This window comes from Streptomyces sp. NPDC027663 (assembly GCF_055566415.1).
On the sequence record NZ_JBVHSK010000004.1, the window covers coordinates 230,687 to 286,465 of the forward strand.

The 55,779-nt window shown below is 71.9% G+C and carries 48 protein-coding genes, 1 pseudogene and 1 riboswitch (1 of these 50 running past the window's edge); of the genes and pseudogenes, 25 read left to right on the forward strand and 24 right to left on the reverse strand.

Features of this window, described 5'->3' with window-relative positions; all coding sequences use genetic code 11:
- Positions 1–945 carry the 3' portion of a hypothetical protein gene (locus ACZ4SF_RS14230; RefSeq protein WP_468383052.1) on the forward strand. It extends 162 nt beyond the left edge of the window, so 945 of the gene's 1,107 nt are visible here — the last part of the coding sequence; the start codon falls outside the window, past its left edge; it ends in the stop codon at positions 943–945.
- Positions 946–1,288: 343 nt separating this feature from the next.
- On the opposite strand, the gene ACZ4SF_RS14235 is transcribed toward ACZ4SF_RS14230, so the two are convergent.
- Together ACZ4SF_RS14235 and ACZ4SF_RS14240 are read right to left on the reverse strand one after the other, a co-directional pair.
- The gene (locus ACZ4SF_RS14235; protein ID WP_468383689.1) at positions 1,289–2,440 is read right to left on the reverse strand and encodes a glutathione-independent formaldehyde dehydrogenase; all 1,152 of its coding nucleotides are present in this window, start codon (positions 2,438–2,440) and stop codon (positions 1,289–1,291) included.
- Positions 2,441–2,726: 286 nt separating this feature from the next.
- Positions 2,727–3,683 carry a hypothetical protein gene (locus ACZ4SF_RS14240; RefSeq protein WP_468383055.1) on the reverse strand — a complete coding sequence of 319 codons (957 nt, stop codon included), beginning with the start codon at positions 3,681–3,683 and terminating at the stop codon, positions 2,727–2,729.
- Between the two features lie 207 nt (positions 3,684–3,890).
- Between ACZ4SF_RS14240 and ACZ4SF_RS14245 the strand changes: the two genes are divergently transcribed.
- A complete protein-coding gene (locus ACZ4SF_RS14245) occupies positions 3,891–4,466 on the forward strand; it encodes an AMIN-like domain-containing (lipo)protein (RefSeq protein WP_468383058.1) in 576 nt (191 codons plus the stop codon).
- Positions 4,467–4,715: 249 nt separating this feature from the next.
- On the opposite strand, the gene ACZ4SF_RS14250 is transcribed toward ACZ4SF_RS14245, so the two are convergent.
- Together ACZ4SF_RS14250 and ACZ4SF_RS14255 are read right to left on the reverse strand one after the other, a co-directional pair.
- On the reverse strand, positions 4,716–5,945 hold the full coding sequence (locus tag ACZ4SF_RS14250) for a cytochrome P450 family protein (protein ID WP_468383060.1): 1,230 nt from the start codon (positions 5,943–5,945) through the stop codon (positions 4,716–4,718).
- A 542-nt stretch (positions 5,946–6,487) separates the two neighbouring features.
- The gene (locus ACZ4SF_RS14255; protein ID WP_468383063.1) at positions 6,488–7,231 is read right to left on the reverse strand and encodes a methyltransferase domain-containing protein; all 744 of its coding nucleotides are present in this window, start codon (positions 7,229–7,231) and stop codon (positions 6,488–6,490) included.
- 421 nt (positions 7,232–7,652) lie between these two features.
- Between ACZ4SF_RS14255 and ACZ4SF_RS14260 the strand changes: the two genes are divergently transcribed.
- The 4 genes from ACZ4SF_RS14260 to ACZ4SF_RS14275 all read left to right on the forward strand — a co-directional run bounded on the left by ACZ4SF_RS14260 (position 7,653) and on the right by ACZ4SF_RS14275 (position 11,535).
- Entirely contained in the window at positions 7,653–8,498 is an 846-nt protein-coding gene (locus tag ACZ4SF_RS14260; RefSeq protein WP_468383066.1) for a S1 family peptidase, read from the forward strand.
- Positions 8,499–8,696: 198 nt separating this feature from the next.
- Positions 8,697–9,401 (forward strand): hypothetical protein, encoded by a 705-nt coding sequence (locus ACZ4SF_RS14265; RefSeq protein WP_468383069.1) that lies wholly within the window; start codon positions 8,697–8,699, stop codon positions 9,399–9,401.
- A 73-nt stretch (positions 9,402–9,474) separates the two neighbouring features.
- Positions 9,475–9,545: riboswitch (guanidine-III (ykkC-III) riboswitch) on the forward strand.
- A gap of 13 nt (positions 9,546–9,558) precedes the next feature.
- Entirely contained in the window at positions 9,559–10,437 is an 879-nt protein-coding gene (locus ACZ4SF_RS14270) for an MBL fold metallo-hydrolase (RefSeq protein WP_468383072.1), read from the forward strand.
- 360 nt (positions 10,438–10,797) lie between these two features.
- Positions 10,798–11,535: an SDR family oxidoreductase gene (locus ACZ4SF_RS14275; protein ID WP_468383075.1), complete on the forward strand. Its 738-nt coding sequence runs from the start codon at positions 10,798–10,800 to the stop codon at positions 11,533–11,535.
- Between the two features lie 181 nt (positions 11,536–11,716).
- Here the strand turns inward: ACZ4SF_RS14275 and ACZ4SF_RS14280 are convergent, their stop codons facing one another.
- On the reverse strand, positions 11,717–12,631 hold the full coding sequence (locus ACZ4SF_RS14280) for an RNA polymerase sigma-70 factor (RefSeq protein WP_468383078.1): 915 nt from the start codon (positions 12,629–12,631) through the stop codon (positions 11,717–11,719).
- A 328-nt stretch (positions 12,632–12,959) separates the two neighbouring features.
- Positions 12,960–13,307, reverse strand: a complete 348-nt coding sequence (locus ACZ4SF_RS14285) for a DUF1330 domain-containing protein (RefSeq protein ID WP_468383080.1) — start codon at positions 13,305–13,307, stop codon at positions 12,960–12,962.
- Between the two features lie 328 nt (positions 13,308–13,635).
- On the opposite strand from ACZ4SF_RS14285, the gene ACZ4SF_RS14290 reads away from it, so the two are divergent.
- From ACZ4SF_RS14290 to ACZ4SF_RS14300, 3 genes are all read left to right on the forward strand, one after another.
- Entirely contained in the window at positions 13,636–14,934 is a 1,299-nt protein-coding gene (locus tag ACZ4SF_RS14290) for an extracellular solute-binding protein (protein WP_468383083.1), read from the forward strand.
- A 116-nt stretch (positions 14,935–15,050) separates the two neighbouring features.
- Positions 15,051–15,977, forward strand: coding sequence for a carbohydrate ABC transporter permease (locus ACZ4SF_RS14295; RefSeq protein WP_468383691.1), 927 nt, complete (start codon positions 15,051–15,053; stop codon positions 15,975–15,977).
- The gene (locus ACZ4SF_RS14300; RefSeq protein WP_468383086.1) at positions 15,974–16,819 is read left to right on the forward strand and encodes a carbohydrate ABC transporter permease; all 846 of its coding nucleotides are present in this window, start codon (positions 15,974–15,976) and stop codon (positions 16,817–16,819) included. The genes ACZ4SF_RS14295 and ACZ4SF_RS14300 overlap by 4 nt, the downstream gene beginning before the upstream one ends.
- Before the next feature lie 202 nt (positions 16,820–17,021).
- Here the strand turns inward: ACZ4SF_RS14300 and ACZ4SF_RS14305 are convergent, their stop codons facing one another.
- Entirely contained in the window at positions 17,022–17,645 is a 624-nt protein-coding gene (locus ACZ4SF_RS14305) for a histidine phosphatase family protein (protein WP_468383089.1), read from the reverse strand.
- A gap of 109 nt (positions 17,646–17,754) precedes the next feature.
- Positions 17,755–18,600 carry an SDR family oxidoreductase gene (locus ACZ4SF_RS14310; RefSeq protein WP_468383092.1) on the reverse strand — a complete coding sequence of 282 codons (846 nt, stop codon included), beginning with the start codon at positions 18,598–18,600 and terminating at the stop codon, positions 17,755–17,757.
- A gap of 91 nt (positions 18,601–18,691) precedes the next feature.
- On the opposite strand from ACZ4SF_RS14310, the gene ACZ4SF_RS14315 reads away from it, so the two are divergent.
- Complete coding sequence (locus tag ACZ4SF_RS14315) at positions 18,692–19,192, forward strand: MarR family winged helix-turn-helix transcriptional regulator (RefSeq protein ID WP_468383095.1); 501 nt, start codon at positions 18,692–18,694, stop codon at positions 19,190–19,192.
- A gap of 231 nt (positions 19,193–19,423) precedes the next feature.
- Here the strand turns inward: ACZ4SF_RS14315 and ACZ4SF_RS14320 are convergent, their stop codons facing one another.
- Positions 19,424–20,647, reverse strand: coding sequence for a saccharopine dehydrogenase family protein (locus ACZ4SF_RS14320; RefSeq protein WP_468383098.1), 1,224 nt, complete (start codon positions 20,645–20,647; stop codon positions 19,424–19,426).
- A gap of 151 nt (positions 20,648–20,798) precedes the next feature.
- Here ACZ4SF_RS14320 and ACZ4SF_RS14325 point away from each other — a divergent pair, with 151 nt between their 5' ends.
- A complete protein-coding gene (locus ACZ4SF_RS14325) occupies positions 20,799–21,608 on the forward strand; it encodes a TetR/AcrR family transcriptional regulator (RefSeq protein ID WP_468383100.1) in 810 nt (269 codons plus the stop codon).
- On the opposite strand, the gene ACZ4SF_RS14330 is transcribed toward ACZ4SF_RS14325, so the two are convergent.
- The 3 genes from ACZ4SF_RS14330 to ACZ4SF_RS14340 form a co-directional block, all read right to left on the reverse strand.
- Positions 21,591–22,424, reverse strand: a complete 834-nt coding sequence (locus ACZ4SF_RS14330) for an SDR family NAD(P)-dependent oxidoreductase (RefSeq protein WP_468383103.1) — start codon at positions 22,422–22,424, stop codon at positions 21,591–21,593. The two genes, ACZ4SF_RS14325 and ACZ4SF_RS14330, sit on opposite strands and share 18 nt — an antisense overlap.
- A 108-nt stretch (positions 22,425–22,532) precedes the next feature.
- The gene (gene glpK, locus ACZ4SF_RS14335) at positions 22,533–24,056 is read right to left on the reverse strand and encodes a glycerol kinase GlpK (protein WP_468383106.1); all 1,524 of its coding nucleotides are present in this window, start codon (positions 24,054–24,056) and stop codon (positions 22,533–22,535) included.
- Between the two features lie 42 nt (positions 24,057–24,098).
- Entirely contained in the window at positions 24,099–24,866 is a 768-nt protein-coding gene (locus tag ACZ4SF_RS14340; RefSeq protein WP_468383109.1) for an IclR family transcriptional regulator, read from the reverse strand.
- Positions 24,867–25,063: 197 nt separating this feature from the next.
- On the opposite strand from ACZ4SF_RS14340, the gene ACZ4SF_RS14345 reads away from it, so the two are divergent.
- The gene (locus tag ACZ4SF_RS14345; protein ID WP_468383113.1) at positions 25,064–25,489 is read left to right on the forward strand and encodes an ATP-binding protein; all 426 of its coding nucleotides are present in this window, start codon (positions 25,064–25,066) and stop codon (positions 25,487–25,489) included.
- 73 nt (positions 25,490–25,562) lie between these two features.
- On the opposite strand, the gene ACZ4SF_RS14350 is transcribed toward ACZ4SF_RS14345, so the two are convergent.
- The 3 genes from ACZ4SF_RS14350 to ACZ4SF_RS14360 all read right to left on the reverse strand — a co-directional run bounded on the left by ACZ4SF_RS14350 (position 25,563) and on the right by ACZ4SF_RS14360 (position 28,577).
- Positions 25,563–25,805 (reverse strand): hypothetical protein, encoded by a 243-nt coding sequence (locus ACZ4SF_RS14350; protein WP_468383115.1) that lies wholly within the window; start codon positions 25,803–25,805, stop codon positions 25,563–25,565.
- Between the two features lie 250 nt (positions 25,806–26,055).
- On the reverse strand, positions 26,056–26,874 hold the full coding sequence (locus ACZ4SF_RS14355; RefSeq protein ID WP_468383117.1) for a thioesterase family protein: 819 nt from the start codon (positions 26,872–26,874) through the stop codon (positions 26,056–26,058).
- A gap of 98 nt (positions 26,875–26,972) precedes the next feature.
- Positions 26,973–28,577 (reverse strand): FAD-binding oxidoreductase, encoded by a 1,605-nt coding sequence (locus tag ACZ4SF_RS14360; RefSeq protein ID WP_468383121.1) that lies wholly within the window; start codon positions 28,575–28,577, stop codon positions 26,973–26,975.
- An 80-nt stretch (positions 28,578–28,657) separates the two neighbouring features.
- Here ACZ4SF_RS14360 and ACZ4SF_RS14365 point away from each other — a divergent pair, with 80 nt between their 5' ends.
- The 3 genes from ACZ4SF_RS14365 (at position 28,658) to ACZ4SF_RS14375 (ending at position 32,641) form a co-directional block, all read left to right on the forward strand.
- Positions 28,658–29,254: a TetR/AcrR family transcriptional regulator gene (locus ACZ4SF_RS14365; RefSeq protein ID WP_468383124.1), complete on the forward strand. Its 597-nt coding sequence runs from the start codon at positions 28,658–28,660 to the stop codon at positions 29,252–29,254.
- A 161-nt stretch (positions 29,255–29,415) separates the two neighbouring features.
- A complete protein-coding gene (locus ACZ4SF_RS14370) occupies positions 29,416–29,616 on the forward strand; it encodes a DUF6229 family protein (RefSeq protein WP_201834299.1) in 201 nt (66 codons plus the stop codon).
- Between the two features lie 193 nt (positions 29,617–29,809).
- Complete coding sequence (locus tag ACZ4SF_RS14375; protein WP_468383128.1) at positions 29,810–32,641, forward strand: type 2 lanthipeptide synthetase LanM family protein; 2,832 nt, start codon at positions 29,810–29,812, stop codon at positions 32,639–32,641.
- A gap of 153 nt (positions 32,642–32,794) precedes the next feature.
- Here ACZ4SF_RS14375 and ACZ4SF_RS14380 read toward each other — a convergent pair whose 3' ends face one another.
- Positions 32,795–34,615, reverse strand: coding sequence for a serine/threonine-protein kinase (locus ACZ4SF_RS14380; protein ID WP_468383131.1), 1,821 nt, complete (start codon positions 34,613–34,615; stop codon positions 32,795–32,797).
- A gap of 177 nt (positions 34,616–34,792) precedes the next feature.
- Here ACZ4SF_RS14380 and ACZ4SF_RS14385 point away from each other — a divergent pair, with 177 nt between their 5' ends.
- Positions 34,793–35,611, forward strand: a complete 819-nt coding sequence (locus ACZ4SF_RS14385; RefSeq protein WP_468383133.1) for a class I SAM-dependent methyltransferase — start codon at positions 34,793–34,795, stop codon at positions 35,609–35,611.
- A gap of 125 nt (positions 35,612–35,736) precedes the next feature.
- On the opposite strand, the gene ACZ4SF_RS14390 is transcribed toward ACZ4SF_RS14385, so the two are convergent.
- Complete coding sequence (locus ACZ4SF_RS14390) at positions 35,737–36,795, reverse strand: LysR family transcriptional regulator (RefSeq protein ID WP_468383136.1); 1,059 nt, start codon at positions 36,793–36,795, stop codon at positions 35,737–35,739.
- Between the two features lie 183 nt (positions 36,796–36,978).
- Here ACZ4SF_RS14390 and snpA point away from each other — a divergent pair, with 183 nt between their 5' ends.
- From snpA to ACZ4SF_RS14410, 4 genes are all read left to right on the forward strand, one after another.
- Positions 36,979–37,677 (forward strand): snapalysin, encoded by a 699-nt coding sequence (snpA, locus tag ACZ4SF_RS14395; RefSeq protein ID WP_468383139.1) that lies wholly within the window; start codon positions 36,979–36,981, stop codon positions 37,675–37,677.
- Between the two features lie 181 nt (positions 37,678–37,858).
- Positions 37,859–38,194, forward strand: a complete 336-nt coding sequence (locus ACZ4SF_RS14400; RefSeq protein ID WP_468383142.1) for a hypothetical protein — start codon at positions 37,859–37,861, stop codon at positions 38,192–38,194.
- Between the two features lie 211 nt (positions 38,195–38,405).
- Positions 38,406–39,143: a class I SAM-dependent methyltransferase gene (locus ACZ4SF_RS14405; RefSeq protein WP_468383144.1), complete on the forward strand. Its 738-nt coding sequence runs from the start codon at positions 38,406–38,408 to the stop codon at positions 39,141–39,143.
- A gap of 240 nt (positions 39,144–39,383) precedes the next feature.
- Positions 39,384–40,676, forward strand: coding sequence for a ThuA domain-containing protein (locus tag ACZ4SF_RS14410; protein ID WP_468383147.1), 1,293 nt, complete (start codon positions 39,384–39,386; stop codon positions 40,674–40,676).
- Between the two features lie 30 nt (positions 40,677–40,706).
- Here the strand turns inward: ACZ4SF_RS14410 and ACZ4SF_RS14415 are convergent, their stop codons facing one another.
- Positions 40,707–43,496, reverse strand: coding sequence for a SpoIIE family protein phosphatase (locus ACZ4SF_RS14415; RefSeq protein WP_468383150.1), 2,790 nt, complete (start codon positions 43,494–43,496; stop codon positions 40,707–40,709).
- Between the two features lie 413 nt (positions 43,497–43,909).
- On the opposite strand from ACZ4SF_RS14415, the gene ACZ4SF_RS14420 reads away from it, so the two are divergent.
- The gene (locus ACZ4SF_RS14420) at positions 43,910–44,209 is read left to right on the forward strand and encodes a putative quinol monooxygenase (RefSeq protein WP_468383153.1); all 300 of its coding nucleotides are present in this window, start codon (positions 43,910–43,912) and stop codon (positions 44,207–44,209) included.
- A gap of 118 nt (positions 44,210–44,327) precedes the next feature.
- The gene (locus ACZ4SF_RS14425) at positions 44,328–44,864 is read left to right on the forward strand and encodes a PaaI family thioesterase (protein WP_468383156.1); all 537 of its coding nucleotides are present in this window, start codon (positions 44,328–44,330) and stop codon (positions 44,862–44,864) included.
- 93 nt (positions 44,865–44,957) lie between these two features.
- On the opposite strand, the gene ACZ4SF_RS14430 is transcribed toward ACZ4SF_RS14425, so the two are convergent.
- From ACZ4SF_RS14430 to ACZ4SF_RS14440, 3 genes are read right to left on the reverse strand one after another with little or no spacing between them, the layout of a single operon-like run.
- On the reverse strand, positions 44,958–46,814 hold the full coding sequence (locus ACZ4SF_RS14430) for a GMC family oxidoreductase (protein WP_468383159.1): 1,857 nt from the start codon (positions 46,812–46,814) through the stop codon (positions 44,958–44,960).
- Entirely contained in the window at positions 46,811–48,205 is a 1,395-nt protein-coding gene (locus tag ACZ4SF_RS14435; RefSeq protein WP_468383161.1) for a hypothetical protein, read from the reverse strand. Before ACZ4SF_RS14435 ends, ACZ4SF_RS14430 begins: the two co-directional genes overlap by 4 nt.
- Positions 48,202–48,918: a FadR/GntR family transcriptional regulator gene (locus tag ACZ4SF_RS14440; protein ID WP_468383164.1), complete on the reverse strand. Its 717-nt coding sequence runs from the start codon at positions 48,916–48,918 to the stop codon at positions 48,202–48,204. Before ACZ4SF_RS14440 ends, ACZ4SF_RS14435 begins: the two co-directional genes overlap by 4 nt.
- A 263-nt stretch (positions 48,919–49,181) precedes the next feature.
- Here ACZ4SF_RS14440 and ACZ4SF_RS14445 point away from each other — a divergent pair, with 263 nt between their 5' ends.
- Positions 49,182–50,282, forward strand: a complete 1,101-nt coding sequence (locus tag ACZ4SF_RS14445) for a PP2C family protein-serine/threonine phosphatase (protein ID WP_468383694.1) — start codon at positions 49,182–49,184, stop codon at positions 50,280–50,282.
- A 24-nt stretch (positions 50,283–50,306) separates the two neighbouring features.
- On the opposite strand, the gene ACZ4SF_RS14450 is transcribed toward ACZ4SF_RS14445, so the two are convergent.
- Complete coding sequence (locus ACZ4SF_RS14450) at positions 50,307–51,110, reverse strand: maleylpyruvate isomerase family mycothiol-dependent enzyme (RefSeq protein WP_468383166.1); 804 nt, start codon at positions 51,108–51,110, stop codon at positions 50,307–50,309.
- 301 nt (positions 51,111–51,411) lie between these two features.
- On the opposite strand from ACZ4SF_RS14450, the gene ACZ4SF_RS14455 reads away from it, so the two are divergent.
- On the forward strand, positions 51,412–52,929 hold the full coding sequence (locus ACZ4SF_RS14455) for an MFS transporter (protein WP_468383168.1): 1,518 nt from the start codon (positions 51,412–51,414) through the stop codon (positions 52,927–52,929).
- Between the two features lie 37 nt (positions 52,930–52,966).
- Here the strand turns inward: ACZ4SF_RS14455 and ACZ4SF_RS14460 are convergent.
- A pseudogene (locus ACZ4SF_RS14460) lies at positions 52,967–53,106 on the reverse strand (diadenosine tetraphosphate hydrolase); the annotation flags it as partial.
- A 164-nt stretch (positions 53,107–53,270) separates the two neighbouring features.
- Between ACZ4SF_RS14460 and ACZ4SF_RS14465 the strand changes: the two are divergent.
- Positions 53,271–53,486, forward strand: a complete 216-nt coding sequence (locus ACZ4SF_RS14465) for a hypothetical protein (protein WP_468383171.1) — start codon at positions 53,271–53,273, stop codon at positions 53,484–53,486.
- 211 nt (positions 53,487–53,697) lie between these two features.
- On the opposite strand, the gene ACZ4SF_RS14470 is transcribed toward ACZ4SF_RS14465, so the two are convergent.
- Positions 53,698–54,867, reverse strand: a complete 1,170-nt coding sequence (locus ACZ4SF_RS14470; protein ID WP_468383174.1) for a carboxylate-amine ligase — start codon at positions 54,865–54,867, stop codon at positions 53,698–53,700.
- Positions 54,868–55,779 lie beyond the last annotated feature (912 nt).

The following is a 55,779-nucleotide window of genomic DNA, read 5'->3' on the forward strand; positions in this document are numbered from 1 at the left end:
GGCCTGCACCTCACCGCGGCCGACACGTCCTGCTTCAAGAAGTCCTACCCGAACTGCGCCAGTTCGGACCCGACCGTGTCGTTCCAGCTCGTCAGCCGCGGCGACACCAGTGCGTGCACCTTCACTCTGAACACCATCTGGGGCGACGGCACCGGCGGCACCGTCGACTTCAGCGGGGGCCCCGACGGGACCCTCCTGACGCCGGTGAAGCACACGTACACCAAGCCGAAACCCTTCGTCGCGCCGAAGACCTATGCCCTCACCTGGTCGGTCACCGTGCGGTCGGGCAGCAACTGCGTGCCCAGTTCGGACAAGCTCAGCTTCGCCCGCACTTGTACGTCCAGCGCGCTGAGCGGGTCGGCCTGGGCCGCCCGCTTCCCGACCAGCACCCGGCTGGAGGACCTGGCGGACGGCTTCCGGGGCGAGGTCACCTCGTTCGTCCGGGCCATGAGGAGCGGTGGGATCACGGTGGTGCCGCGCGCCACGCTCCGGCCGCCGCAGCGGGCGTACATGATGCACTACGCCTGGCTGGTCGCGAAGAAGAAGACGCCCGCCGACAAGGTGCCGCCGTTCAAGCCCGCGAACAGGCAGGACCCGGTGAACATCTGCTGGCAGCACACCAAGGCGGACGGCACCTTCGACTCCGCCGCTTCCGTGGCCGCCGCGCAGCGCCTCGTCAAGGCCCTCGGCATCGACCCGAACCTGAAGGTGGCACCGGCTCTGACCAGCCTGCACACCCAAGGACTCGCCATCGACATGACGACCACCTGGTCGGCGCGCAGCGTCACCGTCACCGACCACGGCGGTCACCGCGTGACGATCTCGACCACCCCGCACACCGGGCTCAACACCAAGCTCATCTCGGTGGGCCGCAGTTACGGGGTGATCCACTTCTCGTCACCCCCGGACGCGGACCCCAACCACTGGTCGTCCAACGGTCACTGATCCCTGACAGCGCCGTGGGGGGTGGACGGAGATCGCACGGTTCTCCCCCGCTCCCCCACCGGCGCCCTCCCGGTCACGCCCACGTGCCGGGCACCGACGGGAGCAGGCGGTGTCACTCCGACCAGGGGCGATCGCGGCGCCTGGACTACGTAGACGAACGCAGCCGAACGCAGCCGAACGCAGCTGACGTAGACGCCGTAGACGCCGTAGGGGAACAGCGCCGCGAACTGGCCGGCGGAGTCGCCACTCCTGCAGCTTCAGGGCCGGCTCGCGGCCATCCGGTGGGGAGCGGCGAACGGGCACAGCAGGTCCGGGCACGCGGAGTGCCCGGACCTGGGGTGCCTCACGCGGCGAGAGCGTGGCCGGGGTGCAGAACGACCTTGGTGTAGCCCTCGATGCGCTTGTCGAACTTCTCGTACGCCTGCGGAGCCTGGTCCAGCGGCAGCTCATGGGAGACCACGAAGCTGGGCTTGGCGCGCCCGGCGATGATCAGATCGCGCAGCTGGCGGTTGTACCGCTTGACGTTGCACTGGCCGGTGCCCACCTTCTGGCCCTTCTCGAACATCCTGCCGATCGAGACCAGGAGCTGGCCGTGCTTGGCGTGCTCGTCGGGCCCGCCCGGGTCGGAGGGCACGTACAGGCCCGGCACGCCGAGCCTGCCGGTCGCACGCACCGTCTCGACCAGTTCGTTGAGGACGATGGCGGGTTCCTCGTGGCTGGCGTCGTGCGCCTGGGCCTGGTAGCCGACTGCGTCCACTCCCTTGTCGGTTCCCTCCCCCTTCATCTGTGTCTTGATCTGCTCGGCCGGGTCTCCCTTGGTGAAGTCGATGGGGATGGCCCCGATCTCCTCCGCCTTGGCGAGCCGCTCGGGCACCCGGTCGACCGAGAACACCTTCGCCGCGCCGCGCAGAAGCGCCGAGTAGGCCGCCATCAGGCCCACCGGTCCGGCGCCGTAGACGGCCACGGTCTCGCCGGGCGAGACCTGGGCGAGTTCGCAGCCGTGGTATCCGGTCGGGAAGATGTCCGCGAGCAACACGAAGTCGGTCTCGAACTCCTCGCCCGGCGGCAGTTTCAGGCAGTTGAAGTCGGCGAAGGGCACCCGGAGCCGCTCCGCCTGGCCACCCTTGTACGGACCCATGGCGACGTAGCCGTAGGCTCCGCCGGCGAACCCGGGATTGACCGTCAGGCAGAATCCCGTCTCGCCGGCGAGGCAGTTCTTGCAGAATCCGCAGGCGACGTTGAAGGGCATCACGACCCGGTCACCCTCGGCCAGGGAGGTCACACCACTGCCGACCTCCTCCACGACCCCCAGGTTCTCGTGCCCGAAGACGATGCCCGGCTCGGCCGCCGTGCGGCCCTCGTACATGTGCAGGTCGGAGCCGCAGATCGCGGACGACGTGACCCGGACGAGTACGTCGTTGGGGTGCTGGATCTGCGGATCCTCCACGTCCCTCACCGTGACGCTGAAGGGCTTCTCGTAGACGACGGCCTTCACTTCTGTCACCTCCGCGTCGAACGCTCGAAGACGGCAGCGAGGGCCGGCCGTGCCCGGGGCCACACACGAAGGCGAGGCCTTCGGACTGTGCCGTGGCCTGTGCGCTCGCTTCACCGCCGGTACTTCCAGGTAACGCCCGCCGGTCGGGTGGTGCAACCCGCCCCCGGGCGTACCCCCGATCCGGCCGGAGCCGCGGCGGCCGGGAAGCCGGGTGGGAGGCGACGGACTGCTCGTCCGCGAGCGGCCGGGGCTTCGGGCGGTCGTCCCGGCTCGTCGAACCGTCCGCTCACATGCCGACGGACGCTCTGCGCTGCGCCTGCTCGAACTCGGTGAGCGGGTCGCCGCCGGCCTCCCACGGCCAGGCGGTGACGATCGTCCCGACCGCCTCGAACACCGCACGTGCCTCGGCGCGCCGGTCGCCGGCCATCAGCGCGTAGGCCAGGAGGTTCAGGTCGGCGAGGGCCTTGGCATGGCGGAGGAAGCCCGGCTGCCCCCAGGTGTGCGCCACACGCTCCAGCGCCTGCGCGGCCATCCCCTGGGACCAGTGGTTCCGGGCCACCAGTGCCTCGTATCCGCCCCGGTCCAGAATGGCCTGGTACTGGAAGATCTGCGCGGTGAGTTCCGTCCCCACGCAGGGCGCGTTGGCGGGCATGCGGGCACCGAGCGCGTCCACGAAGTCCAGAACCTGGAGCCGGGAGCCTGCTTCCTCCGGAGCGAGGTAGGCCAGCATGGTCAGGTACGCCTCGCGGTTCCAGCGGTCACGCGTGAGCACCTCGTTCCACACGCCGAACACCTGGGGCTGCTTCCACCGTTCCCAGCGAGCCACCCTGAGCAGGGCCACCCACGGGGTGGGGTCGTCCGGCGCGAGTTCGGCGGCGCGCAGACAGCCCTCCACGGCCTCGGACATGTCGCCGCGGTGGTCCTCGGCGCGGGCCTGCGTGACCTGGGACCAGGCGTGGAGCACCAGTGCGTCCGAGTTGCGGGGCTCGCGCGCGGCCCAGGAGCGCGGCAGGTGTGACGAGGCGAGGAAGTCCGCCAGGACACTGATGCGGTGGGTTCGGCGGTCCCAGTCGCCAGGGTCCTGGTCCAGGAGCCGGGACATCTGTGCCGCGCACAGGTCGGTGGTGGCGATCGTGCCGGTCCGGGCGGTCGCCCGCAGGGACTTCAGCAGCCTGCCCAGCTCCTGGTCGTCGAGTTCAGGGGCGACGCGGGCCCGTTTGCGGCGGCTAGAAAGAAATCCCATGGCCGGAGGCTAGAACGGATCGCATGGCGCACAAGGGCTGAGCCGAGATCGTTACCGATCGCTTGCCCTGCGTGAGCACGAACGGTCATCGCGGGAGCTTCCGGTGCCGGAGGCGGGCGGCGCACCGGCGGTCCCGGGCGTGCAACCATCAGGGCAACCTACGTGTCTCACCCCATAGGAGCATGACACTCGACCAAGGGGGACATCATGCGACGAACAGGGGCGGTGACGGCGGCGCTCGTCATGGCGGCAGCCGGGCTGGGAGTGACGGCAAGCGCCGCGGACGCGGCCACGGCCGGCAGTCCCCGCGTGACGGCCTGTCCGACCGGCTGGGGCAGTGGGGACAAGGGCGGTGCCGCCACCGGGGCCGTACCGCTGGAGAACATCAGGACCGGTCGGCACGACTGCTTCGACCGGATGGTCTTCGACGTGCCCGGTGGCGGTTCCGTCGAGTACTACGTCAGGTACGTCGACCGGCTCACCGCGAGCGCTTCCGGTCGCTACATACCGGTCAGCGGCGGAGCCGTGCTCGACGTCCACGTCGGCGCGCCGAGTTACGACCCGGAGAGCGGCACGCCCACGTACCCCGGGCAGGTGGGCCGGACCCTGCCGGGCGTGAACGTCAGCGGGTACCGCACCTTCCGGGACACCAAGTTCGCCGGCAGTTTCGAAGGGGAGACGCAGGTCGGCCTCGGCGTTCGCGCCCGTCTGCCGTTCCGGGTGGTGCAGCTGCCCGGCCGTCTCGTGGTCGACGTGGCTCACAACTGGACCGGCAGCCGCTGATCGCACGAGCGGCACGGTCCGCGGACCGCGGTCCGCGCGAGGCAACTGGTGGGGGCGCTGTCCGCGGCAGCGGGCGGCGCCCCCACGCGGGCAGGAGGCGCTGTGGTCGGTCCGTCGGCATACGGAGGAGCGAGCAGGGCAAGACTCGGTAAGGGGCGGGGCGGCACCTGGTCGCTCCGCCGGCACACGGAGCAGCGAGCAGGGCAGGACTCGGTACGGGGCGGCACGACTCGGGCACGCCGGCTCCGCTCAGCCCGACCCGCCGCCCGGGGTGAACGTCACCGGAAGCTGCGACGGGCCGCGGAGACCGCCGGGCCGCCAGCCCAGTTCGGCCGGCGGCACGGCGAGGGTCAGGTCCGGGAGGCGGCGCAGGACCGTTCCGATGGCGATCCGGCCCTCCAGCCGGGCGAGGGGCGCGCCCAGGCAGTAGTGGATGCCGTGGCCGAAGGCCAGATGGCCGTTGTCGCGCCGGGTGATGTCCAGACTGTCGGGGTCGGGGAACCGTGCCGGATCCCGGTCGGCGATCGCCGAGGCGACGACCACCGTCGCGCCGCGTGGGATGCGCACACCCGCGATCTCGACGTCCTCCCGGGCGAACCGGGCGATGCCCGGGCTGACCGGGCCGTCGTAGCGGAGGAATTCCTCGATCGCTTCGGGCAGCAGGTCGGGTTGCTCCCGCAGCAGGGCCGCCTGGTCGGGGTGGGCCAGCAGCGCCGCGAGACCGCCGCCGATCAGGTTGACCGTCGTGATGTACCCGGCCACCAGCAGCAGGAAGGCCATGGCGATCAGCTCGTCGTGGTTCAGCCGCTGCTCCTGGTCGTGGGCGCTGATCAGCGCGCTGAGCAGATCGTCTCCCGGCCGGGCGCGCTTGGCTTCGAGGTGCTTCGTCACGTACGCGCGCATGTGCTGCCACGCCTCGTCGACGACGACCGGGTCGGGCATCTCCTCGCCTCGCACCAGCATGGCATCGGTCCATCGCTGGAAGTCGTGCCGGTCGTCCACCGGCACGCCGAGCAGCTCACCGATGACGGTCACCGGCAACGGCAGCGCCAGGTCCGCCACGAGTTCGGCCCGTCCCGTCGGCACCACGGCGTCGAGCAGGCGGTCGGTGATCGCCTGGACGCGTGGCCGTAGGTCACCTACCCGGCGTGCGGTGAACGCCTTCGAGACCAGGCGGCGCAGCCGGGTGTGGTCCGGCGGGTCGGACCGGAGCATGTTGCTCATCATCGATTCCCGCTCGAACGCGGGCAGCTGTGCGATGAGGCGGGGGTCCGAGGCGTCCCGGACATCGCTGCTCAGCCTCGGGTCGGACAGGGCGGCGAGCCCGTCCTCGTAGCGTGTCACCAGCCAGGCTTCCATGCCGCCGGCGATGATCGCGCGCCGGACCGGGCCGTCCTCGCGCAGCCGTCGGTACAGCGGGAAGGGGTCCGCCACGAAGGCGGGGTCGGAGTAAGGGAGAAGGACTGGCTGCTGGCTCATCATGCCTCCCAGGGCCGGCGTTGCCATCATGTGCCCATTTGCCAGCACTTCAGGCTATATACCCGCAATCATGATTCATGCATTCTTGCGGCAGCCGGCCCCCGGCGCGGGCGGGCGGGAGCGCCGCGCCCCGTCTCGGCGCGGTCCACTTCTCTCGGCTCCCGCGGCACCACCGGCACCGCGGGTCTCCGTCTCCGCCCTTGTCAGCCGCCAGGCCTGCTGATCCGTTCCGGTCGGATCATGAAGATCACCGGGCGATGTAGCAGGTGCTGGGGCGGCGCAGCAGCGCCAGCACCTCCTCGCCGAGGGGTACGGGCATGGCGGTCTCCGGGCGGCGGCGGGTACGTGGGGCAGCAGGGCCGTCGAGATCGGCTGTGACCGACCACCCCGGCCGGCCGGCGGGGTTCCGGCGACGTCGGACTCGGCCGCGGAGGAAGTGTCGTCCACGGGAAAATCATGGGCCGCACGAACCGTGGTCACGAGAGTTTGTCTTGCTGTGGACCTTATGCCGGGGCAGCCGTTCCCGTCGGCTGGCACGCAGGTCAGCGGCCGGCCACGAGCAGCCGGTACCCGACGTCGACAGTGTCGAGCGTCAGCAGCTCGGCGTGCCGTGCGCGCCAGCGGCCCGTCGCCAGGTCGTCCGCGAGCCGGGCAAGTCCAGGGGCGAGCGTGGCTTCGCCGGGCTGGGCGAGCAGGGAGATTCCCGCGCGCACCTGAGGGTCGAGGTAGGCGCTGGGGCGGCGCCAGTACGCGGCGGCGAACCCGTCCACGCAGTCATGGGGGATCCGGACGGGTTGCGACCGCGCACCGCCGAGCAGGTCGGCCAGCCGCTCCGTCGGGGTGGCGCGGGTGTCGTCGAATGCTGCTGCCTCCGGGAGATAGTCCCGGACGAGCCAGAACCGCTCACGGAAGATGTGCTGGTCCCACGTCAGGATGACGATGCGGCGGCGGGCGACCCGGCGCAGTTCGGCGATTCCGGCTGCCAGGTCGGTCCAGTGGTGGACGGTGAGCAGGGCCATCACGGCGTCGGCTGCGTCGTCCCGCAGGGGGAGGTGCTCCGCGACGGCCTGCACGGCGGGCGCGGATCCCGGCGGGCGCTGAGCGATCATGACCTGGCTGGGTTCGACCGCGAGAGCCGTCCGCGGCGGTTCGTAGGAGCCGGTGCCGGCACCGATGTTGATCACGTCGGTGGCGTTCCCGAGTGCGGCGTGGATCTGTGCGGCGATGCGTGGGTCGGGCCGGCGTGTCCGGGCGTAGGTGGCGCCGAGTGAGTCGTAGGTGGCCATGGCGGTCAGTATGCGCAGCGGCGCGGCCCCGGCGGTGAATCGGCGTGAAACCCCCTGCGCTCCCCCGGAGTTCGGAGTCGTCCGCGGGCCCGGCGGCGAGTGCCGAGGCAGGCGGTTGGGGGGACTGGCCGAGCCGGACACCCTCCGTACGCCGTCGAGCACTACCGAACCGGACACCCTCCGTACGTCGAGCACTGCCGAACCGGACACCCTCCGTACGCCGTCGAGCACTTTCGGGAACCCCTCCCGGCAAGATCCCATCTGACAGGGCGGCATGCCACCCAACGCTGGGCAAGTCCCGAGTCGCTCGGCCCGGTTGAGCGCCTCGGGCGTGTCCGTCGTGGTGGTCCATCGGAGATTGGAGACACCCCCCATGCGTCATTCCACCGCCCACAGAACCACGCCCCGGCGGATCGCCTCCATGGCGATAGCTGCCGGCGCGGTGCTCGGGCTCGTCGGTACGTCCACCGGGGCGGCCGACGCGGCGACGCCGGCGCACCCCGCCCGCCCGGACAGTCCCATCATCGGCGGCTCGGAGAAGCCCGTCGGGTCGTATCCGTTCATGGCGGCGCTGCTGGCCAAGGGCCGGGGCAACCCGCACGACCGGCAGTTCTGCGGCGGCAGCCTGCTGGACGCGAACGTCGTCATGACGGCGGCACACTGTGTCGTCGACGTGCAGCCGAAGGAACTCGAGACGGTCGTCGGCCGCACGGTGCTGTCCAAGAAGAACCAGGGACAGCTGCGCAACGTCATCGACGTCGTCGTCCACCCCCGCTACGCGCGGGGACAGGAGGCGTACGACGTCGCGTTCCTGCTGCTGGACAAGCCGGTCACCGGTACCGCGCCGGTGAACCTGCCGACCGCCGGCACGGACGCGCTCATCCGCCCGGGTGCCAAGGCCACGGTCATCGGATGGGGCAACACCGACACGGAGATCCCGGACTATCCGGACCGGCTGCGCGCGGTCGACGTGCCGATCGTGTCGCACATCGAGTGCAAGGCGTCGTACCCGGGCTACGACAAGAAGGTCAACGTCTGCGCGGGTGTCGAGGGCAAGGACTCCTGCCAGGGGGACAGCGGCGGGCCGATGTTCCGCAAGCTGCCGGGCCGCCGCGGCGTCTACCAGATCGGCATCGTGTCGTACGGCGACGGCTGCGCGGCACAGGGAGCTCCGGGCGTGTACACGTACACCGGCTCGGCCAAGCTGTGGGACACCCTGGGCGAGTCCGCCAAGGGCAAGAAGGTGAAGCGACTGCTCGGCCGCTGATCCGGTGAGAGGATGCCCTGTTTCCCGGGGTCCCGGGGTCCCGGGCGGACAGGGCATCCGCGGAGACCGGCGCAGTGTGCCGCAGGGAGCGGGACCGGTCAAGCCACGAATTTTCCTGGCATGACCGGAGGCGGGGGGTTGGGCCCCAATGGATGCAAGGCACCCGCCCACCCCCCACTCACCAGGATGTGCATACCCATGGCTCTTCGTCCCGCCTACCAGCGCCTCGCCCTTCTCGCCGCCTCCACCACGGTGATCACCGGAGGCGTACTGCTTCCCGCCACCGCCTTCGCCGCGCCGCCGGCCCCGCCCGTCGCCGCCGCCACCGTGGCCCAGGCCGACGGCACCGCTGCGGACAGCGCCGACGCGGACACCGCCGAGGCCGACACCGCCACGGCCGACAGCGCCGAGGCCGACAGCGCCGACTCCACGGCGCAGTGGACGCTGACCACCGACAAGGAGAGCGGCATCTCGGTCGAACTGCCCGGGCAGGCGGAGTCCGAGGCGGCGGACGGACACGACGGCCGCGGATACGCGGTGGAGACCGAGTACGGAAGCATCGGCTTCATGGTCCTCGACGAGGACGACCTCGATCTGCAGGACCTCCTCGCGGAGAACGTGGACGACTACAACCAGGCCTCGGAGTCCCCCGACGAGTCGATCAGCAGCGCGAACGTCCAGGAGGGCACCACGGACGACGGCAGCCCCCGGCTCGACGCGGACCTGAGCGCCGATGACGGCACCTACGGCCACGCCACCTACATCGTCGTCGGGGACCACGTGCTGGAGTTCGTCGTCTTCGGCACGGAGGACCAGGTGGATGCCATGCAGGCCGACTTCGCCCAGGTCCTGGAGAGCATCCAGGTGTCGGAAAGCGCCTCGGCGGAGTCCGACGACGACTGAGCACCCGGTTTCCGAGCCTCGCTGGGCCCTGTTCACAGGGCCCACAGGCCTGCTCAGGGGTCATGGTAGCTTCGCCGTGGCAGCTCACAGGTGTCTGCCCCGGACGAGACGTGCGCCGTACCCGGCCCGCCAAGACGACGCACACCTAGGAGACGTCATGGACGCGGGCACGCACCTGATCGACTTCACCGGACCGACTCCCCCGCCCCGGGCGCTGGACGTCCGGTGGATTCACGGCTCACCGTCGGCCAAGCACAACACCGATCCGGACATCCAGGTCCATCGGTACGACGAGCACACGTTCATCCTGCGACAGAACAAGGCGATCGACTACGAGGCGCCGTTCCTGTTCCTGATGTTCGGGAACGCCCGGGCGGTGCTGATCGACACCGGCGCCACCGCATCCGCCGAGTTCTTTCCCTTGCGCCAAGTGGTCGACGAGCTCGTCGCCGGCTGGCTCGCCCGCCATCCCCGGGAGACGTACCACCTGCTGGTGCTCCACACCCACGCGCACGGCGACCACATCGCGGCGGACGGCCAGTTCGCCGATCGCGCCGACACCACGGTGGTCGATGCCGATCTCGCCACCGCCTGGAAGTACTTCGGCTTCGACGCGGACCCCGAAGCCGTGGCGCACGTCGACCTGGGCGGCCGCGTGCTGGAGTGCCTGGCCACCCCGGGTCACCACGAGGCTGCGGTCACGTTCCACGACCCCTGGGCCGGCTTCCTGCTCACCGGCGACACGGTCTATCCCGGTCGGCTCTACATCCAGGACTGGGAGGCCTTCGCCCGGACGATCGACCGCCTGATCGACTTCTCCGAGCGCCGGCCGGTCACCCACGTGCTCGGCTGTCACATCGAGATGACCAGGGAGCCGGGGGTGGACTACCCGGTCCGCACCACCTACCAGCCCGACGAGCCTCCCCTGGAGATGACCACCGGCCATCTGCACGAGATCCGGGCGGCCCTCAGGGAACACGGCGGCCGGCCCGGCCGGCGCGTGCATCCCCTCTTCATCCTGTGGCCGAACACATGAGCCGTCACTGACGCACACCCCCGCCGTGGACATCGGCGACCCCGCCCGGCCCATTCGGCCGGCAGGCGGGTCCCGGCGATCACGCCGAGGTCTGCCGCGAGGCGGAGTTCAGCGGCTCGGCGGCACCGCCGGCGAAGTGGCCGCGGGCCCCGCTCGCCGGCCGCGTCGCGTTGCAGGGTCTCCCGCTCAAGGGGAGCGTGGATCGCAGCCGGCGTTGATGTCGCAGCTCCGGGCGGGTGTGGACTCGGCTGTCACAGACCCGCCCGCTGCCCTGTCTTGTTGGTGTGCGGCATGACGCACCGGGTCCGGCGGGGCATCCGCCGGTATCCGTCAGCAGCGAATCAGCAAACGGAGACAGGGATGAAGATCGTGGTCATCGGCGGTACGGGACTCATCGGTTCGCAGGTGGTCGCGCTGGTGCGCGACCGGGGTCACGAGGCTGTGGCGGCCTCCCCCTCCACGGGCGTGGACACCCTCACCGGACAGGGCCTGGCTGAGGCTCTCAAGGGCGCGGACGTGGTGGTGGACGTGTCGAACTCCCCGTCCTTCGAGACCGAGGCGGCGCTGGACTTCTTCACTCGTTCGGCCCAGCACGTGATCGAGGCAGAGAAGGAGGCGGGGGTGGGGCACCACGTCGCGCTCTCGATCGTGGGCGTCGATCAGGTGCCCGACTACGGCTACTACCAGGCCAAGGTCGCTCAGGAGAATGCCGTGCGCAACAGCGGCGTTCCGTACAGCATCGTGCGCGCGACGCAGTTCTTCGAGTTCATCGCTCCGGTGATGGACATGTCCACCGAGGGCGGGGAGGTGCGCATGCCCACCGTCCGGCTGCGTCCGATCGCCTCCGCGGATGTCGCCTCCGCCGTCGCCGAGGCGGCTCAGAGCGAACCGTCGAACGGCGTGCGCAACATCGCCGGCCCCGAGGTCCACCAGCTTGACCGGCTGGGCGAGATAACCCTGGCGGCGAAGCCGGACGGCCGCACCGTCGTCACCGACGACTCCGCCGGCCTGTTCGCGGGCATGCCCGACGTTCTGACCGGCGACGACACGGTGCACGTCGCAGCCACCCGCTACGAGGAGTGGCTCGACCGGAACTGATCGGCGCCCCGGCGGGCCCGGCCCGGAGAGCACCGCGTCCCTGCACCGCCCGCGCCCGTCCGAGCCACATCCGGCCGTGGAGGCTGCGGATACGCCAGGGACCGCGGTGCTCTTCTCCTCCGCCCGGGGGCCCACCGGTCGGACGCTGCGGCCGGCCCGGTCGCTGCGCCCGGCCCCGGTCTCACGACGCGCGGGTGAGCCTGTGTGACGACCGCTCGTACGCTCTGAGCTTGTCGGGCGTCAGGACCCAGTAAAGGCCGTCGATGCCGTCCGGTCCCACGGTGACGCTCGCCAAGGCCACCGCGGCACCGTCCTCGACGAGCAGCAGAGCGGGACGGCCGTTGGCCTCCGCCACGCCGTACTCGGCCCCGGGGAAGAACTTCTGGGCGAAGGCGGTGATCCTCGCCACGCGCTCGGCCCCGGCGACCTCCAGCCGGGCCACGCCTCGCATGCCGTTGCCGTCCGCGTAGGCGACGACGTCGGCCGACAGCAGGTTCTCCAGTGCAGCGACGTCACCGTGCCGCGCCGCCGCGACGAAGGCTTCGACCAGGCGTCGGTGCTGCACCGCATCCACCGGAGCACGGCGCTCGGCGGAGAGCCGTTTGCGGGCCCGGCTGACGACCTGCCGCGTGTTGGCCTGGCTCAGCTGCAGCATGCCCGCGATCTCGTCGTAGGCGTAGTCGAACGCCTCTCGCAGCACGTACGCCGCCCGCTCCACGGGACTCAGCCGCTGGAGGACCATCAGCACGGCCAGTTCCAGCGCCTCGCCGCGCTCTGCGCCGACCTGCGGGTCCAGACTCGTGTCGACGGGCTCCGGCAGCCACGGCCCCACGTATGCCTCGCGGCGTACGCGTGCCGACTGGACCACGTTGATGGCCAGACGTGTGGTGATCTTCGCCAGAAAGGCCCCCGGGTCCAGCACCGCCGTACGGTCGGCGCCCTGCCATCGCACCCACACGTCCTGCACCACGTCCTCGGCCTCCGTCACGCTGCCCAGGATGCGGTAGGCGATACCGAACAACCGCGGACGCAGTTGCTCGAACGCGTCCGCCGCCGCGTTCAGCGAGTCGCCGGGGACGGGCTGTCGCTGGTTCATGGTGCCGATGCCTCCGCAGGTCGGCCGTCGTGGCCTCGGCCGGCGTGCCTCGGCGCAAGGACGGCCCGCTCGGTTGTGATCCTACGGCGGGCTCGTCGCGAGAGCCGAGCGGGTGGGTCGCGGAGGTCACGGCGGCGCAGTCGGCACCCGGGCGACTCGGGGCCGGGGGCGGCCTTCATCCGGTGCCGGGGGCGGGCTTCATCCGGTGCCGGGGGCGGGCTTCATACGGTGTCGGCGGCACGCCTCCTTCGCCACGGTCTCCCCGGCCGACAGCTTCATCGGCACCTTCACGCCCGGCAACGGCGCCACGGCCCGACTCGGCCCGGGGTCACCGGCCGGCCATGGCCTCGCGCATCGCCTTTGCGGTGTCGGCCGGGTCGTAGCCCTCCGGGACGCCCGGGACCAGGATGATGTCGCCGTCGATGTGCCGCGAGCGCAGCGGGGCGATCTCCTGATACGCGGGCGAGTCCCACCAGTTCCGCGCGTCGGCCATCGAGGGGAACGAGATCACCACGACGTGCCCGGGCCAGCTGCCCTCTGTGACCTCGTGCTGCGCGCCGTGCACGAGGAAGCGGCCACCGTACGGCTCGAAGGTGGCGGTGATGCGCTCGATGTAGTCGGCGATCTCGAGGTGCGGAGCGGCTTCCTGCAGGTGCGCTATGGCGTAGGCGGTCATGGTGTCCCTCCGGTCGATCGGGTTTCGTACAGCGGGCTTCGTGCAGCGGGCTTCGTACGCCGATGATCGTGGCATGCCGGTGCGCCGGGGGCGATTACCCGCCAGGTAAGCGCCGCCGGCCGGCGTACTCCGGGCCGTTCCATGGCGCACGGCGGTTTCTGACCGTCCTGGGCCTTTGTGCCGCTCGGCGTTGCACCGCGTGCGTCCGCCGGTCACAGAGTGGTTGAGACCTCTTGTGAGCGTGTTCATGCAGTCTCTAGCCTCCGGGGTGTTGTGCAGTGCGAAACAGTCGTTGCGCATATTGCAACGCTCAACGGAGGAGCACTCCATGAAGCTGTCCGTCCGTTTCCTTGGGTTCACCGCGCTCGCCGCCGCCCTGACCACCGCCTGCGCGCCCCGGACCTCCGTCAACTCCCCCTCGGAGCGCGACGAGAAGACCGGCACCCTGCGCGTCTGGCTCTTCCAGGAGGTCAGCAACCAGCCCAAGCAGCGCGTGGTCGACAAGGTCCTCGGCGATTTCGAGAAGGCGCACCGGGGCACCGAGGTGACCGTCGAGTACATCCCCGTCGAAACCCGCGCCGAGCGCATCAAGGCCGCCTTCAACGACCCGAAGTCCGCGCCGGACGTCATCGAGTACGGGAACACCGACACCGCCGGCTATGTGCGGGACGGCGGACTCGCCGACGTCACCGCGGATTTCAACGCCTGGAGCGAGGCCAGGGACACCGATCCGACCGCCCGGCAGTCGGTCACCGTGGGCGGCAAGGTCTACGGCGCACCGTACTTCGTCGGCGTACGGGCGCTGTACTACCGGACCGACGTCTTCGAGCAACTCGGCGTCGGCGTACCGAAGTCGCAGACAGAGCTGATCTCGGCCGCGAAGAAGATCCGGGCCGCGAGGCCCGACCTGTACGGCCTCGCCGTCGGCGGCGCCTACACGTACGGCGCGATGCCGTTCATCTGGGCCGACGGCGGTGAACTGGCCACGGGCAAGGGCGGCTCGTACGCCTCGGCCATCGACAGCCCCGCCGCCCTGAAGGGCATCAAGGCCTACACATCGCTCTTCGGCGACGACAACTGTCCGGCCGCCAAGTGCGCGGGCATGGGCGGCAACGACACGGTGACCGCGTTCGCCTCGGGCAAGGCGGCCATGGCGATCGGCGGCGACTTCAGCCATGCCGCCGTGGAGGCCGGGAAGGTCAAGGGGAAGTACGCGGTGGTTCCGCTGCCGGGGGTGAAGCCCGGTTCCATCGCACCGGCCTTCGCGGGCGGCAACAACATCGGCGTCCTGAAGAGCACCTCGCACCGCACCCTGGCCGTCGACCTGATGAAGCGGCTCGCCTCGAAGAAGACACAGGCCGAACTCTTCGACGCGATGGGCTTCCTGCCGACCTTCGCGGACGTACGGCAGCAGGCCGCGGCGAAGAAGCCGTACGTGAAGCCCTTCGTCGAGACACTCGCGGCGGGCACGAAGTTCGTGCCCGCCTCGCCGGCCTGGGCGCAGATCGACTCCTCGCTGGTGCTGCCGACCATGTTCCAGGAGATCGCCAGCGGCAAGAAGGACGTGGCTGCCGCCGCCGGCGATGCCGCGCGGAAGATGAACGACGCGTTCGGGTCCGCGGGATGACCAGGACGACGAACGCGGCTCCGCCGCCGGAGCGGGGCGGGCCGGTCGCCGTCGGCGGGCAGGCGGAGGTGAGCGAGTCCGCACGGACGACGGCGGCCGGTCCGGGTCGGCGGGTCATGGCCCGGCAAGCCGCACCGGTCTCCCCGAGGCCTCGCCGCCGAGCACGCCCGCCCGGGGGCTGGATTCCCTGGCTCTACCTCGCGCCGGCCCTCGTCGTCCTCGGTGGACTGCTGGTCTACCCCGTGTACCAGCTCGGGCTGATCTCGTTCCTGGAGTACACCCAGGCCCAGGTCAGCGGCGGCGAACCGACCCGGTTCCGGGGTTTGGCCAACTACACCGAACTGTTCGCCGACGAGCAGTTCTGGCAGGTGTTGGTGGCCACGGTCGGTTTCGCGGCCGCCTGTGTGGTCTCCACGCTGGCGGTGGGCTGCGCGCTCGCCGTGCTGCTGACCCGCGTCCGCGCGGTGCCGCGGCTCGCGTTGATGCTGTCCGCGCTGGGGGCGTGGGCGACACCGACGGTCACCGGCTCGACGGTCTGGCTGTTCCTCTTCGACGCCGACTTCGGCCCGGTCGACCGATTCCTCGGGATCGGCGACTTCTCCTGGACGTACGGCCGTTACAGCGCGTTCTTCCTGGTTCTGCTCGAAGTGGTATGGTGTTCCTTCCCGTTCGTCATGGTCACCGTCTACGCCGGCATTCGCGCCGTGCCGAGCGAGGTGCTGGAGGCCGCCGCCCTGGACGGCGCCTCGCAGTGGCGGATATGGCGCTCGGTGCTGACGCCGATGCTGAGGCCGATCCTGGTCGTCGTCACCGTCCAGTCGGTGATCTGGGACTTCAAGGTCTTCACCCAGATCTACGTCATGACGGGCGGCGGCGGCATCGCCGGCCAGAACCTGGTCCTGAACGTCTACGCCTACCAGAAGGCCTTCGCGTCCTCGCAGTACGGCCTCGGCTCGGCGATCGGCGTCGTGATGCTGCTGATCCTGCTCGCCGTCACGCTCGGGTATCTACGGCTGTTGCGCCCCCAAGGGGAGGAACGGTGAGTGTCGTGCGTGGGCTCGTGCGGCGTCCCTGGCGACTGGCGGCCGAGGCGGCCATGCTGCTGGTCGCGGGGGTCGTCGCCTTCCCTCTGTACTGGATGTTCCTCAGCGCCTTCAAGCCGGCCGGGGAGATCGAGTCCACCGAACCGAGGCCCTGGACGTCCTCCCCGTCCCTGGATTCCTTCCGGCGCGTGTTCCAGCAGCAGGAGTTCGGCCGGTACTTCCTCAACAGTCTCGTCGTCGCGGTGAGTGTCGTGGTCGCTTCCGCGCTGATCGCCTTTCTCGCCGCGACCGCGGTGACGCGTTTCCGGTTCCGTTTCCGGACCACCGTGCTGATCATGTTCCTGGTGGCGCAGATGGTGCCGGTGGAGGCGCTCACCATCCCCTTGTTCTTCCTCATGCGGGACTTCGGCCAGCTGAACACACTGGGTGCCCTGGTCCTGCCGCACCTCGCCTTCTCGCTGCCGTTCGCGGTCTGGATGCTGCGGGGGTTCGTGAAGGCCGTTCCGGAGTCTCTGGAGGAGGCCGCCCACCTCGACGGGGCGAGCCGCGCGCGATTCCTGTGGCAGATCCTTTTCCCGCTCGTGCTGCCGGGCCTGGTGGCCACGAGCGTGTTCTCCTTCATCTCCACCTGGAACGACTTCCTGTTCGCCAAGTCGTTCATCATCAGCGACACCTCGCAGTCGACACTCCCCATGGCCCTCCTCGTCTTCTACAAACCCGACGAGCCGGACTGGGGCGGGGTCATGGCCGCGTCCACGGTGATGACCATTCCCGTGCTCGTGTTCTTCGTCCTCGTACAGCGACGACTGGTCTCCGGTCTCGGTGGGGCGGTGAAGGACTGACGCGGTCCGCTTCGCGGGTGCGGAGCACCCAGGTCACGGGTGCGTCGGGATCGTTCGCGGCCCACCCGGTGCTGCTCGGGGCCTGCACGGTGACCGTCCAGGCATGTTCCGTGCCGGGGTGCTGGATGACACCGGTGCGGACCGTGACGCCGGGAGCGACATCCCAAGCAATCGCTATGGGCGTGTGAACTCGACTCGCCTTCTAGACATGCGTCTCGGGGGGAAAACCGGTCCAGCGCAGCTCGGCGGGCAGGTGTCGCATGTCGTTGGAGACGAGGACGGAGGCCGGCCGGCCGGGTGCGTACCGGATGACCGTGAGTGCGGCGTTGGCGTGATTGAGGCCCAGCCAACGCCACTTCGGCGCGTACATGGCGTCCCGGACCAGCCAGGCGACCAGGAAGTTGTGGGTGACGACCAGTTCGTGCCGGTCCTCTTCGCCGTCCACCGGCCCGGTGAACAGCTCCAGCGCCCGGCGGGCCAGTACCGGGCCCTCCCGCCGCTCCTCCTCCGTGGCCCCGGAGAGGAACCGGAGGAAGAAGTCCGCCGCTTCCAGCGGCAGTTCGTCCCTGGCCGGCATGTAGGGGACGTAGTCACCGGCGACTTCGGAGACCTGCAGGGGCACGTTCTTCAGCTGTTCGCCGATCAGGCGTGCGGTCTGCTCCGCCCGGGGCAGCGGGCCATGGTGCACGGCCGCGAAGGGGATGCCCCGAAGGCGTTCTCCCAGCAGGGCGGCTTGCCGACGGCCGCCCTCCGTCAGCCCGCTCTCGTCCGGCATGGCCTCACCGTGCCGGACGAGATAGAGGTAGCGGGTGGCTGAACTGGTCATCTGAAACCTCTCTGCATCCATTGATGATCTTGTGCACCCATGGACGCCGCCTCCCCCGGTACCGGTTCCCTCGGCGCAGAGACCGGCCGGGCGACGGGGCAGGGCCCGGTCAGGCGACCCAGGCGCCGGTGAGACCCTGCACCGCGGAGCCGTCGGCGTCGGCCAGCTTGGTGCCCACGAAGGTACGGGCCCAGTCGGAGGTCTGGATCCGGAAGGCGGGCCGGTCGGCGTCGAGAGCCTCCATGACCGCCTCCGCCGCCGCGTCCGGGGTCTGGGCGCTGCCTTCCAGGAACTGCTCGACGGTGCGGTCGATGTAGCGGCGCATGGCGCCGGAGTACGGGCCGGCGGCGATGTCGGCCTCGAGGTCGAAGCCGATGTTGTTCACGAACTCGGTGGCCACGGCGCCGGGTTCCACGACGGACACGCTCACGCCCAGGGTGCGTGCGACCGGAGCCAGGCTCTCCATGTAGCCCTCGACGGCGAACTTGGCGGCGCAGTAGGCCTCGTTGAACGGCTGACCGATGACACCACCGACGCTGGTGACGGTGATCAGACGGCCGCCGGTGGCGCGCAGGTGTGCCATGGCGGCCTTGGAGACGTTGAGCACGCCGAAGAAGTTGACCTCCATCACCTTGCGGATGTCGTCCATCCCGTCGTTCTCGAGCGTGCCCAGGTGGCCGGCGCCCGCGTTGTTGACGACGGCGTCCAGGCGGCCGTAGTCGGCGATCACGCCTTCGACGGCGGCGGTGACGGACGCCTCGTCGGTCACGTCGAGCCGGCGGATGTCGAGTTCGACGCCTGCTTCGACGGCAGCCTTGCGCAGCGCGTCGGCGCGCGAGGTGTCGCGGAGGGTGGCGACGGTACGCCAGCCGGCCCGGGCGGCGGCGACGGCGGCGGCGAGGCCGATTCCGGAGGAGGTACCGGTGATGAGGACGGTGCGGGGGGTGGTGGACATGGCGGAGCCTTCCGTTTCACGGTCACTTATGTGCGTGCACACACAACATAGCTTTGTGTGTGCGCACACGCAACTCGCCTATACTCGGTCCATGCCGAAGAAGCTTCCCCAGGCCGAGATGCCCGCCGCCGACTACGCCTTCTACGGGCTGGTGTGGGCGGGCACGGTGATGACCGAGCGCGTCGACCGGGCCCTGGTCAAGGCGCACGATCTCCCCGTCTCCTGGTTCGAGGTCATGCTGTGGCTCGCGTCCAGTCCCGAGCCCGTGCCCGCCTCCGTCCTCGGCAACAGCACCATGCTCAGTCGCAGCCAGGTCTCCCGGGTCGTGGACGCCCTGCAGGCCCGCGGTCTGGTGGAGCGCACCCCGTCGGCACGTGACGCGAGGTCGGTCGAGGTCTCGCTCACCGCCGAGGGCCGCCGGCTCTTCGAGGAGGCGGACGCCACCCGCCGCGAGGTCCTGGCGCCGGTCTTCACCGACCTCCTCGACGAGCAGGACATAGCGGCCCTCGGCACGGTGTGGCGCAAGCTCAAGGCCGAGAAGGAGAAGCTGGCACAGGAGCCGGCGACCAGGTCCGGCCGGCCGTCCCGGTAGGCCGCCTGGCCGTCCCGGTAGGCCGCCTGGCCGTCCCTCTAGGCCGCCTGGCCGTCCCTCTAGGCCGCTTGGCCATCCCCGTAGGCCGCCTGACCATCCCCGTAGGCCGCCCGACCGTCCCCGTAGGCCGCCCGACCGTCCCGGTAGAGCGCCTGACGGGCGCAGGCCGACGGAGACGGGGTCGGCCGGCGCCGGACGCCGTGGATGACCGCGCCCGGCTGCCCGCGCGCCTCAGCCCTGCTCGCGCAGGCCCCACGGTGAGCCGTACTCCGTGAGCAGGTCCAGGAAGGGGCGGGGCGGGAGCGCCTCGGGGCCGAGGACGCCCTGGCCCGCCCAGACGCCGGTGGCGAGGAGTTCCAGGGCCACGACCGGGTTGACGGCGGTCTGCCAGACCACGGCCTGGGAGCCGTACTCACGCATGGACCACTGGTTGTCGACCACGTGGTAGAGGTACACCTCGCGCGCTGTGCCGTTCTTCGTGCCCTTCACCCAGGTGCCCGCGCAGGTCTTGCCGGTCATCCGCTCGCCCAGGGTGGCCGGGTCGGGCAGACAGGCGGCGACCACGTCCCGCGGGGACACGCTCACGGGACCGTCCGCACCGGGGACGGTGACCTTGGCGGTGGCGTCCAGGCCCAGTTCGTGCAGCGTCTTCAGCTTGGCGATGAAGTCGTCGCCCAGGCCGTACTTGAACGTCACCCGGCGGGCGTCCACCCAGCGCGGTATCAGAAGTACCTCCTCGTGTTCCACGTTCACGCACTCGACCGGGCCGATGCCCTCGGGGAAGTCGAAGACCTCCGGCTCGCTGAAGGGCGCGGTGGTGAACCAGCCGCGGTCCTTCTCGTAGACCACCGGAGGGTTCAGGCACTCCTCGATGGTGGTCCAGATGCTGAAGGAGGGGGCGAAGTCGTAGCCCTCCACGGTGAGGTCGGATCCGTCACGGACGCCGATCTCCTCGATCTCGTCGAAGAGCTCGTCGGCGGCGTACCGGGCGAAGACGTCGGACAGGCCGGGCTCCACGCCCATGCCGACCAGGGCCAGCCGGCCCGAGTCCGCCCACCGGCCGGCCAGCTCGAACTGGCCGTCGCCGAGCTTGACGCCACACTCCTCGTAGGGGCGCTCGGCGTGCGGGGCGGACAACGACATCGCCATGTCCACGTAGTGCGCTCCGGCCGCGAGAGCCGCGCGGAAGAGCGGCATCACGAACCGCGGGTCGGTCGCGTTCAGCAGCACGTCGCAGCGCTCCTCCGAGAGCAGCCGGCGCACGGCGTCCTCGTCGGAGGCGTCCAGGCGCCGGGCGCTGAACCGGTCCCCGTGCTCCTTCAGCGCTGCCACGGCGGCCTCGGCCCGGTCCGGGTCGTAGTCGGCCACGACCATGTGGGTCAGAAAGCCGCGGCGGGCCGCGATCCGGGTGACGGCGGTTCCGACACCACCAGCGCCGACGAGGAGTACTCGCATGTCACAGACCTCTTCCCTGGAAGCACACACAACGGCTCCCGCACGGGCGGACGCCCTGCGGGATGCCCTGATGCAACGGGACGGGCCCCTGTAGAGTCAACGGCGTTGGCATAAGGGTCCGCCGTCACGGCGACGAGGTGGAGTGGTGCGCATGGCCAAGCAGGTGGTGCCCGAGTCGGCGCGGCGCAGGCGCCGGCCGACACAGCAGGGCACGGTGCTGTCCGAGCAACTGATCGTGCGCACCGCGCTGCGGGTGCTGCGGGAGCATGGCAGTACCGGACTCACCGCACGCCGGCTGGGCACCGCCCTCGGCGCGGACCCCAGCACGCTCTACCGGTACTTCGCCGGCATGGACGACCTGACCCGGGCCATCGGCGAGGAGCTGATGGGACGGGCGCTGGACAGCTGGTCGGCGACGGGCGAGTGGCGGAGCGACCTGCGGGCTCTCGGGCTCGCCGTCCACTCCTCGTATCTGGCCCATCCGCAGGCCGCCGCCCTGACCGCGAGCCGGGTCACCGGCCGCCCGCGCGAGATCGCGGTCGACGAGACGATCCTCGGCATACTGCGCACCGCCGGCTTCCCGGACGACGCCGCGGTCCGCCTCTACCACGCCTTCATCGACCTGAGCCTCGCCTTCGCGGCCCTGGACGCCGGAGCGCTCGCCCTGACCGAAGAGGCCCGGGCGACCGACGAGGAGATGTGGACCTCCACCTACGCCCGGCTCCCCGCCGAGTCCTACCCCCACATCGCCGCGACCGCCCCCCTGCTGGCCGCGCGCATGCCCCACAGCGCCTACCCGGTCGTCCTGGACACGCTGCTGGACAGTGCCGCCGCACAACTGGCGGTCGCGCAGTGCGCGGCAACGTCCGGCGGCGGGTCCGCCGGACCGGAACACCCGGTCGGCACGAGGCGGGGGACGCCGGGGCCGGGCAGCGGGCCGCACTCACCGGGCAGGGGCTGAGTCCTCGCCGCCGCGCGGGGCCATGCGGAAGTCGAAGGCGAGCGTTCCGGGGTCGAGGGCGGTCGCCCCGCCGTCGGCCGTGAGCACCGCGCCGTTGACGTACGACGCCGCCGGGGACAGCAGCCAGCCGATCACCTCGGCGATCTCGCGCGGCTCTCCCGGCCTGCCCAGGGGCAGCGCCCTGGTCGCCTCCGCGTACCCGGCGTCCACGCCTCCGTCCCCGAGGTCCGCCTCCTGCACGAAGCGGGCCATGCGCCGGTCGGCCATCTCGGTCCGTACCCAGCCGGGACACACGATGTTGGCCCGCACCCCCTGACGCCCGTAGTCCACGGCGACGGAACGGCACAGCTGGAGCAGGGCGGCCTTGGAGGTGGCGTACGGGGCGTTGCTGGTGCCGTTGCGCAGTGCGGACACCGAGGCGACGGCGACCACCGATCCCCGGGACTGCAGCAGGTGCGGTATCGCCGCCCGCAGCAGCAGAAGCGGACCCGTGACGTTGGTGCGCATCACCTCGTCCCAGTCCTGCAGCGACATGTCCCCCACCGTTCCCCCGCGCCCGATGCCCGCGTTGAGCACCAGCCCGTCGATCCGTCCGTACGCGGCCAGTGCCGCCCGGACCAGCTCCTCGGCCGCATCGGGGTCCCCCACGTCGCTGGGGTGGGCCAGCGCTCCGGTCTCCCGCTCCAGGCGCCGCAGGGGTTCGGCCCGCCGGCCGGCGACGACCACCTCGTGCCCGCCCTCGCGCAGCAGCCGGGCCGTGGCCTCCCCGATGCCCGTTCCTCCGCCGGTCACGACGACAACCCTCTTGTCCGCCACAGCAGTCCAGTCCCTTCACCGAGATCATCCAGCGAAGCCGAGACTAGAACTCGCCGGACAGCTGCTGACGACTTCCGGCCAGCCTCCCGCCGCGGCTGCGCGCGCGTCTCAGCCCGCTTCCTCGGACCGGGGCGGCCTCGCCCAGCCCAGGGACCGTTCCACGGCTCGCTGCCAGTTCTCGTACTCCGACTCGCGCCGCTCGGGCGCCATGGCGGGCAGCCATTGGCCGGCGCGGTGCCAGTTGCGGCGCAGGACTTCGAGGTCGGGCCAGTATCCGGCGGCGAGTCCGGCGGCGTATGCGGCGCCCAGGGAGACCGTCTCGATGACCATGGGCCGCACCACGGGGACGTCGAGCACGTCGGCCACGAACTGCATGAGCAGGTTGTCGGCCGTCATGCCGCCGTCCACCTTGAGCTGCTTCAGGGCGACGGAGGAGTCGGCGTTCATGGCGTCGACGACCTCACGTGTCTGCCAGCCGGTGGCCTCCAGGACGGCACGTGCCAGGTGCCCCTTGGTGATGTACGAGGTGAGGCCGACGATGACTCCGCGCGCGTCGCTGCGCCAGCGGGGCGCGAACAGTCCGGAGAAGGCCGGCACGATGTAGCAGCCGCCGTTGTCCTCGACCGTACGGGCGAGGGTCTCGATCTCGGGCGCGCTGTTGATCAGGCCCAGGCGGTCGCGGAACCACTGGACGAGCGAGCCGGTGACGGCGATCGAGCCCTCCAGGGCGTACACCGGTGGCTGGTCGCCGATCTTGTACGCGACGGTCGTCAGGAGCCCGTGGCGGGACCGCACGAGTTCGGTGCCGGTGTTGAGCAGCAGAAAGCTGCCCGTCCCGTACGTGCACTTGGCCTCGCCCGGGGAGAAGCAGGTCTGGCCGAAGAGCGCGGCCTGCTGGTCGCCGAGGGCGGCAGCGATGCAGACGCCGGGCAGCACGGTGCGGGCCTCGCCGTACGACTCGGCGGACGGCCTGATCTCGGGGAGGATCGGGCGGGGGACGCCGAAGAGCGCCAGCAGGTCGTCGTCCCAGGCGAGGGTGCGGATGTTCATCATCATGGTGCGGCTGGCGTTGGTGGGGTCGGTGATGTGCAGACCGCCGTCGGCGCCTCCGGTGAGGTTCCAGATCAGCCAGCTCTCCATCGTCCCGAACAGCACCTCGCCGTTCTGGGCGCGCTGCTCGAGCCCTTTGACGTTGTCGAGCATCCAGCGGAGCTTGAGCGCCGAGAAATAGGTCGAGGGCACCAGGCTGCACCGCTCCAGGAAGAATTCCTCTCCGGGCCGGTGTTTGAGTGCGTCGACGAGCGGAGCCGTGCGGGTGTCCTGCCAGACGATCGCCCTGCCGACGGGAGCACCCGTCCGCCGGTCCCAGAGCAGCGTCGTCTCCCTCTGGTTGGCCAGGCCGACGGCGGCGATCCGGCCGGCGTCGACACCGGCGACGGACAGGGCTTCGGGCACCACGCGCTGGAGGTTGTGCCATATCTCGGTGGCGTCGTGCTCGACCCAGCCGGGCCGCGGAAAGTACTGCTCGTGCTCCTGCTGCGCCACCGAGACCAGCCGCCCGCGGTGATCGAACAGAATGCATCGGGTGGAATTGGTGCCCTGGTCGATGGACATTACATACCGTTCCACCATGATCGTTCTGCCTTCCCCGGGTTGCGGAAGAGCGGGCCGGACCTACCAGCGGCCGGCGCCCAGTTCTCTGGAGATCGCCCGTGCGGCCTCACGGAGCAGGGTGATCAGACTCGGCCGCGGACGGCCCTGGCCGTCACAGATCCGCTCCACCGGGCCGGACAGGCCGATGGCGCCGACGACCAGGCCGCCATGGCCCCGGATCGGTGCCGCGAGCCCGGCCTCCCCCATGCTCATCTCCTGGATCTCGGCGGCCCAGCCGAGTTCCCTGACCTCGGCGAGCGCCCGACCGAGCTGCTCGGGGGTGGACAGCGTGTGCCGGGTGTACGCCTCCAGTTCCGGATCCGTGGAGGGCTCCGGGACAGCGGTCCCGTAGGCGAGCAGCACCTTGCCGAGCGAGGAGGCGTGCAGGGGCAGCAGTGCGCCGACGTCCAGGGTCTGGAGTGTGTCGTCCGGCCGGAAGACGTGGTGGATGACGAGGACCTTGCCTTCCAGCGGGGTGCCCAGGCGGACGGCCTCCCCGCTGCGGGCGGCCAGGGCGTCGGCCCAGTTGATGGAGCGGGAGCGCAGCTCGTTGACGTCCAGGTAGCTCGTGCCGAGGTGCAGGAGGGCGGCTCCGAGCTGGTACTTTCCGGTCGCCGCGTCCCGCTCCACGAAGTCCACGTGCTGGAGCGTGCGCAGGATGCCGTAGGCGGTGCCCTTCGCCAGCCCGAGCGAGGCCGCCACCTCGCCGAGCCCGAGTCGGCGGGGCCCGCCGGCGAGCAGACGCAGGATCGCCGCCGCCCGTTCGATCGACTGGACTGGGCCGGCCATGAAGCGAGCCTATTACTGCACGGGACCGTTCGCTGGTCGTGCAGGTGACGGCTGTTGGTTCCCGGTCGAGCTGCGGCGTTCGGTAATGCCGACCATCGTTCATTGACCCCCTCGCTGCTGCTCCTTAGCGTGCTTGGAGGTCGGCATAGTGCCCGGCCCGGCGCCCCGGCGGGGCAGTGATCATCCCAGGAGACAAAATGGCGGTACAGCTCAACACGCTGGTTCGGGAGGCATGCGAACACGTCTGTCCGCTGCCGCCCGTCGCCGGGGCCGTCTCGGCCGTTCGCCGACGCGTGGGTGCGGTCCTCGCGGAATGGAACGTGTCCCCCGAGATCGTGGAGGACTCGCTGCTGGTGGTGTCCGAACTGGTCACCAACGCTCTGATCCATGCTCTGCCCCCGGCCGCGCTGCGGCTGTCGTGGGTCCGGCACGACGGGACGGGCACCCTGCGTATCGAGGTCACCGACGCGGGACCCGCGTTCCCGGCGGGAGAGTCCCGGCTGGGGCTGGACCCCGAGGAGTGCGGACGCGGCGAGGTGATCGTGCGCGCGCTGGCGGCGCGTCACGGGGTACGCGTGCATGCGGGCGGGGTCAGCCGGTGGGCCGATCTCGTGGCGGGGTGAGGGACGACGGCCGGCGCCCGCGCAGGCCGGTTCCGAGCCCCCGCCCGCTCCCGGGCGCTGAGCGCCGCCCCCGCTACTCGACGGCCGGGTCCTCCTGCGCGCAGTGCAGGGCCAGCCGCACCGCATGCTCCACGTCCTGCCGGCTGGACCCGGTGGCCTCCGCGTACTCGGTGATCGCCGCTCGCACGGCGTCCGAGGCCTCGCGCCAGCGGCGTTCCTGGGCCGCGTACTGATCGCCGGTCAGGCCCGCGAGACGAGCGCGCGCCTCCTCGGCGGCTCGCTCCAGTCCGATCAGCCCATCGGGGATGTCTGCCACATACACGATCGTAAGCCGCATGTGTGGCTGCCGGCCGTCGGTTCGCCCGCCGATCGGGTGGGTCCGGTGCCGTGCGGCCGGGACTCGGACCCGGCCGCCGGGCGTCTCGGGTCCGGTCGGCAGGGAGTCCGGGAGCGGGCGCAGGCGCGGGCGCAGGCGCGGACCGCACCAGGCGGGCCTGCACGCGGGCGTCCGGAACGCTCGGGGCGGCAGTGCCCGCCGGGTCGTGCGCGGGCCCAGGGGTGCCGGCTCAGCCTCGTGCGGCGACGTAGAGGCTCTGGGTGCTGCGGCCCAGCGGACCCTTCTCGTCGTGCAGGGCGGATTCCGCGAGGCCGATGCCGGCGCCATCCACCATGGTCCGGGCGTCCAGGCAGACCCACTCGCCCTCGGGGTGGCGGTGCAGGCTGACGGTGAGGTCGGCGTTGATGAAGACGTACCGGTGGAAGTCCAGCTCGGCGCTGACGCCGTTGCCCGAGTCGGCTGCCGTGAGCACCCGGCTGAGCGGCGTGATCTCTTCGCCCGCGACCAAGGGCACCCGCATCCGCATCCACGCCGTGGCGGGGCCCGGTTCGAGGAAGGAACCGGCGGCGAACCGCAGGTCCATGGCGGTGTGGTAGCCCTGCTCCCACGGAACCGGGAAGAAGGCCTTCGCGGGTACGGCCTCGGGGCCGGGCAGCTGCCGGGCCTGCGACACCTGCGGGACCGAGTCCGGGGCGGTCTTCATCAGCAATGCCGTCACCCGCATCACTTCCTTGCCGCCGTCGGGGACCAGGGAGGCCTCCACCAGTTCGACGGTGCGCCCGGCGCGCAGGACGCGCGTGGCCACGGTCAGCGGCCGTATCGGGACCGGGCGCATGATCTCGTAGGTGAGCCGGACGGTCCGCATGTCCGGCCGGGCGTCCGGCCGCTGCTCGACGGCCAGGCCGAGCAGCGCGGCGGGCGGGCCGGCGTGCTGGGAGTCGGCGTCCCAGGGGCCCCGGGTGTAGGCGGTGGGGAGGAACCGGTCGTGGGCCTCCCGCTCGTAGAAGGCTTCGGCTTCCGGCACCGGCATGGTTGTCCTCCCAGTCATGCGGACTTCTCCACCCCCATGTTACTAAGCGCTTGCTCATCATGGGGGGCGGATACGGGCCCGCCGCTCGTCCTCGGTCAGGGCCTCGGCCTCCGATCTCACGGCGCCGGAAGAAGCACCCCTGGATTGAGGACGCCGGCCGGGTCGAGGGCAGCCTTGGCGGCCGTCAGCGCGGCGGCGAAGGGGTCGGGGCGCTGGCGGTCGTACCAGGGGCGGTGATCGCGTCCGACCGCGTGGTGATGGGTGATCGTGCCGCCGGACGCCTCGATCACCTCGGACACCGCGGCCTTGATGTGGTCCCACTGGGCCACGGTGCTGCCCCAGCGGCCGGGTGCGTACACACCGAAGTACGGCGCCGGTCCGTCCGGGTAGACGTGGGTGAACCGGCACGTGACCACACCGGTCCCGGTGACCTCGCGCATGGCCGCCTGCGCCGCCTCGGTGACCGCCTGGTGGAGCGCTTCGAAACGGTCCCAGGTGCACGCCGTCTCGAACGTCTCGGCGATCACCGCGTGGCGTGCCAGCACATCGCGCTGGTAGGGCATGCGAAGGAACGACGAGCGCCAGGTCCGCACGGCCGACCCGTCCGCGGAGCCCGCGCCGGCGGCCTCGCCCGGTTTCCCCGTGGCCTGCGCGGACGGTTCCCCGCCGTGGTCGCGGCACAGCTCCACGGCCCGCTCCAGACTGTGGTGCACCGGATGGTCGGCGGACTCGAAGCCGAGGACGAGCACTCCTCCGCCCACGCTCACGCCCGCGTTGAGAAGTGACTCGGCCGCGTCCAGGAGGCGGCAGTTCGCCGGGTTCAGCCCGCTCTGCGCAACGGCCCGGGTGGCCGCCACCGCAGCCGCGTAGTCCGGGAACCGCACCGACGCACCGGCGCGCCAACGGGGGCGTTGCTGCAGGCGCATCCAGGCCTCGGTGATGACGCCGAGCGTTCCCTCACTGCCCAGGAAGAGCCGGTCCGGTGACGGCCCCGCGCCGGAGCCCGGGAGCCGGCGCGAGGCACTGACGCCGCTCGGCGTGACCACGCGCATCGACTCGACCAGGTCGTCGATGTGCGTGTACAGGGTGGCGTAGTGGCCGCCGGCACGGGTGGCGAGCCAGCCGCCGAGCGTGGAGAACTCGAACGACTGCGGAAAGTGACGCAAGGTCAGCCCGTGCGACCGCAGTTGGTCCTCCAGATGCGGGCCGAACACGCCGGCCTGCACGCGCGCGGCGCGGCTGGTCCGGTCGATCTCCAGGACGCGGTCCATGCGCCCCATGTCCATGGTGACCACGGCTCGGTGCCCGTCGCACCGCGGCTCCACACCGCCGACCACCGAGCTGCCGCCGCCGTACGGGATCACGGCGACACCGTCGCGGGAGCACCAGTCGAGGAGGTCGGTCACCTCGCGCTCGTCGCGGGGCCGCGCGACGAGGTCCGGTACATGACGCAGGTCGCCCTGCAGGTTGCGTACGACGTCCCGGTACGCCTTGCCGTGCGCATGGGCGGCGCGGTCGGCCGGCTCCGCGGAACACAGTCCGGCGAGCGAGGCCGGTGCGGTGACCCGGGGCGCGGGCAGGCCGAGCGAGGAGATGTCCGGCGGCTGGTGGTCGGTCAGGTCACCCGGCATCAACGCCCGCACGCGGCCCAGCAGCGCCTGGAGCTCGGCGCCGCGCACCGCGTCCTCGTCATTGCCCCATCCCCACCACGACCGCGTCATGACTCTCCGTCCCGTGCATCGCCTGAATTGACCATCGAGTAAATTACCTGTGGGTCATATAACGCGCTAGAGTGAGTCCCATGGGCAAGGCCGGTACCAAGGGCGTCTCCCGCACCGACCGGGAACGGCAGATCATCGACGTGGCCGTGGAGGAGTTCGGGCGGCACGGGTACGCAGGCGTGTCCGTCGCCGCGGTCGCGCAGCGCGCGGGCATCTCCAAGCCGCTGGTCTACAGCTACTTCGACTCCAAGGACGGCCTGTACCTCGCCTGCGTCCACCGGGTCGGCTCGCTGCTGGCCGATGCGGTGGCAGGTGCCGGGTCCCGCAGCGGCTCGACCGGTCATGCGCTGGACACCCTCTCCGCGATCTTCGCCGCGGTCGAGCACTGCCGGCACGCCTGGTCCGTCCTCTACGACCCGGCCCTGCCGCCGTCCGGCGAGGTCCGCGACGCCGTGGGCCTCTACCGGGGCCGCCTCGCCGCCATGGGCGCGGCGGGTGCCGCCGGCCTCCTCGCCCGCGCCGGGCATGACGACCGGCTCGACCACGAACTCCTCAACAGCGTCTGGCAGTACGCCGTGACGGCCGTCATGCGCTGGTGGTCCGACCACCCGGAGCAGAGCGCGACGGAGATGACGGAGCGCTGCGCACGCCTTCTCACCGCGCTGGGCACCGGCTGACCCACCCGTCCCGCGCGGCGCGCCCGGGAGCCTGGGCCACAGGAGTCGGCTGGCCGGATCGACCCTGAGTGTGGCTTGATTTGTCATCTGACGGACTGTCGAACACGGCGATACTCGGCCTGGGCAATTCGCCCTCCCACTCGCGTCTTCGGAGGCCACCGATGTCTCAGACCAGTGTTCACACCACCGCAGTCCTCGAAGCCTGGCTGTCTGGTGCGGAGAGCGCGTACGGCCAGCTCAACCCCGCCGGCCCGCTGTACGTCGGCGGTGCCGCCGCGGAGGCCGCGCTCACCGACCCGAGCGACTCCCTGTACGGCTTCTGTTCCAGCCCGAGCGGATCGCGCGGCAGCTGGTGCTGCTGACGCTCGCATCCTGATCGGTGCCGCTGATCGTCCGCGGCACAGGTAGGTCCCGCGGGGAACCGCGCGGCATGTCCGACAGGTCCGCCCCGTACGCCGGGTGCGCAGGTGCCAGGGCATGCTCGCGCTGTTCCCCGTGTCTTTTCCGCGCGTGCCCGAGCGGGCACGGCGTACCGCGAAGCAGGGAGGGCCAAGGGTGAGCGGGTCGGCTCCGGACGGTGGCGAGCAGGTGGAGTGGTTCTCCGAGCCCGTACGCGGCATCGCGAGCCCATGGCGGGAGGACCTGGCCCGGCGTCTGGCGGCCGTGAGCGCGTTGGCCCGGGAAGAGCGGGACGTCTTCCTCGAGGCCGGACACGACGCGCTGCTCGGCTCGCTGCACGCCAAGCTCGCCCGTCTCTTCCTGCTGGAACTGCACGCGCTGCGCCTGGCGCGGGGCGCCGGTGCGCAGGACGCACCGACCGGTCCGGAAGGGGACACGAGCACCTGGACCGCGTTCGTCGAGCAGGCCTGCGAGGAGGGCTACCTCGACAAGCTGGCCGACCGTTACCCGGCCCTCGGCCGGCGGATCGCCGCGGTCGCGCGCCTGTCCGTCGCGGCCACGGCCGCTCTCGCGGAGCGACTCGCCGCCGACCGGCACCTGCTCGAGCCACTGCTCGGCACGCCGGCGGGCCGGCTCCGTGCCGTGACCTTCGGGGCCGGGGACAGCCATGGCGGCGGCCTGACCGTCAGCCGGCTCGACCTCACCGGCGGGACTGTCATGTACAAGCCACGCCGGTCCGAGACGGACGTCGCTCTCGGTGAGCTGCTGGACGAGCTGTTCGCGGACTTCCCCGGTGCCCCGGCACCGGACGCACGGATCCGCGTGCCCCGCACACTGGTCCGCGCAGGCTACGGCTGGGCCGAGTTCGTCCACCACCGCTACTGCGCGGACGACACGGAACTCTCCGCCTTCTACCGCAACATGGGGCACTGGCTGGCCGTCCTCCGCTTCTCCGGCGGCACCGACATGCACGCCGAGAACATGATCGCGGCCGGCCCGGTGCCGGTCGTCGTGGACGCCGAGACACTCTTCGACGCACCCGCCCCCTTCCCGCCCAGCGGCCGGGGCGACGCGGTGGACGTGGCGGCAGCGGCCATCCGGCGCACGGTACTGCGCACCGGTCTCCTGCCCGTGCGGGGCACCGGCTTCGCGCTCGGCGGGGTCGACATATCCGGTCTGGGGGCGCTGCCGGGCCAGCAGCCGCTGATCCCGAACCCGGTGATCGCGGACGGCGGCACCGCCGCGGCCCGTTTCGAGGTGGACCTGGTGGCGATGCCGACCGCCGGCAACCACCCCAGTCCCACGCCCGTGCTGAGCGCGTACTGGGACCGGATCCTGGCCGGCTTCCGCGAGATGACCGCGCACCTGCGCCGGCCCGGCACGGACCCCGTGCAACTGCTGCGCCGTTTCGAAGGGGCCCGGGCGCGGCGGATCCTGCGGCCGACCCAGGCGTACGTCGACATCGGCCGCATGCTCTGGCACCCGGCGTCGCTGCACGACGAGGCCGCGGCCGTCGAGCGGGCCCGGGACATCCTGCGGCGCAACGCGGAGGTGCTGCCGGGCGCGCCGGCGGACCGCCAGACCATCGACGGCGAGATCGCCGACCTGCTGGCGGGTGACGTGCCGATGTTCGGCTTCACCGTCGATGCGGCCGCCGTACGCGCGACCGTCGACGACTGGTGCACCGCCGACTTCGCGCTGGAGGAATCGGTGATCCAGGACGCCCTGGTGGGCGCCTACCTCAACGAGCGTTCCCTGCCCGCGCGTGTGCAGGCCGCAGCCGAGCAGCCGCACACCCGGGACCGCGAGCGGCGCCGACGGCAGCTGGCCGCGCGGATGGTGGGCCGGCTGTGCGAGGGGGCGGTACACGGCACGGACGGCACGGTCACCTGGATCAGTCCCGTCTTCACACCGGCGGGCTGGTCCATCAGGGTCCTGCCTGCCGACCTCTACACCGGGCAGGGCGGGGTGGCCCTGGTGCTCGCGGAGTACGTGACCGAGGTCCGGGCCGGCCGCGCCGACGAGGTGCCGGGCGTCGCGGAGACCTTCGAGGGCGCGCTGCGGGTGCTGACCGGCACCGAGGAGCAGACGCCCACACCGTCGGCCGGTGCGTTCAGCGGTGCCGCGTCGCAGGTGTGGACGTGGCTGGCGCTGCACCGGGTGCTCGGGGAGCGGTGGCCGCTCGCGCGGGCCGCCGAACGGGCCGCGCTGCTCGAAGGCCCGCTCGTGGACGACGACATCGAGGTGGATCTCCTCAACGGGGCGGCCGGTGGCATCGTCCCGTTGCTCGGTCTGGCCGAGGCGACCGGACAGGACCGCTGGCTGGCCGCCGCCGCGCACATCGGCCGCCGGCTTCAACGGCTGGCCACCGTCGACTCGCAGGGAGCCCGTTGGACGACCCGGCTCAACCCCGAGGGCATCGGCGGCTTCGCGCACGGCGCCACCGGCATCGGCTGGGCACTGGCCCGGCTCGCGCTCGGCGAAGCGGGTTCCACGGCGGAACGGCGCGCCTGGCAGCACCTCGCCGAACGGGCCTTCGCCTTCCAGGAGTCCCTGTGGCAGCCCGGCCAGGGCAACTGGCTCGACGTCCGCATCGGCGCCGAGGAGGACTTCTTCACCAGCTGGTGCCACGGCAGCGCCGGGGTCGGCCTCGGCATGCTCGACCTGCACCGGCGCGCGGGCGACCCCGCCCATCTCGACATGGCTCACCGGGCCGCCCGTGCCTGCGCCGCCGAGGGGTTCGGCTGGAGTCACACGCTGTGCCACGGCGACCTCGGCCTCTGGCGGTTCCTCACCACCCTCGGCTTCGGCGACCGCGACCGCCTCGACGGTGAGATCCTCACCGGGCTGGAACAACGCGGCCCGGTCGGCGGCCTGGCCCGTGAGGCGTTCTCGCCCAGCCTGATGTCCGGTCTCGCGGGAGTCGTGCACACCCTGCTCTGCATGCACCGCTCGGCTACCCTGCCCGATCCCCTGCTCCTCGACTGACCGGAACACGGCATGCGCCGGACCGTTCCCGGGGCGTCCCGTCGGTCCTCGCTCCGCCCCGGGTGCGCCTGCGCTCTTGCTGCCCCCGGGCCCCGGGACAGGGGCGCCCCGCCCGGGGGCGGGCTCCCCTGCCCTTCGTGCCCGGCGCGTTCCTCAGTCGTCGTTGGGCACGATTCTCAGCACCTTGCCCTTGGGATCCGCCTGCAGGTAGCCGGTCTCGCTGTAGGCGTTGCTGAGGTACACCGACATGCCGGCGGGGTCGCCGAAGACCGGGTCCGGTGTGTTCAGCACCAGGTAACGGGTGGTCACATGGTCGACCTTCAGCTTCTTCCCGGCCTCGCGCAGCAGGGCCGGCACCGCGTTCCAGTCGTACGCGTCCAGGGTGACAGGTGAGTCGGTGCTGAGCAGCTTCCCGCTGATGATGCCCTTCTCCACGCCCTGACCGACGCGGTAGGTGTACTCGTCGTACTTGGAGTCGCTGCCCTCCACCATCATCTCGGCGATGGCGTACTGCGGGTACACCGTGAGGCTTCCGAAACGGTCCCGGCCGGACTCCTTCTCCAGAGCCGCGACGGCGGTGCGGATGCCGGCCGGGGTGAGCAGGTCCGTGTTGCCGGTTTCCTCCTTCTCCACAGGCGTGGCGGAGTGAGTCGTCCTGCCCTCGGACGGTGACCGTGTGTCCGGGTCGGCGGACTTCGGGGACCCGCCCGAGCCGGAGTCCTCCGCGCCACCGTCCGGCCACAGGGTCCCTATGAGCGTGCCGGCGAGGGCCACTCCCGCGGCGGGCAGGGTCACCCACACCCACCGCCGGCGGCGGCCGGGTCGCACGGTCACGGGCGCGGTCATGGCCGAGGGCCGCGCATCCTCGGGGCCTGCCGCAGCCGTGTGCGCGGGGCGGGCGCCGTACGGTCCCGTGGGCGTCCCGGGTGGCGGACCGAAGCCCGGCACCGCCGCGCCGGAGCCGGGAGCCGGCGCGGCCGGGGTTGCCGGCGCGTAGCCGGGAGCCGGGGTGTCGGGTGCCGCTGTCGCGTGGCCGGGAGCCGGGGTGGCGGGTGCCGGCGTCGCGTAGCCGGGAGCCGGGGTGGCGGGCGGGGGTTGGAGCGGGTAGGAGGTGGGGGTGTCGGCCGCGCCGGCCGCCGCGTCCAGCATGCGCTCCAGTTCCGGGGCGCCGGGGCGTGCCGCGGGGTCACGGACGAGGAGCCGCCGCAGGACGTCCGTCAGTGCGCCGGCCCGGACCGGTGGCGGGATCTCTTCGCTCAGGACGGCGGCGAGCGTCGCCAGGGTCGTGCCCCGGCGCAGCGGATGCCGGCCCTCCACGGCGGCGTAGAGCATCATGCCGAGCGACCACAGATCCGAGGCAGGACCACCGTCCTGACCCGAGACCCGTTCCGGAGCCATGTAGTCGGCGGTGCCGATGATCGACCCGGTGGCGGTCAGGGCGGTCGACTCGCGGATCGCCGCGATGCCGAAGTCGGTGAGCACCGGACGCCCGTCGGGACGCAGCAGTACGTTGGCCGGTTTCACGTCACGGTGCTGGATGCCGACCTCGTGCGCCGCACGCAGCGCGGCCAGCACCTCCCGGCCGGTCAGCGCCGCTTCCCGCGGGTCCATGGGCCCACGGGCGAGGCGGTCGGCCAGCGAGCCGCCGGTGACGAGTTCCATGACGAGCCAGGGGTACGTACCGGGGCCGCCGTCCACGATGTGGTGGATCGTCACCACGTTGGGGTGGTCGACCCGGGCCAGCGCGCGGGCCTCTCGCAGGACCCGCTCCCGCAGCATTCGTGCGGCGTCGGGATCGTACTCGGCGAGATCCGGATCGGGCGGCCGGACCTCCTTGACGGCCACGCTCCGGTGCAACACCAGATCCCGGGCCAGCCACACCATGCCCATACCGCCACCGCCGAGCCGTTTCTCCAGCTCGAACCGCCCGTCGACAACCCGTCTGCCGCTGTTGTCGCTGCCCGCTTCACTCATGCGCGGGAGCTTAGTTGCCCGTGCCGACAACGCACGCACAGCCTGGGCGCGGGACGGCCCGAGCAGCCGGCGGCCGCTGCGCGAGCGGGCCGGGTGAGCCGTGCGCGCGCCGAGCGGAAACTCCCGTTTCCCACCTCTATGTTCGGATACCACTGCCCCGACCCAGGAGGTCCGGTCATGACCACTTCTCCGCCACCTTCAGGGGCCGCCGCCGGGGACGGCCACTACGGCGAGGACCTGTTCGAACCGGAACGTCCTGGGGAAGCCGAGCGGATCGACGCCGCCGCGCTGGTCTACGACCCGGTGACCACACGCCGGCTGCGGGCTCTCGGTGCCGGGCCGGGCAGCCGCTGCCTGGAGGTGGGCGCCGGGACCGGAACGGTGGCGCGCTGGCTCCTGGACGTGGCAGGCGTCGACGAGGTGGTCGCGCTGGACCGGGACACCAGCGGACTGGAACCCCTCGCGGACCGACGCCTGCGGGTGGTCACCGCCGATCTCACCGACGACGGTCTGCGGCCCGGCAGCTTCGACCTCGTCCATGCCAGGTTCGTCCTCATGCACCTCCCCCAGCGCCGCCGGCTCATCACACGGCTCGCCGGATGGCTGAACCCCGGAGGGTGGCTGGTGCTGGGCGATGCCCTGGAGGTGCCGAACGTGCTGGACACCTCCTCCGCGTACCGGCGGACCATGGACGCCATGTGGCAGGCACTGCGGTCGACGATCGGCACCGACACCTCCTCCGTCCCGGCGTACCCGCACTTCCTGCGAGAAGAGGGCCTGGACGACGTAGCCGCGGAGCTGTTCACACCACCGCTGGTCGCGGGCAGCCCCCTGGCCCGCTTCTGGTGCGAGACATGGAGCCGGATGCGCCCCGCGCTGGAGGAGACCGGTCTGGTGGACGCGGCAGGCGTCGACGAGGCCCTCGCATACCTGGCCTCGCCCCGGTTCGCGGAGCTGGGACCCGGCATGGTGACGGCCTGGGGACGGCGGCGTTGACGGTCGGTGAGCCGGCGGCGGGCTCTTCGTAAAGGCCAGGACAGGCCCTGTCCTGGTGATTCCCGAACCACCTGCCGGCGGCATGCTGAACACCCGGCCCCCGAGCCGACGGCGCGGGCCGAACGTCACCAGGCGGTCGGTCCCCGGCCTCTGTTCACCTGCGGCCTCGTGGCCGTCGACACGCAGCCGCTCTGCCGGCGCACCGGCAGCACGTGCGCTTCCCCGCCCGCGCCGGCCGGGGCCGGCATGCCGGGCCGGTGCGCGCGTTCCAGCCACTTCCGGTAGACCGGCGCCTCGTGGGCCACCGCCCAGTAGGCCTGCTCCAGCTCCGGGTAGGCGTCGTCCAGTTCGCCCTCCGTGCGGGCCGCGAGCAGCAGGCGTACTCCTATCGGATCGCCGTGCAGGGGGCGGATGGCGAGGTCGGGGCGGGGGTGGGCGGTGGGCTGGCTGACCGTGACCACCTCGCCGGTGGCGGCCAGCGAGTACGCGGTGAGGTAGTCGCCGTGCAGCATCTCCGAGTCCAGGCCCGCGGCACGCAGTACCCGGCACAGTGCGTCCCACTCGCCGTCGACCGTGGCGTCGACCATCCAGCGGTCGCCGGCCAGGTCGGCAAGGCTGACCTCCGGCTGCGCGGCCGCCGGATGGTCCGCGGCGAGCGTGACGAACTGCGGTTCGCGCTCCATGAGCACGCGCACGCTCAGGCCCGGGGGGATGCGCAGCGGGCTGCCCTCGACCTCGTGCACGAAGGCCATGTCGAGCCGGCCGGCGGCGACCATGGCCAGCAGGGCGTTGGCGGACACGTTCATCTGCAGCGTCGGCTCGATGCGCGACGAGCGAGCCCGCAGCAGGCGTAGCCAGCCCGGGATGGCCCGGCTCGCCGTGGCGCCGATGCGCAGATGGAAGCCACCGGCGGCGCGGGCGGCCGCCGCCCTGGTCTCGGTGACGATCGCGGCGAACTCCGCAACCAGCGGCCTGGCCCGGCTCAGCACCGCCAGCCCCAGCGGGGTGGCCCGGCAGCCGGTCCGGTCGCGCACGAAGAGCTGGGCACCGAGAGCGCGCTCGATGCGCCCCAGCTGGGTACTCAACGAGGGTTGCGCCACGCCGAGTTGGCGTGCCGCCTTGTGCAGGCTGCCGGTGTCGGCGATGGCGCAGAGAACGCGCAGATGCCTCACCTCGAGCTCCATGGGGGGAGCGTAGGACGGGGCCGGGCACCGCACCAGCTGTTCAAGTTCCAACGAATGTGGATGAGTTGGCCGTCGATAGCCTCGCGCTATCCCCATTTGCCATCATCCCCGGTCACGTTGACCTCACCGAGACTCACTGGCAACCGATCGTTCAACCCCCACAGAACGAGTAGGAGCCCCCACATGGCGTCGTTCCGTACCCGCAACGGGTCGAAGAACTCCCGGAGACTTCTGGCCCTGGCGCTCGGCCTCGGCCTGGCCTCCGCCGCACTGGGCACCGCGAGCCCGGCGCGCGCCGGGAACACCACAGCAGCACCCGCCCGCGCCACGCACGCCGGCTACGTGGGCGCGGCCGAGAACGCCGGGAACAAGGCGTTCTTCGACGCCGTACTGAAGTCGGTCGCCGAGCGGCAGGCCGCTCAGCCCTCCCTGAAGGTGGTGACCGTCTACTACAACGCCTCCCAGGCCCCGAGCTTCCGCTCGCAGATATCGAGCGCCGCGTCCATATGGAACAGCTCCGTGTCGAACGTCAAGCTCCAATCGACGACGGGCGGCGCCGACTTCGCGTACTACGAGGGCAGCGACCCGCGCGGATCGTACGCCTCCACCAACGGCCACGGCCGCGGCTACATCTTCCTGGACTACGCGCAGAACCGGCAGTACGACTCGATCCGCGTCGCCGCCCACGAGACCGGCCATGTGCTCGGTCTTCCCGATCACTACAGCGGCCCGTGCAGCGAGCTGATGTCGGGTGGCGGCCCCGGCCCGTCCTGCACCAACCGGTACCCGAACGCCACCGAGCGCTCCCGGGTCAACCAGCTCTGGGTCAACGGCCTCGCCAAGGCCGTCGCGCAGCTGAACAAGGCGGGTTCGGCCCGCTGACCGAGTCGGGCCGGCCCCCCACGACAGGCCGGCCCCGCCCGCCACGACGGTACGGACCGCGGCGCCGATCGCGGTCCGTACCGCTGTCCTGCACCAGGGCAGGAGCCTCGCCCTGGGCGGAGGCTCTGGAACTGCTCAAGTCGCTTGGCTCCGGCGGAAACCGAGAGCCACGATGATCCGTATGATGGGATTCGCAGGACTGAACAAGAAACAGGACTACGTGCTGGTCATCCGGGACTCGGACGTGGCGGCGGCGGCCCTGCAGCGGGCCCTGGCCGAGGCTCCGGCCGAGGAGCGCGCGGGACTGGAGCGTGCGGCCGCGGTCCTCGCGTCCACGGCCGCTGCCAACAACCTTCAGCTGCGCGCCCGCTGGGTCCGGTCCCGGCTCGCCGCCGTCGGATTCACCGGGGACATCGCCTCGGTGGCGGCAGTGAAGGCCCTGCGCCAGGCGGAGCCGCAGCTGAGTCTCCTGACGGCGGTCCAGCTGCAGAAGGACGCCGCGGCCGCTGCGCAGTGATCGCTGGGCCCGAGCGGGCAGGGAGAAGGGCTTGCTGGGCCCGAGGGGGGCTGGGCTCACGCGTCCCGCGTCAACGGTCCACACGTCAGACGCGCTGTCGAGGGAATCTTCCGGCGCCACGGACGACCGGCACAGTGCTGTGTGTCACGCTGCCGTCGGGCGCCCCGCTTCGATGTCCGGGCCCGGTTCAGCGCAGGAGGCAGCGACCTTGATGGCCCACGAAGACCCCCTCGGCTGGGAGACCTCCGCCGCGGCCGACGCCTACCGGGGCCGCGACATGCGGCTGGCCGAGCAGCTGATCTTCCCGGCCGTGCTGGAGCGGCTGGCCGGCGGCTCCGGAGCCGACCGGCTGGCGCTGGACGTCGGGTGCGGCACCGGAGCGGTCGCGGCGCAGCTCGCGGGTACCGGGGAGTGGACGGTCCAGGCTCTCGACCCCTCGGCGGACATGCTGGAGATCGCTCGCACGGACCGCCCGCACCCTCGTATCTCCTACCGGCAGTTCGACGGTCGCACCCTGGACTGGCTCGCCGACGACAGCGTCGATGCCGCCGTGTGCTGCCTGGTGTACTGCACCGACCCCGACGACGACCGGCTGGCCGGCCTCACCGCCGAGATCCACCGCGTCCTGCGCCCCGGCGCCCCCTACCTCCTCGCCGACCTGAACCCGGCGGCGACCGGCGTCACCTTCTCCACCTTGCGGCACGGCGAGCCGGGAGCCGTGTACGGCGACGGCGACACCGTGGCCACGCTGTTGCGTCTGCGCGACGGCACCATGATGACCAGCGCCACCCACTACCGCTCCCTCGACCGGTACCGCTCCTTCCTCACCGGCGCCGGTTTCCCCTCCCCCACCGTGGACCTGCCCACACTTTCCGGCGGGAGTCCTTCCCCGGAGGCCCCGGCGGAGAGCCGGATCGCGCCGTACATGGTCTTGACGACCCACGCGTGACCTGACCGCCGCTCCTTGGCTTCAGATGCTCAACTCACCGGTGCGGCACGGGACTTTCTTGGCGTCACCTCTTGACGCTTCTGGTCCAGACCTTTAGGTTCTGCGACCGGTGGCTTCCACGGATGCGCCCAGCACTCACGTACATGAACGGCGGGCGCGGACTGCCGTGCGGCCGCCTCCTGCCCGCACCGCCGAGCCCGGCTCTTCCCCCCTCGGCCCCGGCCATGAAGGGAACATCGGATGCAACAGGTGAGATCTGGCAGAGCGCACGTCGCCCTGTGGCTGGCATTCCTCGTCACAGCGCTGGTGAGCCTGGTGTCGCAGCCCACCGCCCGGGCCGCGACAGCCGCGGAGCCGTTCCGGGTTCTGGCGCTGTACAACGGCACCTGGGATGCGGCCCACATCAGTTTCGTCCGTGAAGCCAACGAATGGTTTCCGCGGCAGGCCGCCGCGAACGGCTTCACCTACACCGCCAGCAACAACTGGGACCTCCTCGCGAACGGCGGCGTCGGCAGCTACCAGGTCGTGCTCTTCCTGGACGATGCGCCGCAGTCGGCTGCCCAGCGCGCGGGATTCGAGCGGTACATGCGCAACGGCGGCGCGTGGATGGGCTTCCACGTGTCGGCGTTCACCACCGATGCGCAGAGCTGGCCCTGGTATCACAACCAGTTCCTGGGCAGCGGGAACTTCCGGTCGAACACCTGGGGCCCGACCACGGCCGCACTCCGGGTGGAGGACCGCACGCACGCCTCCACCAGGAATCTGCCCCCCACGTTCACGTCGTCCGTCAGCGAGTGGTACAGCTGGTCCAACGACCTGCGCCAGAACCCCGACATCAAGATCCTCGCGTCCGTCGACCCCAGCAGCTTCCCGCTCGGCACCGACCCCGCCCAGACCTGGTACAGCGGCTATTACCCGATCCTGTGGACGAACACCAAGTACAAGATGCTGTACGCGAACTTCGGCCACAACGCGATGAACTACGACACCGACACGCCGCTGTCGTCCACCTTCGCCAGTGCGACGCAGAATCAGTTCGTCCTGGACGGGCTGAAATGGCTGGGCGGCGGGACGTCCTCGCAGCCGCCTGCGGACGGTATTTCCGAGACCTCCTGGTACACCGTGCAGAACACCGGAAACGGGTCGTGCGTCGATGCCCGGGCGGCCGGAACGGCCAACGGGACGGTTGTCCAGCAGTACGCCTGCAACGGCACCCCGGCACAGCAGTTCCAGTTCCGCGGCACCGACAGCGGATACGTGCGCATCGCCGCCCGCGGCAACCCACAGCAGGTCATCGATGTGGCCGACCGTTCCACGGCCGACAACGCGCCGCTGCAGTTGTGGGCCTACGCCGGAGGCACCAATCAGCAATGGAAGCCGGTGCGAGAGGCCGTCGGGCAGTACCACTTCACTGCCCGGCACAGCGGGAAGTGCCTGACCGCGTCCGGCACCGCCACCGACAGCATTCAGCTCACCCAGCGGCCGTGCGACGGCTCAGGGACCCAGAGCTTCCGGCCGGCCGTCCAGCCCTGACCATGGCGGACGGTCTCCGGCCGGCCGGCGTCAGAAGTCCAGCAGGTCGAACAGGGCCGTCGGGTCCGGTTCCACGACGCGGTCCAGCGTCTGCTCGGCCCAGATCACCTTTCCCCGCGGGGCATAGCGGACGCCCCACATGTCCGCGAACTGGGAGACGAGGAACAGGCCGCGGCCGCCTTCGTCGGTCGTGGCCGCGCGTCGCAGGCGGGGTGAGGTGTTGCTGCCGTCCGAGACCTCGCAGACCAGGGTGCGGCCCAGGAGCAGCCTCACTCGTACGGGCGGAGCGCCGTAGCGGACGGCGTTGGTGAGGAGCTCGCTGAGGATCAGTTCCGTGGCGAACGCCGCTTCCTCCAGCTGCCAGTCGGCGAGTCGCCGGCTCACCTCGTTGCGTACCCGGGGGACGGCCGTCACGTCGGAGGGGACGTCCCAGGTGGCGACGCACGAGGGGTTGAGCAGCCGGGTCCGGGCGACCAGCAGCGCCACGTCGTCGGTGGGGTGTTCGGGCAGCATCGTTTCCACGAGGGCGCGGCAGGTCTCCTCCGGTGTGCGGTCCGCGTGGGCGACGGTGGAGCAGAGGACGCGCAGACCCTCGTCGATGTCCCGTGAGCGGTTCTCGACGAGGCCGTCGGTGAACAGGACGAGCCGGCTGCCCTCGGGCAGGTCCAGCTCGCCGGCCTCGAACGGGTGCCCGCCCACGCCGAGGGGCGGGGAGAGCGGGAGGTCGGGGAAGGTCACCCTGCCCTGGGGGTCCACCACCGCGGGTGCGAGGTGCCCGGCGCGGGACAGGGTGCAGTGCCCGCCCACCGGATCGTAGATGACGTAGAGGCAGGTGGCACCGGTGAGCGGGACGCGGTCGTCGTCGGCGGTCGCGGTCGGCGAGTCCAGCCTGGTCACCATCTCGTCCAGGTGTCCGAGCAGCTCGTCGGGGGCCAGGTCCAGCGAGGAGAAGTTCAGTACGGCCGTGCGCAGCCGTCCCATGGTCACCGCGGCCTGCATCCCGTGCCCCACGATGTCACCGACGACCAGTGCCACCCGGAAGCCGGGCAGCGGGATGACGTCGAACCAGTCGCCGCCCACACCGGACTGCGCCGGCAGGTAGCGGCTGGCGATCTCCAGCGCGTCCTGCTCCGGAAGGCCCAGCGGCAGAAGGTTGCGCTGCAGTGTCACGGCCATCATGTGCTCGCGCGAGTACCGGCGTGCGTTGTCGATCGCGACGGCGGCACGGGCCACCAGTTCCTCGGCGACGGCGACGTCCTCGTCCTCGAACCGGGGGGCGCCCGAACCCCGCCAGAAGTTGGCCATGCCGAGGACCACCCCGCGGGCCCGCAGCGGCACCGTGATGAGGGAGTGGATGCCATAGGCCAGCGCCCGCCGCGCACCCTCGGGGTCCTGGGCCCGCCAGTCCCCGGCCGCGTGCAGGTCGGGCACCAGGACGGCCTTGCCGCGGCGCAGCGCCGCCACCATCGGGGTGTCGGCCATCACGAACCGGATCACCTCGCCCACGGGCTGCAGCGGATGCCCGGCCTGCGACGCACACAGCGCGGAACGGCGCATCTCGTGCACCGCACTCGTGGGCTCCTCCCCGCGCAGCACGGTGTCGAGGAGTTCCACGGTGGCGAAGTCGGCCAGGCGCGGGACGGCCATCTCGGACAGTTCCTCGGCCGTGCGCCGCATGTCGAGCGTGGTGCCGATCCGCATGCCCGCCTCGTACAGGAACGACAGCCGGCCCCGCGCCACCTCGGCCTGGCCGGACAGTGCCCTGAGGTCCGTGGTGTCACGGAAGGTGGCGACCAGGCCCTGGGCCCCACCGAACGGGGCGGTGGGCCGGATGTTCACCGCCAGCAGCCGGTCCCGGGCCCGGATGACCTCGTCGGACGCGGTCTCGCCGGAGTCCAGCAACCGGGTGAGCCCAGGCCCCAGCGCCAGCTCCCCGACGTGTCGCTGGTCGGCGTCCTCCGGCAGGTCCAGCAGCCGGCGTGCCTCGTCGTTGGCCAGGAGCACGCGCCCGTCGCCGCCGACGATCAGGACGCCCTCGCGCACGGCGTGCAGGACGGCGTCGTGGTGCTCGTACATCCGGGTCATCTCGACCGGTCCGAGGCCGTGGGTCTGCCGGAGCAGCCGGCGGCTGACCAGGGCCGCGCCGCCGGTCGCCAGCACGAGTGTCCCGGCCGCCGCGCCGAGCAGCATCGGCAGCTGCTGGTTCAGCACATGACCCACGTTGGCGTACTGGATCCCGGCGGTGACCATGCCGACCACGCGCCTGCTCGCGTCCGTGACGGGTACGACCGCGCGCACGGCGTCGGTCGGCCGGCCGTGGAACGTCTCCGTGAACGTCTCGCCCGTGGCGGCCCGGCCGACCCCCTGGGCCTTGGTGCCGATCAGGGCGGGGTCGGAGTCGGTCAGCCTGATGCCGTGTTTGTCGAGAACGCTGACGAAATCGACGCCGGCTCCCTTCCTCGCCTGCTCCGCCGCGGGCTGCAGCCGGGCGGTCGGGTCGGGCGAGCGCAGTGCGAGCGCCGTGCCGGGCGCGTGCGCGAACGCCTCGGCAGCGGCCAGCGAGCGGTCCCGGGCGCTGCGCTCGGCGTCGTACCGACCCTGGATCAGCAGGGCGGCGGCCGCCACCGCGACCAGCACCATCATGATCAGCGCCTGCAGCAGGAAGACCTGGGCGGCCAGCGTGCGAACGCTCAGGGACGGCGAGAGACGGCGGAGTCCGCGTGACGGCCGGGGCCTCCGGCCACGGGACGGATCGGTTGACCTGCGGGAGCCGGGCGGCGGCGCCGCTCGCACCCATGGCCAGCGAAAACGTCCGCTCATCTCCCTTTTCTAGCACTGGAACTCCCTGGTCGGCGACCGGTGTGACCGGTGGGGGAAGCGGCAGCGGCGCGCTGTGCACGGCGCCATTCGCGCCCATGAGCGGGACCTGGGGTTTCCGGCCGTGGCTAGAGGAGCCAGGGGTCCGGAGGCATCCGTGCGGGTGGCCCCCGCACGGGCGGCGGCCGCGGTGTGCGTCATGTGCCTGGGGCTCGCAGGGGCCGGCGCTGAGGTGTGCGTGGCGCTCGGCACCGATGGTGGCGGAAACGGTATCGCACGCGTCGCTTCCGGCACTGGGGGAGGCGATCTCGGCGGCCTAGATTTCTCGGTGTCCGGACGAGACGCGGTGCCCGGTACCGGCACCAGCCCCCTTTCCTTCACCTTCTTTCACGAAGAGCAACCCACAGGAGTGCATCATGACCGAGCTCGGACTGCTGGCCCGCATCGAGGCCAAGCCCGAGTACGCCGACAAGGTGGCGGCCCTGCTGCGTGACGCGTTGCAGCTCGCGCAGGAGGAGGACCACACGGTGACCTGGTTCGCGTTCCGGCAGAGCGCCACCACCTTCGGCGTCTTCGACACCTTCGGCGACGAGCAGGGCCGCCAGGGTCATCTCCGGGGCAGGATCGCCGCCGCGCTGACGGAGGCCGCCTCGACCATGCTCAGCGAGGCGCCGGACATCCGTCCGGTCGACCTCCTGGCGGTCAAGCTTCCCTGATCCGGACGGGCAGGGCTCCCGATCCCCTCGCCGGGCGGCACGTGCACGACGCGCTGCCGCCCGGCTCCCGACGCACACACCCGTGCCCCGAGAGGGCCGCAGAAGAACGGACAGCACCATGGCGCAGCACTCCACCCTCGCCCGCGAAGCAGCCGAAGGGGCCCGCACGCGCACCCACACCTGGGACCCCCCGAAGGGCTACGCGGCTGCCGGTGGCCGTACGGGCCTGCAGCTGGCCCGCATGAGCCTGGACGGAACTCTGCCCGAAGCGCCGATCTGCGGGACCCTCGGCTTCCGGCTCGTGGAGGCCGAGGAGGGAACCGCCGTCTTCGAGGGCGAGCCCGGGGAGCATCTGTTCAACCCCATGGGCACGGTGCACGGAGGCTTCATGGCCACCCTCCTCGACTCCGCGCTCGGTACCGCCGTACTCACCGCCCTGCCGGCCGGCCGCGCGTACACCACCGTCCAGCTCGGCGTGAACCTGGTCAGGCCGGTGTTCGCCACCACCGCGACGCTGCGCTGCGAAGGCCGGGCCATCCATGCCGGCCGTACGACGGCGACCGCGCAAGCGCGGATCGTCGGGGCGGCCGACGGCAAGCTGTACGCGCACGGAAGCGCGACCTGCGCCGTCTTCGCGCTGCCCGACGCGGTCTGACACCGGCCCGGCGGGGCGGATCGGCGGCGGGAGCACCACCGGAGGCGGCGACCGCCGCCTCACTCGCCCCGCAGGAGCGCGCACGGGCCTGCTTCACCGGGCCTGCGCCACGTACCGTCCCGCGATGCCCAGGGCCGCGGCCATGATGCTCAGTTGCGGGTTCACCTCCGGACAGCTCGGCAGTACGGCGCCGTCCGCGATCAGTACGCCGTGCACTCCTCGCAGTCGTCCTTCCGGGTCGGCCGGTGACCGGTCCGGGTCGGTGCCGGCCGCGGCCGTGCCGGTGGGGTGGAACGCGGAGACGTGGAGGTGGCGGGCGCTCACCGTGTCGAGCAGCGCCTCCAGTTGGGCGGGGGTACGGGCACGCGGGGCCCGGGGGACGCCCGTCAGCACCTCCTCGGCGCCGGCGGCGAACAGCAGGCGTCCCATGGCCCGTTGGGCACTGAGGAGTCGGCCCGCGTCCCGCGGCGCGAGGTCGTAGCGCAGGAGCGGGCGCTCACGGCCGAGGACCTGGCCCGAGGGACGGTCGGCGATCATGGCGCCGAGGGTGGCCAGTTGCTCCGTCCGCTCGAGTTCGTGGCGCAGTTCGCGGCCGATCCCCGGCAGTACGAAGGAGCTCATGCCCGGGGGCGCCGCGGTGGCCTCGATCAGGATGCCGTCGGTGTGCAGTTGCTCCACTCCGACGCTCTGCAGGACGCCCTTCCAGCCGGTGACCGGATGGCTGAAGCGGCCCGCGACGCTGATGGCGGGGTGCACGCTGAGGTTGCGGCCGAGTCGTGGGTGCCCGCCCAGGCCGGAGCGGCGCAGCAGTGGTGGGGTGTGCAGTGCGCCGGCGGCGACCACGACCAGGGGGCAGAGGATCTCCAGTTCGCTGCCGTCCGGGCGGGCGGCGACGATCCCGGCGGCCCGTGGGCCACCCGGCCGGTCGCGGTCGGTGAGGATGCGCCGTACGCGCGCGCCGGTCACGATACGGGCGCCCGCGGCACAGGCGTCGGGCAGCACGGACAGCTGGACGCTCTGTTTGGCGCCGGTGGGGCAGCCGACCACGCACTGGCAGGAGCCCCGGCAGCCGGGGGCGTTGCGGCGCAGGGGCGCCGCGGCCCAGCCGAGCTGCCTGGCTCCGGCCAGTGCGAGCAGGCCGTTGTCGCCGAGCACGTCCAGTGGCTGCCGTGCCACCCGCAGGGTGCGTTCGACCTCGTCGAGGTGTGCGTCGAAGCCGTCGGCGGCGGCGAATCCGTGGTGGTTCAGCCAGCGGGCCAGTACGTGGTCCGGTGTGCGGTAGCAGGTGCCGGAGTTGACGACGGTGGTACCGCCGACGGCACGGCCCACGGGCAGCACCACCGGGGGATTGCCCACGGCGATGGTCGCGCCGCCGTCCCGGTACAGGTCGATGAAGCGGTCGAGGGGAGCCCGTCGTCCGAACGACTCGGTGGTGTGGTGCTGTCCCTCTTCGAGTACGACCACGTGCATGCCCGCGGCGGCGAGCGTCCGGGCGGCCATCGCGCCGCCGGCGCCCGATCCGACGACGACCGCGTCCGCCGTGGATCGTGTGGGCCAGTGGTGGGAGGGCGTGCAGTCGAGCGGTGGGTCCGCGGGGGCGGACACCGCGGGCGCGAGGCCGTGGTGCAGCATGCGTTCGGTGCCGGCGGCCAGCAGGAGCGGTACCTTCACCGCGTCCAGGAGCGGCAGCAGGGAAGGGCGTGCGGCGAGCGACGTCACGACGTGCTCGCGTTCCGCGTCGCCGAGCGCGGCCAGCCGCCTGCCCGTCCGGGCGACGGCGTAGGCGTCGATCGCCGCGGCCGCCCCGCGTAGTGCCGTGCGTGCCGGTGCGGGCATGGCGTCGAGCAGGGCCGCGACGCGCCGGGGGACGGCCCTGGTCCACTCGGCCGTCCCGTCGTCGGCAAGTACGGCGGCCACGAGTCCCGTCAGCGCGTGGGGTGATGTGTTCACCGGTCGCCGACCTCCGCGTGTGCGGTGCCGGCCAGTCGCCATGTCGCCTCCGGCCGCCAGCGGCCCCACCAGCGCTCCAGGCGGACCTCCGCGTCCGCGCGCTCGCTGTTGCGGCACACCGCGGCGGATCCGTCCGGGTCGGTGTAGTCGAGGGTGAGGGTTCCTTCCGGTGGCTGGGTCACGGTGACCCGGATGCGGCGCAGGCCCGCGCGGCCCTCGACGCGCCAGCGCGGAAGGCCGATGTCCGCGCGGAACCGGCCGATGCCCGCCCAGCCGACGGCGGTCCGCTCCGCGCGCCGGGGCCAGGTGCGGCCGTTGCGGTGCAGGCGCAGGAACACCAGGGGCGGCAGCCGGTCGAGTCCGCGGCGCATCGAGACCGCGGCGACGATCTCCAGGACGTCTCCGTCTCCGAGGTCGGCGTGGAGCCAGGCCCAGCGGCGGGCGTTGCCGTGGCCGTAGATGCGGGCGCTCGCGCCGGGTGCGTCGGCGAGCTGCAGCTCGCCGGTGCGGTGGCGGACGGTTCCGCTGTAGCGGGCGGTGGTGGCGGGCAGCATGTGCGAGGCGGGCAGCCAGGGGTGGCGCCAGGACCAGCGCGGGAAGGTGTGCAGCGGCGGGCCTTGGTTCGCCTCGGTGAGCGCCCAGGTGAACGGCCCGGCCGAGCCGGTGAGCCGGCCGGCGGTGGCACTGGTGTCCGCTGCGGTGAAACCGTCGGGGGGCATCGTCCAGGGGGTGGGGCCGAAGCGGGCGTGCTCGGCCGGCCCGTCCTTGGGGAAGACGGCGATCCAGCCGTGTGCGTAGGCGGGTGCGCCGTCGTGCGGGGCGACGACCTCGTGGTGCAGCCAGAGGCCGCTGCCGGTGGCCGGATCGGTCAGGGTGGTGTACCAGACCTCCGTCCGCCCGGGTGTGCCGTCCCAGCGCGGCGCGAGGTGGCGGTCGGTGGCGGGCTCGGTCGCCCGCGGGAACCGGAAGCCGGCGAGGAAGGGCAGCAGTCCGGTGGCGAGGGGAAAGCGCAGGGTGCCCTCGCCGACGCGTCGGCCGTCCTCGTAGAGGGTGTACGGCAGCACGGTCATCGAGGTCACGGGACGGCTGAGGGACACCGCCTTCCAGCCGTCCAGCAGCAGGCTCCGGCCGTCCAGCCGGAAGCCGAGCCGGTAGCGGATCCTGCGGCGTGCCAGGGGGGAGATCTCCAACTCGCCCTCGGCCTCGGGGTCGTCGGCGCGGCCGGCTATCCGGATCCGTCCGGTCAGCCGCGCCCGGGTCGTCCGATGGGGCAGGAGCACGCTGTCGGCGCGGGCCAGGAGGTCCAGCCGCACCGGGCGGTCGGCCTCGTCGCCGGCCAGGCGGACCCGGCCCAGCATCGTCTCCCGGAACGTCGTTCCGCGTGAGGTCACCGGGCATCCCCCCGGCGTCCGCCGGAGCGCGCGAGACCTTCGAGCATGATGCGTTCCGTCGCCGACAGGTAGTGCCCGGCGGCGGTGCGTGCGGCTTCCGGGTCGCCGGCGGCCACGGCCTCGACGACCGGTGCGAGGCGGTCGTGCGCGGTCCGGGCGTCCTCGAACGGGCCGGCCAGCGCGGCCCGCACCGGCATGTAGGCGTTGAACAGGGTGTTGGTCAGCAGGACGTACACGCGGTTGCCCGTGGCACGGGCGAGCGCCCGGTGCACCTCGGCGTCCGCGAGCTGAGCCGGGTCGCCGCCGGCCGCCTGGCCGAGGGCCTGCAGCAGCCTGCGCAGTTCGGTGACGTGTGCTGCGCCGGCGTTGGCCGCGGCGCGTTCCGCGATCAACGCGCCGATGCTGCGGCGGACTTCGAAGATCTCGCCGATCCAGTCGGGGCTGTGCCGCACGAGCATGGGCAGCAGATCGGTTCCGCCCAGGCGCAGGAAGTCCCGTACGCGCGTGCCCACTCCATGGCGGGTCTCCAGCAGGCCGGACTGCACCAGCCTGCCGAAGGCGTGCTTGAGCGTGGTGCGGGTGACGCCGAAGCCGTCGGCGAGTTCGCGTTCGGGGGGCAGATAGCTCCCGGCCGGGTGGCGCCCGGCGAGGATGTCCTCACGCAGCTTCCTCTCCAGTACGTCGACGATCGTCTCGCGTGGAAGTACTTCCACCCCGGCCTCCAACGACAGTGGTTCAGTGGCTCAGCCACTCAACCAATAGCCGGCCGGGGAGTCAATGCCCATGCCGGAACATGCCGTTGAGTGGAGCAATGACCGGCGCGCCGTGGCCGGGCACGGAAGGCTGGAAGTCTTGTCGATTTTCTGTGACAGGAGTCCGTGTGCGAAGACCACGTATGCCGTGGCGTGGACACAGCGGTCGGGACCGGGAGGCCGGCGCCGGTACGCGGACGCAGTTGCCGGCGCCTCCCGCATGGATGCGCTGGCTACCGGTGCTCTTCGTCGTCGCCCTGCTGGCACTGGAGCCCGTGACGCCGGTGGAGTGGCCGGTGAGCTTCGTGCTCATCGCCCTGCCGCTGGTGACCGCTTTCGCCCACGGACCCGGCGTCGTGGCCGGCGCCACGGCGTTCGCCGTCTTCATGGAAGGAGTGCTCGCCGGCACCCCGTGCTGTGCCGGCCGGTCGGTCGGCTACCTGTGGGACCGCCACTACGTCGCCTCCTACATCTGCACGGCTCTGGTGGGCGTCCTCGGCACGATCCTGGCCGCACATCGCACCCGCCGCGAACGCACACTGGCCGACGTGCGTTTCGTGGCCGACATCGCACAGCGGGTCCTGCTGAGACCGGTCCCCCACCGGATCGGCACCCTGATCCTGGAGAGCCTCTATCTGTCGGCCGCCGCGGAGGCGCGCATCGGCGGTGATCTCTACGAGGCCGTCCCCACCGGGTACGGGGTCCGGCTGCTCATCGGCGACGTCCGCGGCAAGGGGCTGCTGGCGGTGGAGACCGCCGCGGCCCTGCTCGGCGCGTTCCGCGAGGCGGCGCACGACGAGCCGACGCTGCCCGCCCTGGCCGACCGGGTGGAGACGAGCATGAACCGCAGGGCGATGCTGCTGGGCGGAGGCGAGGTGGGCGAACGGTTCGTCACCGCCGTCTTCGCCGAGGTCAGCACACAGGCCCGGGTGATCCGCGTCGTCAACTGCGGCCATCCGCCCCCGGTCCTCATCCGGTCCGCCGAGGTGCGCGAACTGGACAACGGCCGTTCGGCTCCGCCGCTGAACCTCGGCATGCTGGTCGGGGAGCCGTACCACGTCGACGCCTACTCGTTCCGGCCCGGCGACCAGCTCCTGCTGTACACGGACGGCATCACGGAGACGCGCGACGCGGCAGGCTCCTTCTATCCGCTTCTCCGGCGGCTGCACTCCTGGCGCGCCCTGCCACCCCGGGAACTCCTGGAACACCTCCACGACGACCTGCTGGACCACAGCGGCGGCCGGCTGCAGGACGACATCGCGGCGCTCGCCGTGTGCCTTCCCGGCGGCCTGCGGTCCGCATCGCCTGCGTCACCGGGCGGATGAGCCGGGAACCGGGCGCGGAGGAGATCAGAAGGCGGTGTGGGCGAACCAGCGTTCGAGGACCGTGTCGTCTCCCGATACACGGAATGCCGGCTCCTGACGGGAGCGACGGCCGTAGAGCAGCAGCAGGAGATCCGCCGCCGGCCCGTGTACCGCCGCCGTGGGCGGCTCGGCCTGCGCGTCGCCGCCGACGGCCGGCAGCAGGCGCAGGCCGTCCTCGTCCAGCCGCACCCGCCACTCCTCGCCGCCGGCGTCGGTGCACCGGAACGCGATGGTCTCGCCGTCGCCGCGCAGCTTCGCCACACCGGGGGCGAAGAGCCCCGCGTAGGGCAGGTTGACCAGGAACTCGTCCACACCGTCCGCCGCCAGAGCAGGGTCGAGGTCCGACTCCCGGCCGGCCGCCCACTCGGCGTCCACCCGGTGCACCAGTGTCTCGAAGAGCATCCGGCGGGCCCAGAACCGCGCATGCCGGTCCTCGCCCCAGACCCACATCGGCGCCTCCGGATCCGTGTCCCGCAGGACGGCCGCCACGCCGGGGATCCCCGCCACCACCCAGTCCGCGTAGTCCTCCGCGCGTTCGGGCAGCCCCAGCTCCACATCTCGGCTGCGCGGAGGCTCCTGCACCCGCTGGGTCAGGAGTGCGCAGAACCAGCGCTGCAGCGAGCCCACGTGCCGGGTGAGGTCGGCCGGCGTCCAGTCGGGGCAGGAGGGCACGGTGCCCGCGGGGTCGGCGCCGCTCACCGCCTCGGCGAAGCGGCGGGTCTCCCGCTCGATCGCCTCGCGGTAGGTGTCGTACGGCAGCGGGTGTCCCGCCCTGCTCGTCGTCGCCATCTTGCTGCCGCCGTTCTGTCCTCGGCTCGGATTCCGTCGCGATCAGTGTGGACGCTGGAGTGCGCTCGAAGGCAAATCGGCGCCGCTCACCGACCGTCGCCACGACGCCGACGGACCACACCGGCGCGCCCCGCCGGAGCTGTCGGGCTCGACGGCGCCGACGGTGCCCGCCCCTGCCCGTGGCGGTCTGCGCGGCCCCTTGCACGCTCGAGGGTTGCCGTGGCGGGTGGTGAGGTATGTGTCCCCGTGCCCTGCGGGGGAACGTGATCCGCCCGGGACCGCCCTGGTGAGAGGAGTCCAGGTGACAGCGTCGGCATCAGCGTCGGGCGGTCGTGACCCGGGCGCCCGGGAGACCGGTTACGAGCCGGACCCGAACCGGTGGCATGCTCTCTGGGTCACCCTGGTGGCCGGCTTCATGAGCCTGCTCGACGTGACGATCGTGGCGGTCGCACTGCCCACCGTCCAGCGCGAGCTGCACGCCTCCCCCGCGCAGGTGCAGTGGGTGGTCTCCGGATACGCACTGACCTTCGCCCTCGCCCTCGTCACCGCCGGCCGCCTCGGCGACGCCCTGGACCGGCGCCGTATCTTCCTGCTGTCCCTCAGCGGCTTCGTGATCTTCAGTGCGGCGTGCGGAGCGGCCCCGAACATCGAACTGCTGGTGGTGGGCCGCCTCGCGCAGGGCCTGGCGGCCGGCTTCATGGCACCCCAGAACTCCGCGCTCATCCAGCAGATGTTCCGTGGTGCCGAACGCGGCCGCGCCTTCGGGCTCTTCGGCTCCACCGTCGGCATCAGTTCCGCCGCCGGCCCGATCACCGGCGGCGTCATCCTCGCCCTCGCCTCCGGTCCCCAGGGCTGGCGGTGGATCTTCTACGTCAACGTCCCCATCGGCATCCTCGCCGTGCTCCTCGGCCGGCACCTGCTTCCCCGCACCCGGGGCAGCGGGCGGGGCCGGGTGGACGTGCCCGGCGTTCTGCTCCTCGGCCTCGGCGTCCTCGCGCTGATGTACCCGCTGGTCCAGGCGGAGTCGGGCGGTCTCAGGCACCTGTGGTGGCTGTTCCCGGCCGGTGCAGCGATCCTCGCCGTCTTCGTCCGGTGGCAACGCCGCCTCGTCGCCCGAGGTGCCCAGCCGTTGCTGGACCCGCGGCTCTTCACGACCGTGCGCGGGTACGCCGTCGGTGCCGGCATCGGCACGTTGTACTTCATCGGCTTCAGCGGCGTCTGGCTGGTCTTCGCCCTCTTCTACCAACGCGGCCTCGGTTTCTCCCCGCTGCGGTCCGGCCTCGCCGTGACGCCCTTCGCCCTCGGCTCGGCGAGCGCGGCGGTGGTCGCCGGCCGGCTGGTGGAGCGGTTCGGCCGCGTGCTCACCGTGTGGGGCCTCACGGGTGTGATCGCCGGCCTGGGCGGCACCGCGCTGCTGCTGCGCTTCGCGCCGCTCCACACAGCTCCCTGGGTCGCCGCCCCGGTCCTGTTCCTCGGCGGCATCGGCGGGGGCTTCGTGGTCTCCCCGAACATCACGATGACCCTGCGGGACGTGCCGGTGAGCATGGCGGGCGCGGCGGGCGGTGCCCTGCAGACCGGCCAACGGCTCGGGGCGGCGCTGGGGACAGCCGTGCTGCCCGGCCTCTTCTACCTGGTCCTCGGCAGGAGCCACGACTACCGCACAGCTCTGGTCACCGCCCTGGTCGCCGGCCTCGTCGGCATGGCCGCGTCCCTGGCGCTCGCGGTGTTCGACTGGCGACGCGACCGGCGGACGAGCCGACCGCACCGGAAGTGCCCGGAGGAGGTCGCCAACGACCCGGTGCACTCCCGGCAGACCTGAGCGCCGAGTTCGTCCACGAGCAGCACCGAGCAGCACCGAGCAGCACCGAGTGGCCCGGCAGGAACCGGACATCGCCGGTCACCGCGAACCCCGAGCCGAGCCGGGGCGCCGCAGCACCGCCGGGTTGCCGCCCCGCAGAGCGGCGCCGATGCGATCCGTGCGCCAGTCGCTCGTCATGGCTCCAGCCTGTCCAGCGGGTGCCGGGTCGAGGGCTGTCGTGGATCGCGTGGATGGCGCAGGGCCATCAGGGTGGCCCCGGGCCGTGTCGGGCGGGCGCGGCGGGCGGGGTTGGCCATGCTGGGCCGGGAGCGGCACCCCTCAGCGGCGAGAAGGAGCACTGCATGCCGACGGACCCGGTGGAACGATTCCTGGCGGCGCTGGACCCCGGCCACCGGGAGACCGTCGGCGCGAAGCCGCGCGCGGAGCAGGAGCAGCTCGCGGCGGCCTGGGAACGGGAACTGGAATCGGACGACGAACTGGACACCCTGGACGAGCTGTCCCCGCCGGCGGCGGAGGCGGAGGCGGCCCGCCGGGTCCTGGAACGCGAATCGGACTGACGGCTCGCGACGCGCCCTCGGCCGGGCGTCAGGGTCGGTCACGTGACACTCACCGAGCGAGAACGTGAGCAGTTTCTGGCGGAGCCTCATGTACGACCGGACCCGGCTCGGCGAGTACCTCGTCATCCGCATGCGGCCCGAACACCGGGTCTTTGCCGACCTGGGCGCCTTCCGAGGAGCCCAGGCGCCGCGGGTCCCGGCCGGTGTCCGCTCAGGGAAGACCGACCGCGAGATCGTCCACCACTGCCTGGAGCCGGCCTTCGTGTCGTCCCGCGACGCGTCGCTGGCGCGTGGAGCCGGTCCCGCGGTGCTGGACGTCGCTCAGCCAGTCGCCGACACACCGGTCGTCGCCGTACCGGCTGAGCTTCGGCTCGACCCGTTTCCACAGCTCGTCCACCAGGCGGGCGACGGGCGAGGGCGTGCAGTCGCGCGTGTGGGTGGCGGGCAGGGCGCCGGCCGGTCCGTACCGGGCGGCCTGCCAGCAGGCGGCCCTGAGCAGCAGGTCCGGTGGCTCGGGCGCGGGTTCGCCGGTGCGCACCGTCTCCATGGCGTGTGCGACCAGGGCTCGTACGAGCAGTGCGTACGCGGCCGTGACGGTGGGCTCCGGCATCACGTCGGCGATGCGCACCTCGATGGTGGGAACGTGGGCCGAGGGCCGGACGTGCCAGTAGATCATGCCCCGGTCCATCGCCGCTCCGGTGGCCACGAGCTGGTCGACCAGCCTGTCGTAGTGGTCCGCGCTGCGCAGGTGGGGCGGAGGTCCCGCCGCGGGCCACCGGCTCCAGACGGCGGTGCGCCAGCTCTCGTATCCGGTGTCCGACCCGTCGTAGAAGGGGGAGTTGGCGGTGAGTGCCAGCAGCAGAGGCATCCAGCCCCGTAAGTGGTTGACCGCCTGGACGGCCTCCTCGCGATCGGCCACTCCCACGTGTACATGGCAGGCGTTGACGCCCTGGTGGTGGGCCACGGGCCCGAAGTGGTGGATGACGGCGTGGTACCGGGGCTGGTCGAGGACGGGGGGCGGGCCGGGGGTGCCGAGGATCGCGGTGCCGCTGGGCACCAGAAGGCAGCCGTGTTCGGCCGCGGCGGCGGCCGCGCCCCTGCGCAAACGCACTATCTCGGCCTCCAGTTCGGCGGCCGTACGGCACACGGCGCTGACGGTCTCCACCTGGCACTGCGAGATCTCCGCCGTGGCGTGCGGCGCGCCCAGGAGCTCCTGGGCGGCGGGGACCACGGCCGGGGCCCTGTGCACGGCCCTGCGGCTGCGCCGGTCGGCCAGGATGAACTCCTCCTCCACGCCCACGGTGGGCGGTGCGTCCACCTCCGCCGGGAACGCGGGTCTGCCGGCGGCGGCAGGGGTCACGTCTTCAAACGGCTCTGGCACGTCCAGCCCCTTCGAAAGACAAGGGACACCGGCATCCGCATGTCCCGGGCTCGGCACGGACACTGCGAGCGGTCACCACGCCACCATCACGCACGGCGGGGCGAGCCGAAGGCCGCGGTCGGCGGCGTGGCGGGCGGAGCCGAGGAGGCCTCCCGCCCATTCCGTTCCGGTGATGCCTCTGGTCGTTCCGGTGGAAGCGCCTCGCGTCGTTCCGGTGGAAGCGCCTCCGGTCGTTCCGGTGGAAACGCCTCCGGCTCCTGCAACGGTGCGGCACAGCCGAACGCCACCGGTCCGACGGTCACCCTGAGTCCTTCCTTTCCGCGGCGCACACGACGGACCCATGCATGCCACCTTCTCCGTGGCCGTACACGCGGCGGGCATGCTCACCGCTTCGTTCAGGCCGGTCGCGTACACACGGCACACACGACACAGGGGACCGTCCGGCGCCGTCCCGCCCGCATGCCGGAGCGCAAGGATCCAGCCGTGACGGAAGGGCACCGACGAGAGCGCCGTGCACCGGCCGGGTGGTCCGTCGTGGCACCCGCCAGGCACAACCCGCTGCGCCGCCGATACCGTCCGGCGTTGCACGGCAGAGGACCCGGCCTGGAACGGCCTGGAACGGCCTGGAACGGTTGCGAAGCACCAGCGCCCGGACGGACCGGAGCGTGCACGGCCGGCAGGTCGTCACCCGCGTCGCATCCGCGCGTCTCGCTGCCGCCCGCCTCATCCGTATCCGCCGGCCGGCCGCGGACCCCGAGGTTTCCGCACCGCAGTTCGACTCGATCCTGACCGTCCGGGCCGTCCCGTGCAGCGCTCCTCGGTGGCAGAACCGTCGTTGCGGTGGAAGGCGGCGCCGTCGTGGCGAGCCGTTCCGGCGGTCCGCCGCGGCGCTGGGGGCGAGGGCAGCGGTGA

What these genes read in the sequence shown, in the direction of transcription:
- ACZ4SF_RS14240 (WP_468383055.1), bottom strand. Translation starts at nt 3,683, where the DNA reads ATGGGATTTCTTTCTAGCCGCCGCAAACGGGCCCGCGTCGCCCCTGAA.
- ACZ4SF_RS14245 (WP_468383058.1), top strand. Translation starts at nt 3,891, where the DNA reads ATGCGACGAACAGGGGCGGTGACGGCGGCGCTCGTCATGGCGGCAGCC.
- ACZ4SF_RS14250 (WP_468383060.1), bottom strand. Translation starts at nt 5,945, where the DNA reads ATGAGCCAGCAGCCAGTCCTTCTCCCTTACTCCGACCCCGCCTTCGTG.
- ACZ4SF_RS14255 (WP_468383063.1), bottom strand. Translation starts at nt 7,231, where the DNA reads ATGGCCACCTACGACTCACTCGGCGCCACCTACGCCCGGACACGCCGG.
- ACZ4SF_RS14260 (WP_468383066.1), top strand. Translation starts at nt 7,653, where the DNA reads ATGGCGATAGCTGCCGGCGCGGTGCTCGGGCTCGTCGGTACGTCCACC.
- ACZ4SF_RS14265 (WP_468383069.1), top strand. Translation starts at nt 8,697, where the DNA reads ATGGCTCTTCGTCCCGCCTACCAGCGCCTCGCCCTTCTCGCCGCCTCC.
- ACZ4SF_RS14270 (WP_468383072.1), top strand. Translation starts at nt 9,559, where the DNA reads ATGGACGCGGGCACGCACCTGATCGACTTCACCGGACCGACTCCCCCG.
- ACZ4SF_RS14275 (WP_468383075.1), top strand. Translation starts at nt 10,798, where the DNA reads ATGAAGATCGTGGTCATCGGCGGTACGGGACTCATCGGTTCGCAGGTG.
- ACZ4SF_RS14280 (WP_468383078.1), bottom strand. Translation starts at nt 12,631, where the DNA reads ATGAACCAGCGACAGCCCGTCCCCGGCGACTCGCTGAACGCGGCGGCG.
- ACZ4SF_RS14285 (WP_468383080.1), bottom strand. Translation starts at nt 13,307, where the DNA reads ATGACCGCCTACGCCATAGCGCACCTGCAGGAAGCCGCTCCGCACCTC.
- ACZ4SF_RS14290 (WP_468383083.1), top strand. Translation starts at nt 13,636, where the DNA reads ATGAAGCTGTCCGTCCGTTTCCTTGGGTTCACCGCGCTCGCCGCCGCC.
- ACZ4SF_RS14295 (WP_468383691.1), top strand. Translation starts at nt 15,051, where the DNA reads ATGGCCCGGCAAGCCGCACCGGTCTCCCCGAGGCCTCGCCGCCGAGCA.
- ACZ4SF_RS14305 (WP_468383089.1), bottom strand. Translation starts at nt 17,645, where the DNA reads ATGACCAGTTCAGCCACCCGCTACCTCTATCTCGTCCGGCACGGTGAG.
- ACZ4SF_RS14310 (WP_468383092.1), bottom strand. Translation starts at nt 18,600, where the DNA reads ATGTCCACCACCCCCCGCACCGTCCTCATCACCGGTACCTCCTCCGGA.
- ACZ4SF_RS14315 (WP_468383095.1), top strand. Translation starts at nt 18,692, where the DNA reads ATGCCGAAGAAGCTTCCCCAGGCCGAGATGCCCGCCGCCGACTACGCC.
- ACZ4SF_RS14320 (WP_468383098.1), bottom strand. Translation starts at nt 20,647, where the DNA reads ATGCGAGTACTCCTCGTCGGCGCTGGTGGTGTCGGAACCGCCGTCACC.
- ACZ4SF_RS14325 (WP_468383100.1), top strand. Translation starts at nt 20,799, where the DNA reads ATGGCCAAGCAGGTGGTGCCCGAGTCGGCGCGGCGCAGGCGCCGGCCG.
- glpK (WP_468383106.1), bottom strand. Translation starts at nt 24,056, where the DNA reads ATGGTGGAACGGTATGTAATGTCCATCGACCAGGGCACCAATTCCACC.
- ACZ4SF_RS14340 (WP_468383109.1), bottom strand. Translation starts at nt 24,866, where the DNA reads ATGGCCGGCCCAGTCCAGTCGATCGAACGGGCGGCGGCGATCCTGCGT.
- ACZ4SF_RS14345 (WP_468383113.1), top strand. Translation starts at nt 25,064, where the DNA reads ATGGCGGTACAGCTCAACACGCTGGTTCGGGAGGCATGCGAACACGTC.
- ACZ4SF_RS14355 (WP_468383117.1), bottom strand. Translation starts at nt 26,874, where the DNA reads ATGACTGGGAGGACAACCATGCCGGTGCCGGAAGCCGAAGCCTTCTAC.
- ACZ4SF_RS14360 (WP_468383121.1), bottom strand. Translation starts at nt 28,577, where the DNA reads ATGACGCGGTCGTGGTGGGGATGGGGCAATGACGAGGACGCGGTGCGC.
- ACZ4SF_RS14365 (WP_468383124.1), top strand. Translation starts at nt 28,658, where the DNA reads ATGGGCAAGGCCGGTACCAAGGGCGTCTCCCGCACCGACCGGGAACGG.
- ACZ4SF_RS14370 (WP_201834299.1), top strand. Translation starts at nt 29,416, where the DNA reads ATGTCTCAGACCAGTGTTCACACCACCGCAGTCCTCGAAGCCTGGCTG.
- ACZ4SF_RS14380 (WP_468383131.1), bottom strand. Translation starts at nt 34,615, where the DNA reads ATGAGTGAAGCGGGCAGCGACAACAGCGGCAGACGGGTTGTCGACGGG.
- ACZ4SF_RS14385 (WP_468383133.1), top strand. Translation starts at nt 34,793, where the DNA reads ATGACCACTTCTCCGCCACCTTCAGGGGCCGCCGCCGGGGACGGCCAC.
- ACZ4SF_RS14390 (WP_468383136.1), bottom strand. Translation starts at nt 36,795, where the DNA reads ATGGAGCTCGAGGTGAGGCATCTGCGCGTTCTCTGCGCCATCGCCGAC.
- snpA (WP_468383139.1), top strand. Translation starts at nt 36,979, where the DNA reads ATGGCGTCGTTCCGTACCCGCAACGGGTCGAAGAACTCCCGGAGACTT.
- ACZ4SF_RS14400 (WP_468383142.1), top strand. Translation starts at nt 37,859, where the DNA reads ATGATGGGATTCGCAGGACTGAACAAGAAACAGGACTACGTGCTGGTC.
- ACZ4SF_RS14405 (WP_468383144.1), top strand. Translation starts at nt 38,406, where the DNA reads ATGGCCCACGAAGACCCCCTCGGCTGGGAGACCTCCGCCGCGGCCGAC.
- ACZ4SF_RS14410 (WP_468383147.1), top strand. Translation starts at nt 39,384, where the DNA reads ATGCAACAGGTGAGATCTGGCAGAGCGCACGTCGCCCTGTGGCTGGCA.
- ACZ4SF_RS14415 (WP_468383150.1), bottom strand. Translation starts at nt 43,496, where the DNA reads ATGAGCGGACGTTTTCGCTGGCCATGGGTGCGAGCGGCGCCGCCGCCC.
- ACZ4SF_RS14420 (WP_468383153.1), top strand. Translation starts at nt 43,910, where the DNA reads ATGACCGAGCTCGGACTGCTGGCCCGCATCGAGGCCAAGCCCGAGTAC.
- ACZ4SF_RS14425 (WP_468383156.1), top strand. Translation starts at nt 44,328, where the DNA reads ATGGCGCAGCACTCCACCCTCGCCCGCGAAGCAGCCGAAGGGGCCCGC.
- ACZ4SF_RS14445 (WP_468383694.1), top strand. Translation starts at nt 49,182, where the DNA reads ATGCGCTGGCTACCGGTGCTCTTCGTCGTCGCCCTGCTGGCACTGGAG.
- ACZ4SF_RS14450 (WP_468383166.1), bottom strand. Translation starts at nt 51,110, where the DNA reads ATGGCGACGACGAGCAGGGCGGGACACCCGCTGCCGTACGACACCTAC.
- ACZ4SF_RS14465 (WP_468383171.1), top strand. Translation starts at nt 53,271, where the DNA reads ATGCCGACGGACCCGGTGGAACGATTCCTGGCGGCGCTGGACCCCGGC.